A 57671-nucleotide genomic window follows, 5' to 3' on the forward strand; every position below is an offset into this window, starting at 1 on the left:
AGTTATTAAGTACATAAATATCAGATAGTTATTCCTCGAAAAAGCAACTCGGTTTTCAACCATGAGTACATATACCTCCAAAAAACCCAAAAATGTTATTACCATTTATGGGCGAAAACCTGTACTTGAAGTATTGCAAGATAACAATATTGAGATTTATAAAGTTCATTTGGCTGACAGCAATAAGCCAGGAGGAATAATTAACGAGATAACTGAGCTCTGCAATACTCGAAATATTGAAGTTTGTTATCACGATAAATTGGCACTATCGAGAATTTCCAAAAACAAAAAACAAGATCAAGGGGTGGCTGCGGATGTTGTTAACAGAAATCTGCGAACTTTAGAAGATTTCCTAAAAAGCTCAAGTAAAACTTCTCTGTCTTTGTTGGTACTAGACAAGGTTACGAACCCACAGAACCTTGGCATGATCATTCGATCTGCTTGCGCAGGTTTTATCGATGGCATTGTTATCCCTAAGAACGGCTGTGCAAAACTCGATTCACTGGTTATCAAAGCCAGCGCCGGCACCGTATTTAGAGCACCAATTCTAGAATGTGAAAACACCGAAGATGCACTCATGGCATGCAGGGAACACGGTTTAGTTTGTTATGGTTTGAGTTTGGAGAACAGCCGCGCAATCAGCGATATTGCAATAAACAATAAACACGTTTACGTATTGGGAAATGAAAGCGAAGGCATTAGCAAAAATATTTTAGCCCTTTGTGATGAGCGTATCGCCATACCTATGCGCAACGGAGTTGAATCACTTAATGTCGGCGCCACGGCAAGCATACTGGCTTACCGGGCACTATTTATTAGAAACTAAAACTCCAAAGGTAGATCAATCTAACCGAACAGTTTAGAAATTAATCCTTTTTTCTTTTTCGGCGCTGCTGTTTCACTTTCGGCCGCAACCGCAACTTGCCCCTGCTGTTTAGATGCGTCAATTTTTGCTGCATGCTGTTCGAGACTTTCCATCAATAAATCGCGCGGACTTAAAAAGACGTCATATTGTTCTTTCACCTTATGAATGACTTGCATGGATAAAATTGAATGACCACCGAGATCAAAGAAATTATCAGTTAGGCCGACCTTCGGAATTCGAATAGTTTCCGCCCAGAGTTTCGCCAAGCAAATAGACGTTTCAGTATTTGGTTCTACATAGCTTGACGCTTCACTAACGGAAGAAAAAACGTCGGGCAATGATTTACGATCTAATTTTCCATTTGGTGTTCGTGGCAATTCGTCAATATCCTCTATGGATTGAGGAATCATATGAGAAGGCATCCATTGGCGTAAAAATTTTCGAAGTTCAGTTAAAGTAATGGCATTCCCTTCCCAAACCACAAAGGCGATCAGTCGAAAATCGCCAGGAGCGGGCTCCCGAATAGTCAAGGCACAGTCTTTGATATTCGGGTGCTTCCGCATAGAGGTTTCGATCTCACCAAGCTCTATGCGGAATCCACGCAATTTAACTTGGCTGTCTAAACGACCCAAATATTCAATGTTCCCATCAGCAAGATAACGAACTTTATCTCCCGTACGATAAAGTTTTCCTTCGCTTAGCGGGTGTTTAATAAAGCGTTCTGCCGTCAGCTCTTCTCGATTTAGGTAGCCTTGGGTTACACCAAGCCCGCCAATATATAACTCACCAGACACACCGATAGGCACGGCTTGTAGATTTGAATCTAAAATATAAATTTCTGTGTTCTGAATCGGCTTACCAATTAGAACCTTCGCTTCTCCATCGGTGATTTGATAAACGGTGGACCAAACGGTGGTCTCAGTGGGGCCGTACATATTCCACAACTCTGTACAGTTGCTAAATATCTCTTGAGATAAATCTTGCTGTAACGCCTCTCCACCGGTAAGTGCTTTCAGCGGATTATTTGCATCCCAACCCGCTGCAATTAACATTCTCCATCGAGTTGGAGTCGCTTGTAAAAAAGTGATTTGCTCAGACTTAATTAGATCTAGCAGCTTCATACCATCTACTGCTTGTTCAGCCGTTGCAATAACACAGGTCGCGCCAACAATTAAGGGGAGGTACAATTCCAAAACCGCAATATCGAAAGACAAGGTCGTGATCGCGAGTAATTTATCATCCGCATTCAAACCAGGTTTTTCAGCCATGCTCAACAAGAAATTGGTTACGGCTTCATGCTGAACGATAACGCCTTTAGGCTTACCTGTAGAGCCGGAGGTATAAATAATGTAAGCCGGAGAATTGTTGTCGATTTTTACACCGTCATAATTAGGCGATTGTAATTCTATTTCACCTTGAACTTGATCCAAGACAACGAACTCCAATTGATCATCAAAGAGCTTTGAATATTTCTCCAATAAAACCAAGTGGGTCATCTGTGAATCTTCAACCATGTAGTGCAAGCGATCGCTTGGGTACTCTGGATCAAGAGGGACATATGCACAACCGGATTTGAGTATTCCCAACAAAGCCGTGACCATGTCATTCGATCGATCAATGCAAAGACCTATCAAGTTTCCCGGCTTCACGCCTTTGTGCTGTAAATAATTCGCGAATTTATTTGAATTTTCTTCAAGCTCTTTAAAGGTTAGCTTTTCTCCATCACAATTTATCGCTATCTTATTCGCACTAATTTTGGCTTGTTCAGAAATTAACGAAAGTAAATTTGCATCCTTCTTGATTTCACATTCAGTAGCATTCCACTCGTTAAAAATTGTATCCTTCTCTTCTGAGGATAAAATTGAAATACTTTTTATATCCTTATCGTCTTCTTCTAATATGGACTTTATCAACACATGATAAAGTTTCATCCAATGTTCGACGGTTGATCGATCAAACAAATCGGCATTAAACGATGCCTCTAAACACATATCGCTGCCATCAAGAACAACATTAAGAAAAAGCTCGAATATCTCGAAGTGACGCTTATTCGTCCCGATTTCCACCTTCAAATTGTCAAAATTAACCGACGTGTCTATCTTATCAACATTAAAAACGATAGAAATTAGCGGATTTCTACTAGCGTCTCTCACTACACCTAATTCGTTAATCAGTTCTCCATAAGTAAACAGCTGATGCTCAAACGCTTCGAAAACATGATCTTGAGTATTTTTTAATAAGGTTGAAAAAGATTTTTCTTCCTCTATCGCTACTTTTAGCGGCAGGAAATTAACGCAATGGCCAATTAATTTGTGATCTCCAACTAACATATGCCCTGCCGCCGGAACGCCAATATTAAATTGTGCTTGCGAACTGATGCGGTAAATTAGCGCTTCGAAAGCAGACAATAAAAAACTAAATTGAGTGACGCCATTCTTTCTCGAAAACTCACCAATCCTATCTATCAATCCCGTCTCAAGCTGCAGCGATACATTATCTGCAACAAACGTTTTGATGGGCGGGCGAGATCTGTCTTCTGGCAGCTCCAACTCTGGAGCTAAATTTTTGTGAAGGTTTAACCAATATTGTTGGTCCGCTTCAGCACGTTGAATTTGTTCTGGTGCTTCTAACCAACTTGCATATTGACTATACTGCATCGCTACAGGCGCCATCGAGTCAGCGGGTGCTTCGTTATACAACTCCTCCAGCCTATGGGTTAATACCTCGCAAGACCAACCATCGCAAACAACGTGATGGACGCAAACAAAAAGAATATGTTCTTGTTCACTTAACTTGAACAGATTAAGACGGTATAAAGGCCCTTGTTCCAAATCAAATGGTTTTTCAACATCTAAACTTGCTGCCTGTTCCATCCTTTGGCTGCGCTTTCGCTCATCAAGTTGACTGAAGTCTTCAACCTCAAGCTCTAGGGATTTCAATTCTTCGCCAATTTTAGCAATGCCATTTTGAGTTATCGTTATTCGTAAAGCATCGTTTGTATTTACCAACTTAAGCAATGCGGAATTTAATCGCCCCAAATCTAACAGGCCTTCGAAACGTAAGGTATTGGAAAGATTGTAGGCACTACTCGCATCTTCTTGAAATTGAGTCGCCATCCAAATTTCTTGTTGGGGCTTAGTTAAAGGAAACTCTGAAACTTGCTTAATCGTTGGGAAAAAGTCGTATTCCAACATGAATTCCGTCGCCGCTTTAAAACCAGCGATTAATTTATCGATATCATCATCGGTATGAGATAAATTTAGGAAAAACGAACCTGCATCTAAAAGAAATATCCCCTCTAAACGCAATCGATAAAAGAAGAGCGGGTTATATTCCAATTTCGCAAGGAACTCGATCACCATCATTGAACCGCAATTCTGGATGTATAACGGCACCCCTTTAGACTCATAATATGAATTCAAAGAAGCCGCCATACGATCCGCTTTCGAATTCAAATCCGTATAGAGCTTTTCACCACCGCGCTTCAGCTCTTCAACAACAGCATTCGCAGCAGCAATCATTAATGGATGGCGAACAAAGGTTCCGGCAAAAAATGTCACGCCTACCTCTGGAACTGATTCGTCGCCGTATTGCCACATACCGCCGTCAAGAGCATCCATGTACTGCTTACGGCCCGCAAGCAAGCCCGCCGGCATACCACCGCCAATGATTTTCCCGTAGGTAACCATGTCCGCGTCAATTCCGTACCAGCCCTGCGCACCACGAGGATGTATTCGCATACCGGTTATCACTTCGTCGAAAATTAACGGAACTGAATGCTCCTCCGTCCAAGCTCGCAATTGTTTTAAAAATTCTTTTGGTTGCAAACTGGGTTTTCGACTTTGTACAGGCTCCACCAAAATAGCGGCTATGTCGCCTCCAATGCTGTTAATAACATCAAAACTACTTGGATCACCGAATTCCAATACGACGGTATTAGATAGAGATTCTTTTGGAATTCCAGGCGCAGCGGGTAACGTCAATATTTTATTATTTCCGTTCGCTGAACGAGCGACAACGTCATCGAAAATGCCGTGATAATCGCCGTTAAAAATAACTATTTTGTTATTGCCCGTAACCGTTCTAGAGACTCGCATGGCAGCCAATACAGCTTCCGAACCAGTATTACAAAACGTAACACGATCCATCCCCGTAATTTCACAAACTTTTTCTGCTACTTCACCTGCGAATTTCGATTGCGGGCCAACCTGCGGTCCAGATTCAAGCTGTTTTACAAGGGCTTCTCGAATAAAGTCAGGATTCTGGCCAAACAAAACAGAACCAAAACCGCTTTGAACATCAATGTATTCATTGCCATCAATATCCCACATTCGAGATCCTTTACTACGATCGGTCACGATGGGGTAAATAATTTCTTTCCAAGTACTATTGAAGCCGGAGATCGTACGCGGATCGGCAAAATGTGGTCGATGTAACTGAATTAATTCTTTCGATTTACCGGTTTTTTTCGTGTAGTCAGTGATGAGTTTATTCAAACCTTCACGGTGCGATTGCTTAAGCTCTCCCTGAATTTTTTTATTTATTTGCTTCCAAGGGCCGTGACGCTGTTCATCCCCGGCCGTATCAGCTCTTAGTTCTTGATCCATCAAACGTCTAGCTTCTAAGGAAATGGTATTCGCTACCGCAATTTCTTTTTCGTTAGAGCTAGATATTTCTGAGGTGGCACTGCTGTTAGATACCGCTTCACGTAATGGTAATTGAGCGTTTGCATTCGGCGAAGTGTCTGAAGGCTGAAATTCTGAGTCATCCAAATTGTCATCTAAAAATTTCGCCATATCATCTATTGTGGCGGTTGACTCTAGCAACTGTCTAAAGCTGATCTCGATTTTAAATGCTTTCTTGAAAGCGGTATTCACCTGCGTCAAAAATAGTGAATCGAAACCTAGCTTGATAAAAGTGACATCCGTATATAATTCACTTTCCTCCATACCACTTAGATCACTTAATAGCTTTTTAAGCTCGCCAACTAAATGTGTTTTTCTATCGACTGCTTCAACTGGGGTCCCTTTACTAGCTTCCGTTTCGATCGCGTTTTCTACAGAAATTCCGGTGTTACTAATATCTTCGTTTGTTATCGAGGCGCCTGATCGTTCTACCGGCGCCGACGCGCGTGCATCAACCCAATGCGACTTTCTTTGAAACGGATATGAAGGCAAGCCAACTCTTGATCTGTTTTGCCCTTCATAAAAACTCGACCAATCAATGTCCACCCCAGCGGACCACAATGCCCCAAGCGCAGACATTAAATTGAGATCTTCATCTTCATTGTCGTTAGCGTTTCCTACACTTGATACAACATTTTGAGTATCGGCGGAAAAACCTTTATTCCTGGCAATGTTTGTCAGCGTATTTCCCGGACCAACTTCCAAAAGGATAGCGTCCGAATAATCCTGAAAAATCTGTTGTCGGCCCTTAGCAAATTGCACAGCGCAACGAATGTGTTTTGCCCAGTAAGCAGGATCGGTCGCGTTTTCGTCGCTTATCCAATCACCGGTTACCGATGAAATGAATTTTATCTTCGGTGCACTCAACGAAAATTGCGCTACGTAAGCTTCAAATTCAGGCAGAATTGGATCCATCATGTGTGAGTGAAACGCGTGCGATGTTTTCAATGCAATTGATTTCACGTTTTTACTTTTTAATGAACCATTGAGCCTCTCAATTACCTCTTGGTCGCCAGCGACAACACATGCATCAAGCGTATTGACAACCGCTATTGATAGTTTCTCTGCATCTTCTGCAGTTAACTCAGCATTCAGAAACTCGGAAACGAAACCTTCAGATTCGCGTACAGCTAACATTAGACCAGGGGGTAAACTCTGAATAAGTGCTCCGCGCTTGGCGATAATTTTCAGTGCATCTTCCAAAGAAAATACGCCCGCCAAACAAGCTGCTACATATTCGCCTACGCTATGTCCGATCATAGCAGCGGGAGCGACACCCCAAGACTGCCACAATTTCGCCAAGCTATACTCAATTACAAAAAGTGCTGGTTGCGTGATTGCGGTTTGGTTTAACACTTCACTATGAGACTCGTTCTCTTCGCTTGAGGGATAAATAAGACCTCTAAGTTCATGATCCAAAATTTCATCAAGAACCGAACAACACTTGTCAAATGTTTCGCTAAACACGGATTCTTGCAAATAAAATGCTTTCGCCATATTTACATATTGAGAACCTTGGCCTGGAAACATATAAACCACGGAGGTATTTTGTTTTTCGCTATTCTGAACACCCAAACGTTCGGGTTTAGAAAACACATTCAGTGCTTCTTCCTTCGTCCTACAAACTGCAAATTGCCGAAACCCAAACCGTTGACGACCAAGTTGTAATGTGTACGCAATATCAGCTAAGGAGTCATCCTTTGAATCTTGTAAATGAGCTTGTAGTGATTGCCGCAAAGTTTTTACACCAGACTCATGCTTAGCTGACCACAAAAGTACATGGTAAGGTCGCTGCGTAGAATCGACGCTAATTTTAGGAGCTTCTTCTAAAATTACATGAGCGTTGGTACCACCAACGCCAAATGAACTAACACCGACACGGAGTGGACTGTCGGATGACAAATCAACAGTTTGATCAGTGACATAAAATGGCGTATCAGTAAAATCAATCGCAGGGTTTGGCGATTTATAGTGGATGGTTGGTGGGATTTTTTTGTGTTGTAAAATCAAAACCGATTTAATCAAACCGGCGATTCCCGCGGCAGTATCTAAATGTCCGATATTGCTTTTAATCGAACCGATACCACAGAATTGTTTTTTATCAGTTCCCGAACTAAACGCCTGGGTCAATGCCTCAACTTCTATCGGATCACCAACAGGCGTTGCGGTGCCATGAGCCTCGATATATGAAATCGACTCGGCTTCGACCTCTGCTGCCGTTTGAGCCATTAATATCGCTGCAGATTGACCGTCAACACTGGGAGCAGTATAACTTAATTTTTTTGCTCCATCATTGTTAACGCCGACACCGCGAATAACCGCATAGATTCTATCGCGATCAGCAATGGCGTCCTCAAGACGTTTCATTACAACTATACCCGCACCATTCCCAAAAACGGTGCCGTCAGCTTCTGCATCGAAGGTGCTACATTTCCCAGTTTTGGAAGCGATGCTGCCATCAATATACAAATACCCGCATTGATCCGGGAATTGGACGGATACACCACCTGCAAGAGCCATATCAGTTTGATAATTTAGCAGCGAATTATAAGCCTCGCTTACAGCGACTAAAGAGGTCGAGCAGCCGGTGTTAATACTTAAACTAGGGCCTTTTAGATCGAGTTTGTGAGCAATTCGAGTGGCTAAAAAATCTTTTTCATTGCTCAACATTGTTTGGAACTCACCAAATTTTTCAACGAGCTCTGGATTTGACTTTAAATTGTTTAAGAAATATGTGCTATTTCCCATTCCTCCAAAAACACCGACCAAACCATCTACATCTCCTCCAACATATCCGGCATCTTCAAAAGCATGCCATGCGCACTCCAAAAAAATACGTTGTTGGGGATCCATCATTTGTGCTTCGCGGGCGGACATACCGAAAAATTCCGCATCGAATAAATCTCTTTCGGCCAAGACACCACGCACAGGGACATAGTCTGGACTTTCTAAAACATCTTTATCGACGAGCGAAGAAATCTCGTCGAGAGAAAATCGTGTTAAGCAGTCTCGTCCCTCGCAGAGATTATCCCACAGCTCCTTGATATTTTTTGCGCCAGGAAAACGTCCGGACATACCTATGATCGCAACTCCGTCCTCGATCCCTTCAAAATCTGTCATCTACTTTAGCCTCTATGTTTGCGTCTGCGTTTCTTAAGCGCTGCTTTCTGTTTGTCTGCACGCTCCAGAATTGAATCTGTACTAGAATTTCCTGGCGCTTGTCCTTCAATAAATGTTGCTAGATCAATAATGGTGGGGAATTGAAACAAGCGAGGGATACTGATATTAGTCCCCATTTTAGTTTTTATTTCTCGATGTATTTTTAACATGTGGATTGAGTTTCCTCCGAGATCAAAAAAATTATCTCGAATACCTAGCTCATTAAGCCCTAGCACTTTCTTCCAGGCGTCCACCAATTGTTTCTCCACCTCTGACTTCGGCGCGACAAATTCCTGGGTGATTTGCGGCCGATCACTTTCGGGAACCGGCAACAATTTTCTATCAACCTTACCGCTTATGGTTAATGGAAACTCGTCCAATATCACGAACAATGCGGGGATCATATGTAGCGGCAACTTCGACTTGAGATGATCGCGAAATTCTTTAACAGAAGGTTGTGATGTTAGATTCTGGTGCAGACTTAAATATGCGACCAAATTTTGAATACCCGGCTCATCCTCTCGTACCAAAACAACCACCTGTTTAATACTTTCATGAGTTTCTAGCGCTAGCTCAATTTCACCCAGCTCGATTCTCATTCCGCGAAGCTTAACTTGATGATCTATTCTTCCGTGATATTCGAAAGCCCCATCCTCTCTTCGACTACCTAGATCTCCGGTTTTATATATACGTGCGTTTTTATCCTTATTATAAGGATCAGAGATAAAACATTGTTTGGTGAGTTGTTCACGATTTAAATACCCTTTCGCTACTTGCACGCCGCCAATATACAGCTCGCCGACTTGTCCTTGGGGAACAGGTCTTAAATACTTGTCGAGCACGTAAAGATAGGTGTTCGCTACCTCGTGACCTATCGGAACAATCACGGTGCTATTTTCTCGAGTACATTGCCAATAAGTAACATCTACAGCCGCTTCGGTTGGTCCATATAAATTATGCAGAGACGCGGACATTTTGGAGAAAAAACGCTGGCATATATCCGGCATCAATGCCTCACCACTACAAATGACATTCCGCACTGAACGACAGCGGCTATCCAAACGTTCTTCATCTAAAAACAATCGCAGCATCGAGGGTACAAAATGTAACATGGTGATATTCTCACGCTCGATCACATCGGCGAGATAAGCACCATCTTTATGTCCATCGGGCTTTGTTAAAACCAATGTCGCTCCACTAATAAGCGGAAGAAAAAATTCCCAGACAGAAACATCGAAACTGTAGGGCGTTTTCTGCAAAATAATATCCGCTTCGCCCACTTGGTATTCTTCTCGCATCCAAATCAATCGATTTACAATGCCGCGATGGCTATTCATAACCCCTTTCGGCCGACCCGTCGAGCCAGAGGTATACAATACGTAGGCTAAATCGTCAGGGCTAACAGCGACTCTCGGATTTGAACTGACTACAGGGGAATTAAGGTCATCAACACTAATAATTTTTGCGTTGCAGAATTGCAACTTTTCTTTTAGTTGAGATTGGGTTAAAACGATTTTTGCGTTCGCGTCGCTTATCGTAAAATCTAAACGGTCATGTGGGTAATCTGGGTCAAGAGGAACGTACGCGCCCCCCGCTTTGACAATGGCTAACAAACTCACCATGAGCTCGATAGATCGTTCGCAACAAACTCCAATTAAATCACCGGTCACTACGCCATGGTCAATCAGTACCTGCGCTAAGCCATTAACTTTTTGATTAAACTCCGAGAAACTCAGCGACTCTTCTTCAAACCGCAACGCTGTCTTATCGGAGAATTCGTCAACCACACTTTCGAATAGCGTGGTAATGGTAGAATTGCCTTCAGCGTAAACTTGTTTTGATTTGTCAATCGTTGCAGTCGTTAAATCACCAACCTGTTCTAAACTCAAATAATCAACCTGGCAGGCTTTCCGTTCAAACTGGGCAGGAAAATTAATCAGCAATTGAATATAGTTAGCTAGTAATTCTTTGATTTTTTCTTGGCCATATTTTTTACGATCAAACTCTAGCCGTATCGAAAACTCTTCACCACCATAGGCAATTACAGCTAAAGGAAAATTAGTTTGTCCGCGATATTGAAACTCCCTCTGTTGCCAAACTCCGCCCAATTCTTGCATTCGATGATTCAAGGTGTTGTTGTCAAAAACGAATAGCGTCTCGAACATCAATTCGTTTTTAATTTTCGCTGACCTACGAATCTCTTGTAAGGGTGTAAACTCAAACTCTCTCAGCAATATATGTTTATCTCTTACTTGTTGTAACAACTCGCGCAAACTAAGCTGATCATCAACATCAACACGAAATGGTATCGTATTAATAAGCAAACCCAATATATCTTCAGAACCCTCGAGCCCCCCGTGCCTACAAGCTCTGGTTGAACCAAATACAATTTCATTTTCACGCGTATAGTGATGAAGGATCAAACCCCATGCAGTTTGCAATAAGGTATTTTCAGTGAAGCCGAATTCTTGAGCGAATGCCTTTAGTTGTTTTGTATCTTGAGCAGAAATATTCAGCTCTTCAAAGCCGTACCTCGTATCATGTTGTGCGTCGTTAGCTATTTCTAAATTGAGCTTGCTGCCAAGATCGACACCTTGCAATTCTTTGGACCAAAACTCCAACTCCTTGTTTTTATCTCTTCCCTCAAGCCAATGGATATAGTCGGAGAACGGCGTTCGCTCAGGAAAGGATAAATCTAAATTATTTTCTAAACTCTCATAGGCAGAAAATAGCTCGTTGAGCAGTAGTGGAAACGATCTTCCATCTAACAAAATATGATGAAAAGTCCAGATGCAATAGAAAGTATTATTGGGTGCAAGAATGAAAGTAAGGCGCATTAATGGCGCTTTCGCCAAGTTAAAATCTATTAGCCTATCTTGCTCCAGAAACTCGTTGAGCTTGTCTGAGAATTCACGCTCATCACACAAGCTCCAATCAAGTTCGTTTTTCGGGATTCGCACTTGACTTTGAATTCGCTGCTGATGCTCTTCTTGAGATTCCCAATTGAAAGCTGTTCGCAAAATGTCGCGATGCTCAATTAATGACTCCCATGCCCTCAAGAAAATATCTTTGTTTAATTGATGAGAAATTTTTATTGATATTTGCTCAATATCAACTCCCTCGCCTCCTTGAGATAACTGATGGAATAACATTCCTTCTTGCAAGGGAGTCAGCCCAAAATGCTCAGTCGTTCCGGCATCAATCATAATTTGTCTAATCTCTTAATTTAGTTATCCGTTACTGCTTCGAGATGCTGCTATACGCTAATTCGCCACAGCCGCAAAACTTAGCCCAAAAATATAGCGGCCTTACAGTTATGTTAATGTAAGCCGAAAGATCCTTGGGCAGTGCTAAACCGCCTTACAACGAGGAGCTGAGGTTTTAGAGCAATTTCACTACCGGCATGCATAAACGATGTGAATCACAACTTTCAATCATTAAATGAAGTAATAATAAAGGTGTTATGCGTGGTCTAAAAATTCCCATAGATATCCGGAAGCTTTGCTAGGACGAAATACCAAAAATACGATATTTGTCAGAGATTTAGTCTAAGCCATTGACAGTAATTGATTTTTTACAAGATTGTTTTGTGAAGAGACAGCTTCAGCGCGAAGATAAACAGGAAAATTTGAAGCAATTGTACACCACAATATGACGACAAATCGACATATGGTCACCTCGCCGCAGCGAGCTTGCCGCTTATTTTTTAACCAGCCCCGGCAAATACTAGATAGCTGAAGCAATGTTCTGGAGAAATAGAAAACATACATCAGTCAAAAAAATGGTTTTTTAGGAGGGAGGTTTTTGAACTAATTCCGCGGTCAAAATACTGGGTGTTACTTTCTAAACCAACTCAGTTTTTCGTGTAAACGCACAACATCACCGATAACAAGTAAGGTGGGCGCGTGGACATCCTTTCCTTTTATTGATGATGCTAATTGAGCTATCGTACTTGTAAAAACTCGTTGTTCAGTTGTTGTTCCTTTTTCTATTAGTGCCGCAGGAGTGTCGGGGCTTCGACCTTGTTCGATTAATCCCTGACAAATTTCCGGCAACCCTATCAAGCCCATATAAAAAACCAAGGTTGTCGTTGGATCGAGCATGTCTTTGAAATTGATATTACTTTTATCAGTTTTTAAATGGCCGGTAATAAAGCGTACTGACTGCGCGTAATCTCTGTGCGTTAGGGGAATACCAGAATAGCTCGCGCACCCAGAAGCCGCAGTGATACCTGGAACAACTTGAAATGGAATTTTGCGTTCTGATAAAAGCTCAATCTCTTCGCCGCCGCGACCAAAAATAAACGGGTCGCCGCCTTTTAAACGAAGAACTCGTTTACCTTGTTCCGCCAAATCAGCCAACAAATTATTGATTTCTAGTTGAGGAACGGCGTGATCGCTACGGCGCTTGCCGACATAAATTTTATCTGCGTCTTTTCTCACTAAGTCCATCACGCCAGGTGACACTAAACGATCGTAAAGACATACATCGCACTGTTGCATTAAACGCAATGCCCGAAAAGTTAATAAATCGGGATCTCCAGGGCCAGCGCCAACCAAATACACTTCACCTACAGCGCTTTTATTTTCTGTAGATTCGGATTCATCTTTTATAATTTTCTGAATCAACTTCTCGGCGTCGGAAATATTACCACTCAACGCAAGCTCGGCGGGGACGCCTTGAAAAACATTTTCCCAAAAACGCCGGCGGTCTCGCATCGAGATGAAACGACGTTTAACTTGATCACGAAATTTTCCCGCCAGTTGCGCAAGCTTCCCATAGTTTGCGGGAACGAGAGTTTCAATTTTCGCCCTCAACTGTCTCGCCAAAACAGGTGCTTCACCGCTGCTACTAATTGCAATCACTAAAGGATCGCGATCAATAACAGCGGGCATCACGAAATTACTCAACTTGGGATTATCGACGACATTCACTAAACAGTTAGTTGCCAGACCAATCGCCGACACCTGTTGATTGACTTCTTCGTCATCAGTCGCTGCAATAACTAATCGGTAACCATTAACATCTGAATCTTGAAAAGCACGCAGGGTTTGTTTGCCGCCAGACTGCTCGACGATATTTTGTAGTTCAGGTATGAGCTTTACAGCAACAACATCGACAATAGCTTGGGATCGAATCAAAGATTGCGCTTTTCGCAACGCGATATCACCACCACCAACGATCAAACAACGTTGATTTTTGACATCAAAAAATAAAGGTAAGTATTCCAAAGGAAGCTAGCCTTTCTTGATCAATTCAAGACCACCCATGTAGGAACGCAGCGCTTCAGGAACAATAACTGAACCATCTTCCTGTTGATAATTTTCTAAAATTGCAACGAGTGTTCTTCCAATCGCTAAGCCTGAGCCGTTTAATGTGTGTAGAAACTCTGGTTTTCCAGCGTCATTTCGAAAACGCGCTTTCATCCGTCGCGCTTGAAAATCTCTAAAGTTCGAGCACGAAGATATCTCGCGATACTTATCCTGCGAAGGGAGCCACACTTCTAAATCGTAGGTTCGCGCAGAAGAAAAACTTAAATCGCCACCACATAGGGTAACCACACGATACGGCAACTCTAAAAGTTGAAGTATTGTTTCTGCATCCGCCGTGAGTTTTTCTAAAGCCGTGTCACTTTGCTCAGGCTTTACAAATTGCACCAACTCAACTTTTTCGAACTGATGCTGGCGAATCATGCCTCGCGTATCACGACCGTAACTGCCCGCTTCGCTCCGAAAACAAGGAGAATGGCAAACAAATTTCATCGGCAAATTATCAATATCATCTACAATTTCGTCCCGTAAAATATTGGTTACGGGCGCTTCAGCCGTGGGGATTAAATATAACTCACGGTCATCGCGAAGCTTAAACAAATCTGCTTCGAATTTTGGTAGCTGACCCACGCCATACATAGTGTCTTTATTGACTATATAGGGGACATAAATTTCTCGATAACCGTGTTGTTCGATGTGAACATCTAACATGAATTGAATTAATGCTCTATGCAGCTTAGCAACTTGATGTTGCATCACGACAAAGCGTGATCCCGCCAATTTAGTACCCAACTCAAAATCCATCTGGCCGAGTGACAAACCAAGATCAACATGGTCTTGAACCTGAAAGGAAAATTGTTTAGGTTCTCCCCAGCGGCGAATTTCAACATTATCGTCTTCCGTTTTACCTTTAGGTACATCATCAGCGGGAATGTTGGGCACACTGTCTAATAATGATTCGAGCTGACTTTGAACATCCGCCAGCTCCGATTCTGCTTTCGTTAAATCGCTTTTTAAATTTTCGACCTCTTTCAACAAAGGTGCGATATCTTGCCCGCTGGCTTTCGCTTTACCAATACCTTTTGATTTTTCATTGCGTTGTTGCTGTAAGCTTTCCGCATTAACTTGAAGAATTTTTCGTTGCTCTTCTAAGCCCTCTATTTTTTCTACATCTAAAACAAAATGCTTAACGGCAAGTTTCTGCGCAACTTCTTGCGGATGAGTTCTGACTAATTTTGGATCTAACATGAATTTTCTCTAAAGACTAAACTATACGATGAGTAATGAATATTGAAATAAGTACAGCGGCTAAACAACCGAACAAACTTAACAACGAATACAAAATCGCTGTTGCGGAATGTCCGAATTGCCATAACTGAATGGCTTCGAGTGAAAAAGCAGAATAAGTTGTAAATGCACCTAAAAAACCGGTCATTAATAAGAACCGCCAATACTCGCTGACTAAAGCCTTCTCCACAATGAGTACATAGCAGACGCCCATTAAAAATGAACCGAGTATATTGACGCTCAAGGTACCAAAGGGAAAGCGACTTGGCGTTACGGGAAATAAATGTGCAACGACTGAATAGCGGCCCATAGCCCCTAGCGCCCCACCCAATGCTATCGCCAACCAATGCATTTGTTACCTTATCTCGAGTTCTTTTGTTTATCTCGCTCGCGCAACTGTGCAAGCTTTTCTTTAATTTTAATTTCTAAACCCCGATCAACGGGAAAGTAATATTGTTGATCGCCCATATCGTCAGGAAAATATTGCTCCCCCGCCGCATAACCGTCTTGTTCATCATGGGCGTAACGGTAATCTTTCCCATAATCCAAATCTTTCATCAATTTGGTTGGCGCATTGCGTAAATGCAAGGGAACATCATAGCTTGGGGTTTGTTTGACCTCGGCCGTCACCCGATTGAGCGCATTGTAAACGGCATTACTTTTCGGCGCCACGGCCAAATAAACCACTGCTTGTGCAATTGCCAACTCCCCTTCTGGGCTACCCAAGCGTTCTTGTACTTCCCACGCATTCAAGGCAAGCTGCAGCCCCCTCGGATCAGCATTGCCGATATCCTCACTGGCCATACGCACTACGCGGCGAGCAACATATAGGGGGTCGCAGCCGCCATCAATCATACGAGCAAACCAATACAGCGCAGCATCGGGCGAAGAGCCTCGAACTGATTTATGTAATGCTGAAATCTGATCGTAGAAATACTCACCGCCTTTGTCAAAACGTCGAACATTGCCCCCTAAAGCTTCTTCTACTGCAGCATCACTTATCTGCCATTGCCCCGCTACCTCTTCAGCTAAGTCGGTGACCACTTCCAATAGATTCAATGCGGTTCGAGCGTCGCCATCAGCCGCAGTAGCTAACAAGGCAAGCTGATCTTGAGTTAAGTTAATCTTCTTATTTGCTAAACCACTTTTTTCACTGTGTAGAGTAAACTCCAACAAATTCTTTATTGCGTCCGCATTTAAACTTCTTAAGGTATAAACTCGGCAACGAGATAACAAAGCGTTATTTAATTCAAAGGATGGGTTTTCTGTGGTTGCACCGATAAAAATTACGGTACCATCTTCAACGTAAGGCAAAAATGCATCTTGCTGGGCCTTGTTAAATCGATGTACTTCATCAACGAACAATATCGTCTTTCGCCCGCTTGCAGCTCTTTCTTGTTTCGCCAACGCCACCGCTTCTCGAATATCTTTTACACCAGCCAATACCGCTGAAAGCGTTTCAAAACGAGCATCAGTTTTATTCGAAATAATTTTTGCTAAAGTAGTTTTACCAACACCCGGCGGGCCCCAGAAAATCATCGAGTGTAGTATGTTTTTATCGATTGATTCTTTTAATGGTTTACCGCTAGCAAGTAAGTGTTCTTGGCCAACAAATTCTTCAAGTGTAAGGGGCCGCATTTTTGCGGCGAGGGGCTGATAGGCAGTTTCTGGAGGAAATAAATTACCTTCGCTATTGATACTTTTCAAAGACATTATTAGTTATCTACCAAAACGTCCGTACCCTCAGGAGGCGTGAAAAAAAACTCCGAATCCTCAATTATAGGATTCAATTGTAAATCTGAAAATCGAATTGTGGTTGTCTCACCTAAAGAGCTAAACATTTTTATTTCTGAAACTTGCTTATTTTTAAAACTTAACTCCATCCACTCATAAACACGGTTTTCATTTAAAGGAACAAGATGAAATATGGAAACATCTTCTTTTTTCGACTGGACTGAATTTTCTGCCCGACGGGAAACACGAAATGTATCAGCGATTTTCTTTTCATCACCACTAACCAATAAGGTCGGCAACTCTAACGATTGAGAATCTACCTTTTTGATCGATACCGTCTCTAGCTCAGGATCGTATTGCCAAATATTGTCCTGGTTAATAACGGTTAATTGTTCGAAGGGCTCGGTGATGTGAGATTTAAACAAACCGGGCCGCTTAGCCTTTAACTGCCCAAGATCTTCTTGTAAAACCTCACCTTCTTCATCCGTTGTCACCTGAGTAAAGCTCGCCTGCATTGAGCTCATGGTTTTCAACAAGAGATTCAATTCTTTAATCGCCGTATCGCCGTCTGCGCTTACACCACCACTAACTACCAACACAATGAAAAAGACCAGCACGCTGTGAACTTTCTTTAAGTGGCTGTTTATACCGTGGCGGTTCATTAGGTGGCGGTTCATTAACAATACTCGAATATTAGAATTGAAGAAGGTTTTTCATAAAGGAGTTCGACTGCAACTCTTTTAAAAAGTTTGCTAGCGTTTTAACGCTTAGGGGGTGGTGGCGCAAGAACTTCACGGTTTCCGTTAGAACTCATTTCTGTAACTATCCCCGCAATTTCCATCGCTTCGATAAGACGTGCCGCTCGGTTGTAACCAATCCGTAATTTACGCTGCACCGAAGAAATCGACGCGCGTCGGGATTCGGTAACGAACATAACCGCCTCATCATATAAAGCATCTGATTCACTATCGCCGCTGTCTTCGGACTCACTAGCAATGCCAGGAACCGGAATACTATTGTTACTTTCATCGACAATTCCATCGATGTAATTTGGCTCACCTCGGCGCGCCCAATCCGCTACGACACGATGCACCTCTGCATCATCGACAAAGGCGCCATGAACCCTCACCGGCACGCTTGTTCCAGGAGGCAAATACAACATATCACCGTGACCCAACAATTGTTCTGCCCCGCCCTGATCCAAGATAGTTCTCGAATCCACTTTAGAAGAAACTTGAAACGCGATACGTGTCGGCACATTAGCTTTAATAAGACCGGTAATAACATCAACCGACGGCCTTTGTGTCGCGAGAATTAAATGGATACCCGCAGCGCGAGCCTTTTGTGCAATTCGCGCGATAAGTTGCTCTACTTTTTTACCAACAATCATCATCATGTCGGCAAATTCGTCGATCACAACAACAACGGCGGGTAAGGTTTCTAATTCCGGCGCGCTAGCTTGCTCTTCACCTGCAACAAAGTGATCTTCTGGTACCCATAGTGGATCAAGAATCGGTTTCCCAGCGGCAATTGCATCTTCAATCTTGCGATTAAAACCGGCTAGGTTTCTCACTCCCATTGCCGCCATTAATTTATAACGCCTTTCCATTTCCCCAACACACCAACGCAAGCCATTCGCGGCATCTTTCATGTCGGTAATAACGGGTGTCAACAAATGCGGAATACCTTCGTAGACAGAAAGCTCTAACATTTTGGGATCGACTAAAATCAACCGAACATCTTTTGGCGTCGACTTATAAAGCAAACTCAATAGCATCACGTTAATGCCAACGGACTTTCCTGAGCCCGTCGTACCCGCAACTAATAGATGTGGCATTTTTGCCAAATCCGCTGTCACCGGTTGACCAGAAATATCATGCCCCAAGGCCAAAGTGATTGGTGATTTGGCCGCTTCATAGTGTCGTGACGCTAAGACTTCACTTAACCTGACCATCTCGCGATGCTCATTAGGAATCTCAATCCCGACGACAGACTTTCCTGGAATCACCTCAACTACGCGTACACTAATAACCGCCAAAGAACGCGCTAGATCTTTTGCAAGATTAGTAATCCGTGAAACTTTAACACCTGCCGCTGGTTGAATTTCAAATCGGGTGACGACGGGGCCAGGTAAAACAGATACCACCTCGGCAACAATTCCAAAATCTTTCAGTTTTAATTCAAGTAAGCGCGACATCGCTTCCAACGATTCTTTGGAGTAGCCACGATCGTCATGGGTATCTGGCGCATCCAACAAACCGATTTTAGGCAGCTCACCTGTTACCGGTGTTTCAAACAAAGAGCCTTGCTTTTCTTTCTGGGCGCGTAAACTAGGCTGGGGCTTTTTGGGAGTTTCTGTAATTGTTGGCGCAATTCGTTTCGCTTCTTTTTTAACCTGCTTCTCAACAACGGTCCAACGCTCTTTTTGCGCTTGCTGCACTTGCCGCTTTTCAGAAAAATCCAAATAAAGGCGACGAATTTTATTGACTGCAAAACCCCAGGACTTAATTGAAAAGCGACCAATTACATCCATTAATGCAAACCATGACAGATCCGTAAATATCGTCATCCCAAACAAAAATACTGCGGTTAGCATCAAAGTGCCGCCAACAAAACTAAAGGCTCGCTCTACGGCCCCCGCTATCTCAGCACCCAAAATACCGCCATAGGAGAAAGGCAATATAGGTGCTTCGAGTCCATATTGCAGCGTTGCCAAGCCGGTTCCTGCTACCATAACTAAGCACAAGCCCACTGATCGCAATCCCAGTAGCACCCAATCAACCGAGCTCGCTGCATCTCGATGCTTAAAAACCCGCCAAGCTTGGTAAGCAAGCATGAAAGGGAACAAATAAGATAGGTAGCCAAATAAGGAAAAAAATACGTCCGCAATCCAAGCGCCAGCCGGCCCTGCAATATTAGCAACACCATCTCCAGACCCGGTACTCGACCAACCTGGATCTTCCGGCGAATAGCTCAACAAGGCTAATAGGAGATAAATACAAACTGCCGCAAAAGCGATCAACATACCTTCTTTTATACGAAAGCTATGGACGCTAGGGCTATCTGCTGTTTGAACGGAAGTATTTGATTTCACGGTAACCAATTATTGTGTTTTAGTTAGTCAAGATGACCCATTTATAAGTAGCGCTATTGTAAAGGACAAGGAACAATTTACTAGACACCAACTCACACTTATCCTGCTTGATAAATGCCCACTAACCGAGTGTTTCCGCACTCATGGCGCATTGTTAGGATCTACTTCCCTCTATCAGCCCATTGTTATGTGTATAAATTTTATCAAGGGGTCGTTTTAAATTTAGAAAATCAATCATGAAAATTAGCCTTAACAATTAGCGCTGCCCCGCTTGTTATAGTCTAATGCTGCCCAAACTTTATATTGACCGCCTCGTAAAACGAATAGGAACTCGACATGACCGATAGCAAACATCACCGTTTAATCATCCTAGGCTCTGGGCCCGCTGGATATACCGCTGCTATTTATGCTGCTCGGGCGAATCTCAATCCTGTCGTCATCACAGGTATGCAGCAAGGTGGGCAGTTAACAACCACTACAGAGGTGGAAAACTGGCCTGGTGGTATTGCTGAACTTCAGGGGCCGGATCTAATGGTGCAGATGCAGCAACACGCCGAGCGCTTCGACACTCAGATCATTTTCGATCACATTGAAAAGTGTGATCTTTCAAAGCGCCCTTTTACTCTTACCGGAAGTGACACCTATACCTGCGACGCTCTGATTATCACCACCGGCGCTTCTGCCCAATATCTAGGGCTTCCTTCCGAGGGAGCTTACATGGGTCGTGGAGTCAGTGCATGCGCAACATGTGACGGATTTTTCTATAGAAATCAAAAAGTTGTTGTCATCGGCGGTGGTAACACTGCCCTCGAAGAAGCCTTATATCTCTCCAACATCGCCAGTGAAGTCCTTATGGTTCATCGACGCGATGAATTTCGCGGCGAGAAGATCTTGCGGGACAGAGTTAAAGCAAAAGCTGAAAATGGCAACATTACTATCGCGTGGAACCATACCTTAGACGAAGTCCTTGGTGATGAAGCGGGTGTTACTGGTGTTCGCCTGAAGCATGCACAAACTGGGGAAACTACAGATCACGATACACAAGGCGTGTTCGTTGCTATCGGACATAAACCAAATACCGATATTTTTGCCGATCAAGTTGATATGAAAGGCGGCTACATTGTGGTCAAGGGCGGTCTTGAGGGCAACGCAACGTCAACTAGTATCGATGGAGTCTATGCCGCAGGTGATGTCGCCGACCACATTTACCGACAAGCCATCACGTCAGCAGGCTCAGGCTGTATGGCAGCGCTTGACGCTGAAAAATTCCTTGATAATCAATAAATAACTAACATTTTATAAAGTGAAATCTTAACTTGAGAATACTCTCTTGTGGATAAGATCCCATGGTTAGCGCCCGATAACCTCGAATTCCCACCCATCGAGCAAGCCTGGACGGAACCCAACGGCTTGCTCGCTGTTGGGGGTGACCTTTCTCCCCAGCGATTAATCAAAGCTTATCAATCAGGCATCTTTCCCTGGTACGAAGCAGGCCAACCTATTCTTTGGTGGTCCCCTGACCCACGAATAGTGTTGAGGCCTGAAGAGGTACATATTTCAAAAAGCCTGGAAAAAACGCTACGCAAGAAGCGCTACCGTATTACTGCTGACACGGCCTTTCGCCAAGTTATGAGGCACTGCGCGGAACCCAGAGCCGGCCAAAGAGGCACATGGATAACGGACGATATGATTAGCGCCTATTCACAGCTTCACGAATTAGGCCACGCCCACTCCATTGAAGCCTGGGAGAATGGGAGCTTGTGCGGCGGGCTTTACGGCGTTGCTTTGGGGAAATTGTTTTTCGGCGAATCTATGTTCACGAAACAAACGGATGCGTCAAAAGTTGCGTTTGCAACCTTAGCGTCAAAGTTAGCGAGTTGGGGGTTTCAGCTGATTGATTGCCAGGTAGAAACTGCACACTTAAACTCCCTGGGTGCTCGTCAGATGTCTCGTGAGGATTTTAGCAATATTGTTCGAAACTACGGTGTAACCGCTCTCGGTGATAAACGTGTGGGTTCTTGGCGTGACATCTGGCTCCAAGACCTATAGGACATACAAGGTTAAGAATGACTGACCTTTTGAATATCAGACTTCTAGCAACCCATCCCCATCGTTGTAGCTATCTACCCGATCAAGAAGCAACTACCGTCTTCGTTGATCCAAACCAGGCAATGTCTGGCGGACTATATGCACATTTATCAGCACTTGGGTTTCGCCGCAGCGGTAATCATGTTTATCGCCCTCAATGTGCCAACTGCCAAGCTTGCATCCCTGCACGCATTCCGGTGCAGCTGTTTAAACCGAGTCGGCAGCAAAAACGATGCATGAAGCGAAACGCAGAAATAGAGTTGCTTGAAGTGGACACTATCGACACAGAAGAGCATTACAGGCTATACGAAACATATATTTCGGAACGTCATCGAGATGGAGATATGTACCCCGCATCAATAGAGCAGTTTAGGGGCTTCTTGACGAAGGAGTGGGACATTAGTCATTACTTTGAGCTTCGCCTAAACGGAGCCCTGGCAGGAGTTTTTGTGTCAGATCAGCTTACGGATGCACTCTCAGCTGTGTATACCTATTTCGACCCTGCTTTAGCCAGTAGAAGCCTTGGGACCTTGGCGATTTTGCTGCAAATCGAGAGGGCAAAAAAGATGAATCTGCGCCACCTCTATCTCGGCTATTGGATAAAAAACAGCCCGAAAATGAATTATAAATACCACTTTAGGCCACTGGAATTACTGCTTCCCCAGGGCTGGACCCTATTGAATTGACGACAGGTTTCCCCGCTACATACCGAGTAAATCTATCGTCTAGGCCAAGTAATTGGATTAGTTGTTGGAACAAGGCAGAATTTAAGGCACAATCTGCCGCTTTTCGCGATCAGAGACATCGCGGATTCATAAGTCTGGAGAGTAGCTTTAATGCCGAAAGAAGAGCATATCGAACTGGAAGGTGAGGTCATTGAGACCCTACCAAACACCACCTTCCGCGTTAAATTAGAAAATGGTCACGTTGTAAACGCGCACATTTCTGGAAAAATGCGTAAAAACTACATTCGCATTTTGACAGGTGACAAAGTCAAAGTTGAGATGACGCCTTACGACTTAAGCAAAGGGCGCATAACCTATCGCGCCCGCTAGTAAGGAATTAAGCTTTCGCTTTTGAGGGGGTTCGAGGCGAAGTCGCTACCATATCAATCGACAGCTCCCCGTCCTTAACGGTGACATTAACTTCACCACCGTTATTTGAAAGCTCACCGAACAAGACCGCTTCAGCCAATGGCTTCTTCAATGAATCTTGAATCAACCGAGCCATTGGTCGAGCACCCATCTTTTCGTCATAACCTCGCTCCGCCAACCACTCATGGGCCAACTCATCAACATTGAGATGAACATGTTTGTCATCGAGTTGAGACTGCAACTCAACCAAGAATTTATCGACAACAGTTTTTATCACGTCTTTCGGTAATGATCCAAATTGAATGATGGCGTCGAGTCGATTCCGAAATTCTGGCGTAAATACTTTACTAATCGCTTCCATTCCATCGGTGGAATGATCTTGCTCAGTAAAACCGATTGAACGGCGGCTAATCATTTCTGCGCCCGCGTTAGTCGTCATTATTAACACAACGTTACGGAAATCAGCTTTACGTCCATTGTTGTCGGTCAAGGTGCCGTGATCCATCACTTGCAACAGAATGTTAAAAACTTCTGGATGGGCTTTTTCAATTTCATCCAAAAGTACAACACAATGAGGGTGCTGCGTAACCTGCTCCGTTAATAAACCACCTTGATCAAAACCAACATAACCAGGAGGCGCACCAATTAAGCGTGAAACGGTATGACGCTCCATGTATTCAGACATATCAAAGCGTATCAACTCAACGCCCATTGCTTTGCCCAATTGCTTACACAGTTCCGTTTTACCAACGCCCGTAGGACCCGCGAATAAAAACGAACCGATTGGCTTTTGCAAAGATCCTAAACCGGCACGACTTAACTTGATTGCGGACGTTAACACGTCGATGGCTTTGTCCTGACCAAACACCGTCATTTTTAAAGTCTTATCCAACTTCTCTAACAATTCTTTATCATTGGACGAAACATTCTTCGGAGGAATACGCGCGATCTTCGCAACAACATTCTCGACATCAGGAACGCCAATTAATTTTTTTCGCTTGTTCTTTGGTAGCAACTGTTGATACGCGCCCGCTTCGTCAATAACGTCAATCGCCTTGTCCGGTAAAAAACGATCATTGATGTAACGCGCAGACAGATCGGCAGCCGCTCGCAATGCAGTATCGGTGTAACGAAGGTTGTGATGTTTTTCGAAACGGTTTTTTAAACCACGAAGAATTTGATAAGCCTCATCTGCTGATGGTTCATTAACATCAACTTTCTGGAAGCGTCGCGACAAGGCGCGGTCTTTCTCGAACACACCTCGATATTCTTGGAACGTTGTAGAACCAATGCAACGCAAATCGCCAGACGTTAACAAAGGCTTGAGTAAATTTGACGCATCCATAACACCACCCGATGCCGCACCGGCACCAATAATGGTATGAATCTCATCAATAAACAAAACTGAGTTATCTTGTTTCTTTAACTGTGCAAGCAAGCCTTTAAAACGTTTTTCGAAATCTCCACGGTATTTAGTACCCGCAAGCAACGACCCAAGATCTAAAGAATAAACCACACTGCTAGCGAGAACGTCAGGCACATCGCCCTCAACTATTCGTTTTGCTAAGCCTTCAGCAATTGCTGTTTTACCAACACCAGCTTCTCCTACTAGGAGAGGATTATTCTTTCGACGTCGAGAAAGTATTTGGCACACACGCTCTACTTCGTGGGCCCTTCCAACTAAAGGATCAATGCGGCCTTGCATCGCCTCTTCATTTAAATTCGTTGCATAAGAATCCAAAGGGTTTTGGCTTTGATTTTCGCCCGTTTGTAAGCCTTCGTCTTCATGTTGTTCTGAACCATGCTCGATACTGCCACTGGAATGACCGGCAACTTTCGGTATGCCGTGAGTAATAAAATTAACCACGTCGATGCGAGCAATACTTTGTTGCTTTAAATAAAATACCGCTTGGCTTTCTTGCTCACTGAATATTGCCACTAAAACGTTTGCACCCGTCACTTCGTTTTTGCCTGACGACTGAACATGAAAAACGGCGCGCTGTAACACTCGCTGAAAACCTAGCGTTGGCTGTGTTTCTCTTTCTTTTTCGCTTTCGGGGATTAACGGCGTCGTTGAGTCAACAAATTCGATTAGCTCTGTACGCAAGTGTCCTAAATCCGCACCACAGGCTCGCAGAACATGCGCAGCTGATTCGTTATCGATCAATGCTAATAACAAATGCTCTACAGTCATGAATTCATGCCGCTTAGAACGCGCGCCTTTAAAGGCAACATTTAACGTAACTTCCAAATCCTTGCTTAACATCTCTCAAACCTCAACTAAATTTCTCTAAGCGATCACTCATCCTCTTCACCCGATGCCTCTATTTCACACAATAACGGGTGTTCGTTTTCCTTTGCATAATGATTAACTTGCACTGCCTTTGTTTCAGCAATATCCCTTGTATAAATTCCGCACACTGCCTTACCTTCAGTATGGACTTGGAGCATCGTTCTCGTCGCTTGTTCACGACTCATAGCGAAAAACATTTCGAGAACTTCTACCACGAACTCCATCGGCGTGTAGTCGTCATTAAGCATAACAACTTTGTATAAGGGCGGCCGTTTTAAACGCGGTTTTTCCTCCTGAACGGCGAGATCTCCGTCCCCATCGAAATCAGGCAAGCCCGGCTCGTCGTCTTTATTTAATCTTAGATTACTATTCAGAATTTTACCCATCGATATTCAATACATTTTTTGATCTGTTGAAGTTGAGTTATATGGCGTCAAGTGTACCTTAATTCAATGCATGGGTTACCTGCCAACAGCCCCTTCAAGCCTTTCCCTGAAAAACTTGACAATGAGTAACGAGTTAGTTAAAAGATGACCAGCTAACCAACTATTAGGAATTGCTACAAAGACAAGGTTTTTAGTTCGTAATAGTTATAAAAGGTTTGATTTGATAGAACAAGGAAACCCAGGCTCTTCACAAATGAAATAAAAGATCTTAAGAGCTAGCAATAAAACTAAATTAGTTAAACAAATCGCTATAGAAGAGTGCTTGCCAAAAATCTGAGCACCTTTCGTTAGTCGCAACACAGACATCTTAGAAGGACTTGAGCTATGCCCACCGGTACAGTCAAATGGTTTAATAGCCCAAAGGGGTTTGGATTTATCTTACCCGACCAAGGGGCTGAGGACTTATTCGTTCATTATGATTCAATACAAATGGACGGATACAAGAGGTTAAAAGCTGGCCAGCGAGTTAACTTTGATATCGTTAAAGGCCCGAAAGGTTTCAATGCCGTTAATGTGACCGCACCTGACGAGCATGAAAACCTCTCTCAGCAAGAGGTAGCTGAGCCACAGGGAGAACTTGAGGAGTTAAGCTAAGCCCAGGGCAGCTATAGAAGCGATCTACCCAGCCCAAGCGTTAAAATCACCCAAAAAAGTTCAAAAAACTTCACCGAACCACTCTTCAGGAAATACATTAAAAAACCCATATAACCTATTAGATTATATGGGTTTTTATTGTTAAATCGCCTGAAAAATCAAGCCTGTATTACATATGTTCGACGATCGCCTCACCAAAGGCGGAGCAACTTAACAAAGTCGCATCATCCATCAATCGCTCAAAATCGTAGGTCACTGTTTTCGCACCAATTGCACCTTCAGTTCCTTTGATGATCAAATCAGCCGCTTCGTTCCAACCCAAATGTCTGAGCATCATCTCTGATGACAAAATCAATGAGCCTGGGTTTACCTTATCTTGCCCTGCATATTTTGGCGCTGTTCCGTGAGTTGCTTCGAACAAAGCCACAGAGTCCGAAATATTAGCGCCTGGAGCAATACCAATTCCGCCTACCTGAGCCGCCAAAGCGTCCGATAGATAATCGCCATTCAAATTTAATGTAGCGATCACACTGTATTCTTCTGGTCGCAATAAGATTTGCTGCAACATCGCATCAGCAATCACGTCTTTGATGATGATCTCTTTACCAGTTTTTGGATTTTTAATGGTTTGCCAAGGCCCGCCATCAATCTCTTTACCGCCAAATTCTTCAGCGGCCAATTCATAACCCCAATCTCTGAAACCACCTTCGGTGAATTTCATGATATTGCCTTTGTGAACCAAAGTGACTGAAGGCAAATCCTGGTCTATTGCGTACTGAATGGCTTTACGCGTTAAACGCTTAGTGCCTTCCGCAGAGACTGGTTTAACACCAATACCACAATGTTCTGGAAAACGAATTTTAGTTACACCCATTTCCTCTTTGAAGAATTTGATAACTTTTTCTGCTTCTGGGCTATCAGCTTGCCACTCGATACCCGCATAAATATCTTCAGAGTTTTCTCGGAAGATAACCATATCGACCTTGTTCGGCTCTTTTACAGGAGAAGGTACACCAGTGAACCAACGAACGGGTCGCTGGCAGACATAAAGATCCATTTCCTGGCGTAAGGCAACGTTTAATGATCTAAAGCCACCGCCAACTGGAGTAGTCAATGGGCCTTTGATACCGACGACATATTCTTTGATAGCATCAAGCGTCTCTTCTGGGAACCAATCACCATCATACTTATCAGCCGCCTTTTCACCGCAGAAGACTTCCATCCACTCTATCGCTTTCTCTCCGCCGTAGGCTTTTTTAACTGCAGCATCAGTAACTCTGATCATTACAGGGGTAATATCGACACCAATGCCATCGCCTTCGATAAAGGGAATGATGGGATTATTCGGAACACTTATAGAAGCGTCGGAATTGAGTGTGATTTTCTCGCCTTTCGAAGGGACCTGGATATGTTTATACCCCATTTTTATCTCCGTAATATTTAGTAGCTTGAATAGAAAGAGGTAGGTGGAATCTAATTTTCTATTTCACGAATTCGATTAAGATTCGCAAAAAAACAGACCAAATTCACCCATCGCGTTCGCCGGTGCAAAGAAATGAATGACACACCAAAGAAAAACGATTATTCGCGAGACCCAACCAATGCACCCCAGCGAAGCGGCGGGATTGTACCATTTTTATAAAGTTCTTTGCATCGCCAAACACATTATTAATAGTTATGAATGATTAATTTCCAGTTAAATCATCACTTCGTTGCCAACTATATAGATTAAAAATTTGCTACCATCTCGCGACCCTGGCTGCGCACCAAGCTAGCGCACTGTTTCCTAGCATAACGTTGGATGGCGGCGAAATGAACAATGTGATTTTATTTAACAAACCATTCGGAACACTCTGTCAATTTTCAGCTCACGAAAAACACCCAACGCTTGCCGAGTTCATAGATGCACCAAACTTTTACCCCGCAGGTCGACTCGACAGGGATTCGGAAGGACTTATGTTGCTCACCAATGATGGCAAACTCCAACATAGAATTAGCCACCCAAAACATAAACTCGCCAAACACTATTGGGTTCAGGTCGAAGGAGAAGTGAATCAGGCTGCAATAAACCTGCTGACCAACGGAGTGGAGCTTAATGATGGACTTACTTTGCCAGCAACAGTGAAAGCCATTCAAGCTCCGGTGATTTGGGATCGAGACCCACCGATAAGAAAGCGCCAGAATATCCCAACAAGCTGGCTTGAGATCATTATTCGCGAAGGTAGAAACCGACAAGTAAGACGGATGACCGCTGCCGTCGGCTTTCCTACGCTCAGACTAATACGCTTCCGAATCGGCTCATGGACACTGGACCAACTTGCGCCTGGGGAGCACAGTTACACAAGTATCAGTCTGCCGACATTATAATTTGGCATGTTATAATCCCGCACCACCCGAAAAGCGGTAATCCCAAGCGCCTAAATATAGTGATCGCTGGACAATTTCAAACTTAAACTCGACATAGTACAAATCGATAAAGCTCTGCATGGTTTTATCTATCAATGATATACAAGCAAAAATACTTATGGTTTGGTTTCCACATGTTACCGTCGCAGCCGTCATCAAAGTTGATGATAAATTTTTAATGGTAAAAGAAAAAAATGAAAACGGTGAAGCTGTTTACAACCAACCTGCAGGGCATGTTGAAGAAAATGAAAGTTTGATCGATGCGATGATTCGCGAAGTACTTGAAGAAACCCGATGGCAAGTAAAGCCCCTCGCGGTTTTAAGTTTTAAAATGTATAAATCACCAGCCAACAACATTACTTACTTGCGTACCAATTTTATCGCAGAAGCTATTCTACACAATGAGAACTTACTACTCGACGATGATATAGACGAGGTCTGCTGGTTAAGCGCAGAAGAAATTAAAACGAAAAACCTCAGAAGCCCATTGGTGTGGCAAGCAATTGAAGAATATGAAAGTGGAATACGTTACCCTTTGGAAATACTCGATAATAGTAAGCAACTCAAAAAATAATTGATTAAACATTTAACATGAAAGAAAACTCAAAAAAACGCGTCATTGTCGGCCTTTCAGGAGGAGTAGATTCCTCTGTCGCAGCGTTATTGTTAAAAGAGCAAGGCTATCAAGTTGAAGGCTTGTTCATGAAGAACTGGAACGAAGACGACGGCACGGAATACTGTACCGCTCGTGAAGACCTACTTGATGCAATGCAAATTGCGCAGCAACTTGATATCGAATTTCACAGCATAAATTTCTCTTCCGATTACTGGGATCGGGTTTTCGAACATTTTCTAAAAGAATACCAAGCCGGCCGAACTCCCAACCCTGATATTTTATGTAATCGTGAAATCAAATTTAAAGCCTTCCTTGATCACGCTAAAAAACTCGGCGCAGATTACATAGCCACCGGACATTATGTACGCCGACAAACAAGCGGAACCAAAACTCAATTGTTAAAAGGTTGCGACAATAACAAGGATCAAAGTTATTTTCTTCACGCGATTACCGAAGAGGCAATTTCGAACTCATTATTTCCGGTCGGTGAATTAGAAAAACCGGAAGTTCGAAAAATTGCCGAACAACATGGGCTCGTAACCAAACACAAAAAAGATAGCACGGGGATTTGTTTTATAGGCGAGCGTAAATTTAAGGATTTCTTACAGCGTTATCTACCCGCTCAACCTGGAGCAATTGAAAATTTAGAAGGGGAAGTCATCGGCCAACATGACGGCTTAATGTATCACACAATTGGGCAGCGCCAAGGCTTGGGAATTGGCGGAGTAAAAAATGCTAACGAAGCACCATGGTATGTCGTCGAAAAAAATCTCGCTAGGAATGTTCTTTTGGTTGCGCAGGGAGACAAACACCCTGCTCTATATAAAACATCGCTAAAAGCGCAAGATTGTAGCTGGATTAATGGCTTGCCCGATCACTCAGAAAAAGAAAACGCCTATCTGTGCAAAGCAAAAATTCGTTATCGCCAAGAAGATCAGAATTGCCGAATAACCTTTACAGCATCGAACACATCGAACAAAACAATCACGGTTGATTTCGACGCACCACAACGCGCCGTCACCCCCGGCCAATCCATTGTGTTTTATCAGGACGATATATGCCTTGGTGGAGCAATTATCGAATATGGATACAACGACGGAGCTGTTCGACAGCTCGCGTAGAAACCGGAGATACACTTTGCAAGAAAAATTAAAAAACGAAGTCATCGCTTTAGCCGGAATTTTTCAAGCGACCGCTCTCGTTGAAAAGCTGGCGACCACAGGTTATTTACCCAAAGAAGAATTTAAGACTTGTATTGACTGCCTGTTAGAGCAAAACCCTGCCTCAACTCTAGACACTTTTGGAACACTCGATAACTTGGAATTAGGTCTTCAGATTTTGATAGAGACTCTGGGCGGGCTCAGAAAACAAAACTCGCAGCAAGCCCTTCGTTATGTGCTTGGTATTTTTCATCTACAAAGCAAACTCAGTGGCAGAAAAGACCTCCTCGATATTATTCATAGCCGGCTGAACCAGACCAATATGCAAGCCCGACATTTTTGTAGCACCCACGATAATGTCATTGGGAATCTCGCAGATATCTATGTTGATACAATTAGTAAATTTCGTTACAGAATTCATGTTCGCGGGGAAGCCACCTATCTTCAACAGCAACGTGTCGCCAGCCAAATTAGAGCGCTTCTTTTCTCGGCAATTCGATCGGCAATACTATGGCGTCAAGTAGGCGGGAGGCGCTGGCATATATTGTTCTATCGTCAACGCCTACTGACAACCGCGAAAGATTTACTGGCGCAAATAAAATCCGGGAAATCATTCTCAGATTAAAGCAATTTAACTATTCTATTGGTACAATATCGCCCTTCTCGTTTCGCTCTCAATTCACACTTTAACGGCAAAAGAAAACAATATGGAACTCAATAGCTTAACCGCAATCTCCCCTATCGACGGCCGCTACGCCAGTAAAACAAGTTCTTATCGAGAAGTGTTTAGTGAGTTTGGACTAATTCATTGCCGCGTTAAAGTTGAAGTGCACTGGTTGCAATGCTTGTCCTCATTGGCTGGAATTGACGAGGTGCCAGAATTATCCAGCGTCGCCAACAAAGTGCTAAGCGATATAGTTACTGATTTTTCGGAGACTGACGCACAAAGAATTAAAGATATTGAATCCACGACGAATCATGATGTAAAGGCAGTGGAATATTTCATTAAAGAAAAAATTTCCGGCAATCAAGAGCTCAATCGTATTTCTGAGTTTGTGCATTTTGCTTGCACCTCGGAAGATATCAACAACCTATCTCATGCGCTCATGTTAAAAACCGGGCGAGATAAGGTTCTACTTCCCCAAGCCAAAGAAATCATATCTAAACTTCGCACTCTCGCGCATGAATTTTCGGAGCAGCCCATGTTGTCGAGAACGCATGGTCAAACCGCGTCACCAACGACAGTGGGCAAAGAGCTCGCCAATGTTGTCGCTCGACTTGAGCGCCAATTAATACAAATCGAATCTGTAGAAATTCTTGGTAAAATTAACGGCGCTGTGGGCAATTACAACGCACACCTTTCTGCCTATCCAAATATAGATTGGCAAAAGAATGCGAAAGATTTTGTAGAAAGCTTGGATTTAAATTGGAATCCTTATACAACCCAAATCGAACCTCACGACTATATTGCTGAATTATTTGATGCTATTTCTCGCTTCAATACGATTTTGATCGATTTTGATCGAGATATTTGGGGATACATTTCTTTAGGTTACTTTAAACAAAAAACAAAAGCGGGCGAAATTGGGTCTTCAACCATGCCTCACAAAGTAAATCCGATTGACTTTGAAAACTCCGAAGGCAACCTAGGAATAGCAAATGCTGTATTTTCCCATCTTGCGCAAAAACTTCCGATTTCGCGCTGGCAGCGAGATTTAACCGATTCTACTGTGCTGAGAAACATGGGCGTTGGCTTTGCTTATAGTGCCATAGCTTATAGCTCAACCTTAAAAGGCATAGACAAACTAGAACTAAACCCCTTGCGGCTTTTACAAGATTTAGATGAAGCCTGGGAAATTTTGGCGGAGCCCATTCAAACGATCATGCGGCGCTACAATGTTGAAGAACCTTACGAAAAGCTAAAAGCGTTAACGCGAGGCCAAAAAGTAACCGCGAAAATATTACTTGAGTTTGTCGACGCTCTCGACATCCCCGAAGATGCAAAAAGTGCAATGCGAAAACTAAGACCGGAAAGCTACATTGGCAACGCGACTGAGCAAGCGAAAAAAATATAAAGATTGGTTTATAACATACTGGATCAGGCAGCTGAATTAACAATGAAAAACACTAGCTCTGCCCCAGTGATAAATTTCGGACCAATCGATAGAGATACTTTTCTTCGCGAGTATTGGCAACGTAAACCATTACTAATTCGCGGCGCCTTTCCAAATTTTCAATCAACAATTAACCCGGATGAACTCGCTGGACTTGCCATGGAAGAGTTCGTCGAATCCCGCCTAGTATTCGAAAATCTAAACGGGTCTCCTTGGCAACTCAAGCATGGCCCATTTAGTGAGCAAGACCTAACGACTTTACCAAAAAGCGGATGGTCTCTTTTAGTTCAGGGAGTCGATTGCTTTGATGACGACACCAATGCGATTTTAAACAATTTTAAATTTCTTCCTAATTGGCGCCTCGATGACATCATGGTAAGTCTCGCGCCAGAAGGAGGCAGTGTTGGACCACACTTCGATCATTACGATGTGTTTTTACTTCAAGGTAAAGGTTCTCGACGCTGGAACATTGGTGAAATTTGCGATAAAAACTCTAAGACACTTAAAAATACTGAACTTTCAATACTGGAAAATTTCGAAAGTATCGATGAGTGGTTGCTTGAGCCAGGAGATATGCTCTATCTCCCTCCGAAAATCGCGCACTGGGGAATTGCAGTTACCGAAAGTATTACCTACTCCATTGGTTTCCGTTCTCCGTTAACCAGTGAAATTATTGGTGGTCTCGTCGATGATATATTACTTAACTTAAACAACGACGCGCAATTTAAAGAACATGAGAAACTTTCAACATTCAATTCTCGTGAAATATCATCTTCCGTTATTAACGATCTAGAACAACTTGTCATCAACACCTTGTCAGATAAAGAAACCATTACATCGTGGTTCGGCAGATATATGACGAGGCCTAGATACCCAGAGCTCTTCAATAACAAAGAGAATGACGATAACAATGATAAAGCTTTATTAACATGTGACGAGCTTTTGGCGATTATCCAGGCGGGAAATATCAGCGAAATAATTCAAAGCCCAGGCAGTCGATTTAGTTTTAGCACTCGCGATGGTGATAGTTGTTATCTTTTTGCAAATGGTCAGGAGTGGTTAGTTTCAGAGTTCTTTGCTGAACTTATATGTTCTGGAGGTATCATCCCTACAAGCGATATAGATCCTTTGCTAGCTGAGCACGACTCGAAAGGATGTTCAGCAAACAATTTGCAAGCACTTCATGAACTGATTAATCTTGGCTATTTAATAATTCCATACTATGGCTTTCGAGAGACTGAATAATACGGGCTTTAATCATGAACGAAGATCATATAAAAATTGAAACGGTGAGCTGGGACGAGCATCAGCACAACTTAAAAAAAATTCGCCATCAAGTATTCGTGATCGAGCAAAAAGTCCCTCTAAATGAAGAGTGGGACAATCTCGATGGAGACGCCAAACATTTTCTAGCCTTTGACGGAAAAAACCAAGCGATCGGAACTGCACGTGTTTTACCTAACGGCCAAATCGGCCGTATGGCAGTATTGAAACAATACCGCAGGCACGGTATCGGCAAGAAAATTCTAGAAGCGATTTTCGCCTATCACCTCGCAAAAGGCTTTGGCAATTTGTTTTTACATGCACAAGTTAAAGCCATACCTTTTTATGAAGATTCCGGTTTCGTTGTGACAGGTGAAAGCTTCATGGAAGCAGGCATAGAACATAGAACGATGGAATTAAAAAAATAGCTTTAACATTCTGGAGCTAGTAATGACAGAAACCGTTTCACCTACCGATGACAACTTGATACTCCTAGATGGACTGGGCTCCTACTCTAAACACGCGAATAAAATACTCGGTGACGCCCGCCGTGAAATTGTCATTCTCAGCAATAAATTAGATTTCTCTCTTTACGACCAAAGCAGTATCGCCGAGCATATTACGCAAGTTATTAGAAACGATAGAAATGCCAAGGTTAAAATATTAATTAAAGATATTCGCCCACTTATCGAGCGTGGCCACCAGCTATTAAATCTAGCGCGTCGCCTAAGTAGTAAAGTGAAGCTTCGGAAACTATTGATCGAACCAGAGAACGACAGTCACGCTTATCTTATCGCAGACAATTCTCGCTTACTTTATCAACATGATGATGAAGAACACGTCGGCTTCGTGAATTACAAAGCGCGTCCAGAGGCAAAAAAACTACTTAGGGAGTTTACATATCTGTGGGAACAACACAGTGATGAAGACCCATCACTGCGCAGTTTAGTTATCTAGAATAAAACGAATAGTAAGCTAGTCGATTTGTTTGATTAACTTAGTTAACACCTTCCCCGGCCCCGCTTCTTCGAAAGTGTCGACACCAGCTGCTTTCAGATAGCGAATCGATTGGGTCCATTGAACTGAACCAGAAATTTGCCTTACTAACAAACCTGGAATTGCGGAAGCACTCTCGTACGGCTTACCCGTTACGTTTGCGACCACTGGTGTTTGCAATTCTGAAAATGAGAAGCCTGCTATAAATGCCGCGAATTCCTCCGCGGCACTTTTCATATACCGAGAATGAAAAGCTGCACTTACGGGCAACACTTTATACAACTTAGCACCGGCCTCTTTAAAAATCGTTTGACCTCGTTCAAGTTCCAGAACCGGACCGGATAAAACTGTCTGCGCCGGTGAATTAAAATTCGCGATATCGACGGCATCCAAACCATGCTCGACGAGTAATTCTCGAATTTTTTCCCCATCGATTCCAATGAGCGCCGCCATACCGCCGTCTTTGGCTTGAGACATTAACTCTCCGCGCTTTTGAACCAGCTTCAAGCCTGACATAAAATCAAAGGCACCTGCGGCTAGAAGCGCGTTGTACTCCCCTAAACTATGACCAGCAAAATAACTCGCAGTTATTCCTTCTGCTTTTTTGGAGAAATAATGCAAAGCATTCGCTACGTATAAAGCCGGTTGCGTAAATTGGGTTTGATTTAATTCTTCATTGGGGTCGTCTAGACACAAGCGACGCATAGAATAACCAAGTAACTCATCAACCTCAGATTCGACGCGAGCATATTCCGGAACTGAGTCGAATAATTCAGATGCCATGCCCTTCGATTGAGAGCCTTGACCAGGAAATACCAACGCTAACATCTACCACACCCCTTAATGAATTTTCAAAAGTTTTTGCGGAAACACTTAGGCCTGTGCTTTCAGCTCAATTCGTCGCGCATGCAATCTAGGCTCTGTATAGCCATTTGGTTGTCGCGTACCGTCGAACACTAAATCACAAGCGGCCTTATACGCAATACTTGTTTCAAAATTCCCCGACATATTTTGATACAAGGGATCACCCGCGTTTTGCTTGTCGACAACTTCAGCCATTCTTTGCAAGGTCTCTTGTACTTGCTCTCGACTGACAACACCATGGTGAAGCCAATTAGCGATATGCTGACTAGAAATGCGTAAAGTAGCGCGATCTTCCATTAAACCAACGTTATGAATATCTGGAACTTTAGAACAGCCCACGCCCTGATCGATCCAGCGCACGACATATCCCAAGATGCCCTGAGCATTATTATCGAGTTCTTGTTGAATTTCTTTCGCTGTCAGACTTGAAACATCAGCCAAAATCGGCAAAGTTAAAATATCATTTAATTTTGCAGGCGCTCTAGATTTTAATTCATTTTGCCGAGCCACTACATCAACTTGATGATAATGAATGGCATGCAATACCGCTGCTGTTGGTGAAGGAACCCACGCGGTATTTGCGCCCGATTTTGGATGCGCAATTTTCTCATCCAACATTTTCGCCATCAAATCTGGCATAGCCCACATGCCCTTACCTATTTGTGCCTTGCCTTGTAAACCACAGGCTAAACCGACGTCGACATTGTTATCCTCATAGGCTTTGATCCACGCGGTGCCTTTCATTTGTGATTTTGGCAACATCACTCCCGCTTCCATACTGGTATGAATCTCGTCGCCGGTACGATCAAGAAAACCCGTATTAATAAACGCAACGCGCTGCTTTGCTTCGCGAATACAGGCTTTCAAATTTACCGTTGTTCGGCGCTCTTCATCCATGATACCCATTTTTATCGTATTTTCTTTTAAGTTCAGTGCAGTTTCTACAGCGGCGAATAAATCGCAAGCAAATGCCACTTCTTCCGGACCATGCATTTTTGGTTTAACTATATAGATATTTCCATTTCTCGAGTTCGTCAGGGCATTTTTCTGCTTTGTATCAACACTTGCAATCGCGCAAGTAACCATCGCATCCATAATCCCTTCATAAACTTCCTCGCCATTTTTATCGAGGATGGCGGAGTTTTGCATTAGATGGCCAACGTTTCTCACGAACAAAAGACTTCTTCCGTGCAGAACCAAATCGCTGCCATCAAGCGCAGTGTATTTACGATCCTCATTTAATTTTCGCGTGGTTTTTTTACCACCTTTTTCAAAAGTTTCTTCAAGATCACCGAAAACTAGTCCCATCCAGTTTCGATAGACCTCAACTTTATCTTCGGCATCAACCGCCGCCACTGAGTCTTCGCAATCTTGAATCGTTGTAATTGCAGCTTCCAGCACTACATCTTTTACGCCAGCTTTATCGCTTGCACCAATAGGAGAATTTGCGTCGATTTGTATTTCTAAATGCAGACCATTATTTTTTAATAATATTGATTGTGGTGACTGCTCAGCACCTACAAAACCCTGCAGTTGATTTTCATTTTTCAACGAGGTTTTTTCATTTGCCGACAAGGTAACGGACAGGCCACCGTTTTCAATTTGATAAAGCGTTGCATCCCGATGTGAACCCTGCTTTAAAGGCACTGCTTGATCCAAAAAATTCTTCGCGAAGGCGATAACTTTCTCACCGCGCACAGGATTGTATCCGCCGGCTCTTTCTGCGCCATCATCTTCAGAGATTGCATCCGTTCCGTATAACGCGTCATACAAACTTCCCCAGCGCGCATTAGCAGCATTGAGGGCAAAACGTGCATTTTTAACCGGAACAACGAGCTGAGGACCAGCTTGTAAGGCTATCTCAGTATCAACGTTCTCGGTGGTAATGGTGAAATCATCACCCTCATCGACCAAGTATCCGATCTCATCGAGAAAAGCCTTATAAGATTTTGCGTCATTGCCTTGCTCTTTATGGGCCACGTGCCACGCATCAATTTTTTCTTGAATATCGTCGCGTTTTTTCAAGAGTGCTTTATTTACAGGGCCAAATTTATTAATAATTTCTTCAAAGCTTTGCCAAAATGTTTTTTCGTCGATTCCTACTTTCGGCAATGCTTCTTGGTTAATAAAATCGGCAAGTTCTGACGAGACTTGTAATCCACCAATGGTGATTCGCGATGACATGATGAGTAATACCTTATGAATTTAGTTGCGATGTTGACTGGTTTAGCACTTAGAGAAAAACAGCTCGAATCAAAACGATCGAGCGCGGCCAAATAACAGGACTTAAATCGAGACGAAGTTTATCGATAAGAGGACTATTTCTCTAGTGATTCGAGTTAATGATCGCTATTGGCAAGGTGAATGTTTCAGGTTTTCGAAAAACATAACTGCCAGAAGCTATACCTGCTTACCTACGCTGGTAACCAGTCGGCGCATCCATTGATGAGCAGGGTTGTGCTGTAACAAAGGACTCCAGGCCATTTTTAATTCAAACGAAGGGATTTCAAACGGTGTGTCTTTGATCACAATACGCGGATTGTTCTTTTGAAGCTCAGCGGCCTTGCGCGGGATAGTAACGACCAGGTTCTTTTGCTCGGCAAGTAACATTGCCGCCTGATAATGACGGGTAAAAACTGAAATTCGTCGCTTCACACCTTGCTTGCGCAGCACTTCGTCAACCCAGCCAAGACGCTGTTGATCTTTAGGATTGATTCCCACGCCGACGCCCATTCCTGTCTTACTAACCCATACATGCTGAGCTCCCAGATAAGACTCAAGGTCAAAACCTGAAGCGAGTATTGGGTTGTCCGCGCTTAGCAAACACGCGTAATTATCTTCCCAAACAGTGGTTTGATGGAAGGATTGCGGCATGCTGTCAAAGCGGTTGATGACCATATCAACTCGGCCCTGCTCTACATCCAAGAAACTCACATCACTCGGTGTGAGGATATCTAAACTCACTTCCGGCGCCAGCTCCTGAAGCTCTCGAAGTAATCGGGGAATTAATGTCGATTCGGTGTAATCACTCGCCATTATCCTAAACACGCGGTCACTGGAGCTAGGGTCAAAATCATTCTTGGGCTGCACGGCCTTTTCGATATCGCTGAGCACATCTCTTACCAGGGGCGCCAACTCGCTGGCCCGCTCAGTGGGGGTCATCCCCTCGCTAGTGCGTACTAACAATGGGTCATCAAAAAGTTGCCGCAAACGACGCAGGCCATTACTCATGGCGGGCTGGCTAATTCCTAACTGATTTGCCGCTTTGGTGACGTTCCGTTCTCTGAGCAATACATCGAGGTAAACCAATAGGTTTAAGTCAATTCTATTGATATTCATAAGCTATTCTCTTGAATGAAATTGAACATGCTTTATTCACTTGGCCAATAGCGAAGATAAAAAGTATAAATTAGCTAAATCATTGCACAGTTTATAGACTCTCTCAACCAAAATTTCGGGCCGCTGTTTTTTTATACTACGGCTATTTTCATCAGCAGATAGATTTGAAGGAAACCATCATGTCAGCCTATGCGAACGATATCGACAATCTCGCCAGCCTAATCAAAGAAAACAAAACTTGGGCAGCAATCAACCCTGAATACGCCGCACGTATGCGAGCTCAGAACCGCTTCAAAACAGGCTTAGATATCGCCAAGTACACCGCGAAAATTATGCGTAAGGACATGGCAGACTACGATGGCGATAGCGCCAAATACACTCAGTCTTTAGGCTGCTGGCATGGCTTTGTTGGACAACAAAAGTTGTTGGCCATCAAAAAGCATCACGGCACGACTGATAAGAGATACCTATACCTTTCTGGATGGATGGTTGCTGCATTGCGTTCAGAGTTCGGCCCCTTGCCTGACCAATCTATGCATGAAAAAACCTCTGTCGCTGATCTTATTGAAGAACTCTACACTTTCTTGCGCCAAGCCGATGCTCGCGAGCTAGGTCATTTATTTCATGACCTAGATGCAGCAAACGAAGCGGGTGACTCTGCAAAAGCAAAAGAAGTTCAGAGCAAAATTGATAATTACGAAACGCATGTTGTACCGATTATTGCAGATATCGATGCTGGTTTTGGTAATGAAGAAGCAACTTATCTACTAGCCAAAAAAATGATTGAAGCTGGTGCTTGCTGTATTCAAATCGAAAACCAAGTTTCTGATGAAAAACAATGTGGCCACCAAGACGGTAAAGTTACCGTTCCACATCAAGACTTTCTTTCAAAAATCAATGCGGTTCGCTACGCCTTTCTCGAACTGGGCGTTGATGATGGTGTTATTGTTGCCCGCACAGATTCGCTAGGTGCCGGCTTGACCAAGCAAATTGCTGTTACTAAAGAAGCCGGTGATCTTGGCGATCAATACAATAGCTTTTTGGACGTTGAAGAAATCGATCCTTCACAAATGAAGAGCGGCGATGTTGTATTAAATCGCGACGGAAAACTTGTTCGACCTAAACGTCTACCTAGCAACCTTTACCAATTCCGTAAAGATACTGGCGTCGATCGCGTAGTTCTAGATTGCATAACCTCACTTCAGAACGGTGCGGACTTACTTTGGATCGAAACTGAAAAACCTCACGTTGGACAGATCGCCGACATGGTTAATCGTATTCGTGAAGTCGTTCCAAGTGCGAAATTGGTTTATAACAACTCACCTTCGTTCAACTGGACTTTGAATTTCCGACAGCAGGTATTTGACGCATGGTCCGCAGAAGGCAAAGATGTTTCTGCCTATGATCGCGCTAAATTGATGAGCGTTGAATATGACAGCTCCGAACTTGCAGTAGCGGCTGATGAGAAAATTCAAACCTTCCAAGCTGACGCGGCGCGCGAAGCGGGTATTTTCCATCATTTGATTACGTTACCGACTTACCACACGGCAGCTCTATCAACTGACAATCTTGCCAAAGGCTACTTCGGCGCTGAAGGTATGCTTGCTTATGTTGCTGGCGTACAACGTCAGGAAATCCGTCAAGGCCTCGCTTGTGTAAAACACCAGGATATGGCTGGTTCTAACATGGGTGACGACCACAAAGAATATTTCTCTGGCGAAGGTGCACTGAAAGCTTCGGGTAAAGACAACACCATGAACCAGTTTTAGATCACCAGTCTAAACTAACCACATTTATCGTTATTAGTTTTTAACCCAACACTTTATTGATATGGGTAAAGAGTCGCCAAGGCGACTCTTTTTTTATGCCTGAAATATGAGCTTGTTATAAATTTCTGAGCCGTGATCGCAAAGAATAAGCCAACGCCAAAACTCCGCTAAGCCAAGAGTTCAAAAATATGTGCGTTGTTTGGATTAACTTTCGTTCTGGCCACAAAGTATTAATAAGATAATTATTCGGAGAGGTGCATGAGTCGACTTGAATATCTTTTAAAAGACTGAGTTTTTTTAGTATTTCTAATTCAAGTATTTTTCCTGGTCCAATGTTACGAAATTCTTCGTTATAGGCGGTTTTCACTTCAAAATATCGATTACCAGAAACAAAACGAAACGCGACAGCCAAATCGACGTCATCTATTCTTAATACTTGAAATTCTATCGTGTTACTCTCGCTACAGTTTTTAGCAATTTCTTGATAATAATTATAGGTGTTGTACTCAGACAATATCGCACTGCGATTCCTACCTTTCCAGCCACTTTTTTCTAATTGTGTATAGCGATTTAAACCATCATTAATATTATTATGTTCTTCATATATTAGCTGCCCATCCAACTCTTTTGCTCTTCTTAAAACTCGTCCATGTTCTCGTTTTTTCTTACCTGACAAAGATGCCAAGTGCGAATCGATTGATTCTGTGTTCAATATCGCCGCTCGCTTTTCCAGATATTTATACGTTCTTTTTCGGCCGGAAGGAATTAATTCAGGTGAGTGCCAAGGCCAGGAACACCAAGTTAAACTTAGCTCTTTACAAAGGCGATCCAATACACCAACAACATTAACCTGAGATAGCAGCAACGGATCTGTCAAATAACAATGGTCGTGCTTCCAAACGCTCAAAATCGAAAAATGCATCACCCACTTTTCAATAGCGACTGGGAATAGCCCCACGAGTCTGTTATCAGAATCCAGTATCGTAACGATATAAATTTTTTGATTTTTATCCAGATGACGTAAGGCTGGCATTAGGTTCCAGCGCTCATAGAATGGGTTTGCATAAATAGAATTAGCAGCTAAATCATTCCAGCTATGCGCGTCAACCTCTTCGACTTCACTTCGATCATGAAGCTTTACACTGAATTCGCCTACACTTAACTTCTCCAAAAATTCAGCCCCGATTACTCAATGGCGACAACTCAATCATCTGTTTTAGTTTTCGCTTTAGAAAGCGAGCTATTCTTATAGCTCGCGTAAACGTACCGGTATTTAAAATTTCTATATGTTGCGTTTTTAAAATCTTATCCGACCAAGCATTTAAATAACTCGCGAATCCGCTTAAGAAATCGCCATACATATAAGGAGACGCGAAAAAATGTTTCAAAAACAAACTGGTACTTACCATACCTGGCGAATACTTTTTAAAGTCCTCGTCATAACATCCGTGACTAAAAAATACTTTATCATCTTGACAATACGCGATCTCAGCTGAAACAGTTACCTTGTCAACCATTAAAAACCCAAATATGATTTTTCTTTTTTTTCCGCAACGTTCAAACAAATATCGATGAAATTCATTGCTAGTAGGATTTTTAGTTATTCCAACTTGCCCTTTCTTCCAGCTTTTTTGCTCCAGAGCCGTATAGAGTTCAAAACCTTTTTCCCAGTCTTCATCGATAATTTGAAAGCTTAGTCTTTCCCCATAATCTCTTTCCATAGCGCGTATTTTTTTGCGCATTTTGGGATGTGCTGAAGAAAATTCGTCCCAGTCCCTCTCTAAGCTAATAATCGGTCCCTCTCGACATTGGGATAAGGTGGACTGGAAACCGAACTCATTACAAAGTTTGGGCAGCAAACTTGTTTCGTAAGATGCCTCCTCTAGCTCCAGCAAATTTATCGCATGCCAATTTCGTGATGTCACTTTGAAATAAAGAAAAAGAGCACGCCATGCCGAATCCGAAAACCCGTCTTTAATTACCGGAAAAGGTTTGTCTGCTTCTTGTAGGGCTGTATATTCAATTGCGATCGCTTTAAAAAAATACCACCGAAAGGTGGTTTCTTCGAAAGGGAAAAACGCTACTATTTCATTACTTTCTACTTTACGAACTAAAAACAATCGCATATCTGCTTCGTTTTCAAGCAAATAAACAAGGGCGCTATAGATAAAGTCAAAACTATTATAAAAAGACGGATTAGTTGAATCCCTATGTAGGCTATCCCATTCTTTTTCTAAGGGTAGCACTTGCTCACGATCCTTTATGCACTCAACCCTTAACTGTTCCAAATGTAAATCATCCACAAAATTAGTAATAAACTACGCGTTCGAGAATTTAAGTCTCGTTTGTTTTCAAAGATGTTATTTGTCGTTCAGGATCCTAGATCCTTATAAAGCCCTAGTGGTATTGCAAAGATTTTTGGTACCAGAGGTAAATTGATACCCCGATGTTTTACTAGAGTTAAACTTGCCAATTAAACACCAACTGTCAGACACCCTCCCAATAGATAATATTTCTTAATTGGTAAGATTTCCTATTTGGAAGATTTTGTCGTAAATGTCGAGAGAAGTAAATCTACAGATGCCGGATAGATACCAGCGCCGACGATTGGAAGAGTGGCTAGGAAAGGGGAATAGCGGTAATAAACATCACACGAATCGAAATACCGCCGAGCCATTGAATGATTTTTTACTTATATTTCAATGGGTTAAGGTGTTGATGCGCAATAAGACTATTAAATCGCTGGATCGCTACTTAGCACTATGTGTAGTTATTAGTAGTATGCGTTTGACTTATTAGAATGATCCGTCACGTCACGGACGCCTTTCACACCGGGAATATTACTCATCAATGTAGATTCGACCCCGTTTTTCACCGTGATATCAATAGCGCTACAGCCTTGGCAACCGCCGCCAAATTCAAGCACAGCATATCCATCGTCGGTGAACTCAATCAAGCTTACTTGGCCACCGTGAGCTGCTAAGCCAGGATTGACTTCATTGTAAAGAATGTAATTAATGCGATCTTCTATCGGGCTGTCATCGGTGACTCTCACCATTTTAGAGTTTGGCGCACGAATCGTCAGCTGCCCGCCCATTCGATCCGGGGAATAATCTACCGAGGCCTCTTCAAGAAATGGCACACTCCGCGCTTCAAAATGCGCTTTAAACCCATTTAACTGAACCACAACGTCATCTTCTTGTTCTTCACCAGGGCGACAATAGGCAATGCATGTCTCCGCTTTCGGCGTACCGGGATTCGCGACAAACATGCGGATAGAAATATCCTCAGCATCCTGTTTATCCAACAAACCTTTTAAGTAGGTTTGGGCGGATTCGCTTATTTTTACATTAACCATTGAATGTATTACCAAAGAACAAAGACATTAGAAGGGTGACTGGACGATCAGAAAAACACTGAGCATCACGATCAAAAACAGGCGCCATTTTGGCCAGCTACACACAATATTACAACCATGAATTACCTGTGGCTTTAGCGCTTCATATCTAGCGGCAAGCTATCGCATGCGTTGTAAAGGTATTCGATTATCGACATTAAAGTGAGCGCTAAAATCCTCAATAAACTGTTGATGCCAGCATTGAGTCGACAAGATTGACACCAGGGCCATATTGTCTTTATTCCCCACTGCTCGCCCGGCTTTTATCTTCTTCACCAACAAGCCCACTCGCTTACTATCGAAATAGGCGTACTCATTAATTTTGGAATCGCTGAGTAGGTAATTGACTAACTCTGACCCACCTTCGTTAAAGAAGGAAGGAATCATGGGGGCTCGATAAGGTTGCTTGTAACGCTTAACCGTACTGCTTGGCAAATATTGTCTCATTGCTTGTTTTAAAACATATTTTTCATTCAAGACTTTCATCTTCAATTTTGGATGAAGTGTATTTGCGTATTCAATCACTCGATGATCCAAAAATGGGAAACGCCCCTCAACAGAATTTTTCATTAACATTCTGTCACCTTGGGAATTGAGGAGATAGCCCCCCATCAGCGTTTTAATTTCTAAATATTGTGCCTTAGTGAAATAGGACCAAGTATTAAAATCTTTAGGAAGCGTTTTAACTAAATGTGAATCAGCATCTACATTGATCTTATGGCTAAAGCCCTCACCTAAGAAGTTTTTTACTTTTGACGTTGTACCGATTCGCGTTTGATGAGAAAACAAGGGGTCCGATGGGTTATCGACACCAGCACCAAAAAAATTGCTTAAATATTTATTGGTATTCCCTTGGGATAATTGTAAATAAGGATAGAGCCGCTTGACTAACAGAGGCCGCCATTCTGATGAAGGATTACGTGACCAAAACTGCCTCAACTTAGTTTCTTTGAAAATGTCGTAACCACCAAAAACCTCATCAGCACCCTCTCCGGTCAGCACAACTTTTATATTATTTTCGCGAACCAGGCCCGACAACAAGCCCATTGGTACCGGAGCAGTACGCGTGATCGGCGCTTCAGTGTGCCAAATCGAGCTAGCGAAATTATCGGCAACCGCGCGATTTGAACATCGAACGCTTCTGTGATCAGTAGACAAATGATCAACCATTATTTTTTGGTGTTCTTGTTCATCCAGATCAGCGTCATCAAATGTTAACGAAAAAGTTCTTAATGGCGCATCGGAATAATTATGAATCAGTGAGGTGATTGCCGAGGAATCCAAGCCCCCAGATAAATACGCTGCGACAGGTACATCAGCGCGAAGTCGTATTTTTGTTGCATCGAGCAATAGGTCGTGAACGGTAGTAAAAGCATCTTGCTCTGAAACCGAGTCATATTCACCGGCTGCTGGAAAACTGAGATCCCAGTAGGTGCGTTTCTTCAGCTCGCCATTAGAATAAATCGCCATCTCTCCGGGAGAAATTTCTTGGATGTTTTCAAAAATAGATTGCGGAGATACCGGCGCCCAGAAACTTAAAAGTTGATCTAAGGCATTAGCGTTCATTTCCTGGCTTCGTTGAGTTCCAGCTAAAATCGCCTTGACTTCAGAACCAAACCAAAGTCCTGACTCTGTTAAAGAGTAAAATAACGGCGCTATGCCGACTCTATCCCGAACTAAAACGGCTTGCTGTTTATTGGTATCCCAAAGACAAAATGAAAACTGGCCATTCAGGTGCTCAACAAATTCCAAACCGTATTGTTCGTAAAGATGAATGATAACTTCAGTATCTGTCTTGGTATAAAAGCGATGACCGAAGGAGAGCAAGGTATCCCTAAGCTCAATATAATTAAAAATCTCGCCATTAAAGGTAAGCCAAATAGTTTTATCTTCATTATGTATCGGCTGCTGGCCAGTAGAGAGGTCAATAATACTCAGGCGGGTATGAACTAATAAAGCACGTGAATCAGAGTAATAGGCTGCGCCATCCGGCCCACGATGCTGTAATTGGAATGCCATACGCTCCGCAGTTTCTTGCGGGGTATTAATCGCATCTCGTCCCGAAATATAACCCGCTATGCCACACATATCTCAACGTCCAAAACTTATATACGAAACACCAGCACTGACTAAAAAGCCGAACACTCAAATTGTAATTTTTTAAGGCGCCAAAATAGGTCCATCAACAGTTTCTATTGTTAATGCGCGCCAGTGAAGAGGAGCTGTAGTTTTACGTTTATTTTCTATATCTTTATAAATATATTCGGCTGCGTTTAAATCGACTTCCAACGCGCGCGCTAAAAATGCTGAATCTTTTTTATTGTTATAACACCAAAGAGCTACGTCCATTTTTTTATAATCTAGCGAAAAATAAAATTCATCCTGCCCCTGAGGCAAGCTGTAAGTATCGGTAGTCGGTAAACTGTTACACACGTCCGCAGGTAAACCTAGGTGCTCAGCTAAAGCATATACTTGCGACTTATATAAGTGAGCAATTGGTTTTATATCCGCGGCACCATCACCATTTTTTACAAAAAAACCTTGATCGTATTCAAGACGATTAGGTGTGCCAATATCAGCATAATTTAAGCGATCAGCGTGAAAATATTCAATCATTTTTCTGACTCGCTGTTTATAGTTTGTCGCCGCAATAACAGTTAAGTATTCCTGCAAGGCCATTTTTTCTTCGCGCAATTCACCGTCGGGAGTCTGGACAACCAAGTTGAAATAATTTGCCAGCCCTTCACTGCCTCCACTAATCGCTATTTTACTTTTCCAGTGGCTCTCGTATTCTGGAATAGTTCGCTTCATCGCTTCGTCTCGCGATTGATAGCAACCTGCGGCCTCTAGGATCGGTGCAATATTTTTTATTTCGTATTTAATAGCTAAATGTTGGGCTACAACTTCCCCTTTGCTAATACTTTCAGAGGAACTGTCGTGTTCGGGAAGAAGCAAACCATAAACACGATCTTTACCTATTGCCTCAACACAAAGCGCTGCCGATACCGAGCTATCAATACCTCCTGAAATGGCGATAATAAGACCTCGTTTTCGTAAACGCCGTAAATTCTCTCTAATACCCGCGACAATTTTCTTAACGGCCTCTTCGCGATCAAAAGAAAGTATTTCTTGATCCAATATATTCATAATGACTTATCCGACTTTTTGAACGGCGATTACGCGAACAACGCCTTCTTTATCTTCGATCATTTCAAGCGCCTGGTACGCATCGTTTCTATTTAACATTTTAGCGATGGAGGGTCCCTGTCCCGCACCCACTTCAAAAACTAACCAGCCGTTTTCTCGCAGATAGTTCGGGGCTTCACTCATCACTCGCTGTAAAATTGAAATACCAAAGGGGCCACCATCAAATGCCATTGAAGGTTCAAAATCCGAAATTGCTTTTGGCATTTCCGGAACCTTCTTTGAAGAAATATAAGGCGGATTACAGCTGATAATATCAACCTTTTTTAAAAAGTCGTCATTATTAAATGGCTCAAAAAGATCGCCAGAAAAAAAACTGACATCTTGTGACAAACCAACAAAGTCGGCATTTTCTTTTGCGAGAGATATAGCCTCATCAGACAGGTCAGCGGCATACACCGATGCATCCGGTTTTTTATGCTTGTACGCCAAGGCCAAGTTACCACACCCCGTACACACATCTAAAACTAATGGCTTACTATTATCTAAACCAGAAAGTTTTTGCAAAACCGCATTTGCTAACAACTCCGTTTCGCTTCTAGGAATTAGCGCGTCGCGGCTGACTTTCAGCTCAAGCCCGCAAAAATGTTGCCTTTCTGTAAGGTAGGCGATTGGTTCACCCGCGGCCCATATCTCGAGGTTTTTATCTAGAAGCTGAGCTTCTTCGGAAGTAAGTTCGTTTAGTTCAATATTATTTGCAGCGAAAACAGATAATTGCACACCTTGCGCCAAAGACCACAACGCATGGAGTATTGCTTTCGGCGTTTCCTCAGGCTTATCGGCTTGAACTTGAAAAGCTTGCTCAACTTTTTTTAGATAAGTCGAATAGTTACTTGCGGTAGTCATAGCGATTCCATAGCTAATAAAACTTTTTTGTCGATCTTTCCGTTCTGGGATTTTGGCATTTGATCAATCGGCGTAATGAATTTTGGCACCATATAATTTTCTAACTGAGACATACACACCTTTTTATAATAGCCCTCTTTAAAACTCTCTCGTTTGGATTCATCCAAACTTATATAGGCTTTTATCGCTTGTCCCAAAATTGGATCAGGTACACCAATAACTGCGGCCTCTCGTACTCCATCGATACCAAGCAAAACCTTTTCCACTTCCAAAGGGCTAACTTTTTCACCGCGTGATTTAATAATATCGTCCGTTCTTGCTAGAAAGTATAAAAAGCCCTCTTCATCCATCCGAAACCAATCATGTGTACAAAGGTCAAACTGCCCCGCAATCTCACCAGGTACTAACATCTCCGCGGTTTTTTCTTGCTGCTTCCAATAACCCAACATAAGGTGGGGGCCACGAACGTGCAGAATTCCTTCACTCCCTTTTCCAAGGCGCTGTCCATCGGGAGAACGTAAATACACTTCCGTACCAGGTATCGCTTTTCCGACCGAATCACCATGGGTCTCAAGTAGTTCAGGTTCCAAATAACAAGTGCGCTTGCATTCAGTTAATCCATACATCTTAAAAATAAGCGCATTGGGAAAAATTTTCTTGAGGTCTTCCAACCAAAGTTTTGGCAATGCCGCCGCAGTGTTTGTCACGCGAGTCACCGAATCAATACTGAATTTATTCCGCGCATATTGGGCCATCAACATCGAATAGATAGTTGGGACACCTGGAAATACCGTGACTTTCTGTTCGTCGATTCGATTTAAAATTTGCGCAGGGTAAGTAAACGAGCGTTCGAGAACCAATGTCGCGCCTAGCCACACAGACATGAGTAACTGATACAAACCATAATCGAAAGCGAGCGGTAAAACATTTAAAATTCGATCATTTTCGTCGAGGCGTAAATATTCCAAAATACTGTTTAAAGCAAAAATCATCGACTGATGTGTTTGCATAACACCCTTCGGATTACCGGTACTTCCAGAAGTATAAATCAGTGCAGCAAGATCATTCGCTACTGCAGGGCATTGCACGTGAATATCGCAATGCGAATCTAACACCGCTTCAAATCGTGAAATAACCAGCCCATTTGTTTCCTCTAAAGGAAGTGATTTTTCGCCAGAAAACAATACTGCTTTTAAATATTCCGAAGGTACCTTTAACGCGTCCCCGATTACATTTCCCAAATGACTATCCGTCAACATAGCCTTAGCTTCGCAATCATCCAAAACATAACGCAGCTTTTCATATTTAGTCTGTGGGTTAACCACAACGAAAACAGCGCCGACTTTCAGAATTGCGAAAATCCCAACAATACAAGGCCAAGTATTGTCCATATATACCGCGATTCGATCACCACGAACGACAGAATTTTCGATGAGCCATTGCCCGACTTTGTCACTCGCCGAATCGAGCTCTTGATAAGTATACGAATGACCTTCAACGACCGCCGCAACCTTAGTGGCTAGCTTAAGGGTAGATAGAGAGAGGCCATCGTGAAGAAGGCGAGGTAGGGGAACATAATTCATGATATTTACGACTAGGCGCTGAGAAGCTTTTAGCTTAGCTTCTGAGTGACATAAGCAGAAAGGTTATCGACGGAATCTAAATTTTCAGGGATCATTTCTTGATCTTCAACTTTGATATTAAAATCCTGTTCTAAATATACGATCAGCTCCATGATTCCAGTTGAATCGATAATGCCCAAATCCAGCAGTGAATCTTCGTTTTTTAGCGCTGACTCATCATCGGTAAACAAATAGTTTTCAAGTATGTAATTTCGAAGTTTTTGTTTTGTTTCGCTAAGGTTTACCAACTTAAATCTCCTGACCAAAAATTAATTAAATTACTTCAAGCTCGCCTATTCGATTTGCCGTGGAACTCTACGACAAATGATTAAAACCTACCCAAACACATGGTTGCGATACCTAAGTTGCACAGCTCATTTTGGCCGCTGATTGTACGCGATTTTGATTAAATTCGCAGCACTTGATCAGGCTCCATCAGAGCGCTAAATTTAGCCTCAATCTGGGTTTTCCAACTATCCCTTGATTCAAGTTTAATTACCCAAACACAATGACAAGTAGTCGTATTTTTAAACCATATGGTCAACCAGGCATATCCCAATAACTGCATTCGCAGTATCATTGTGGGTTTTATTACAATGCCCAACCTGGATACCCTTGAGCATGGCTAGATCAACGATGAAAGGTGCTCGTATCGCCGGAATTTCGACCTGCGTACCTTCCAAAACAGTTCAGAACGCCGACATGACTGATCTGTTTACAGAGCAAGAATTGCGTAAAATCATCGGAATGGTGGGTATTTCTTCGCGCCATATTTCAGACGGAAAACAATGCAGTACTGATCTTTGTCTTGAAGCTGCTAAGAAATTATTAAGCGAGCTCCAATGGGATAAAGACAGCGTAGATGCCTTAATAATGATCACTCAGTCTCCCGACTACCTTTTGCCCTCCTCCTCCTGCCTGATTCATCGAGATTTGGACTTAAGTGAGGACTGTGCAAGTTTCGACGTAGGGCTTGGCTGTTCGGGTTACCCATACGGACTTTGGCTAGCAAATATGATGCTCGCGTCGGGCCAGTGCAAAAGAATCCTATTGTTACATGGAGAGACGCCGAGTTTATTTACCAACCCCGAAGACCGCGCGACAGCCCTTTTATTTGGCGATGCCGGTTCTGCCACGGCTTTGGAGGCGGATAGCGAGAGCGAAAACAATTGGCATTACAACTTAAAAACTGACGGCAAAGGGTTCAAGGCCCTATTAATTGAAGCGGGCGGGTTTAGAACACGCATTCCGGAAGATCCTTCAAAATACTACGTAAGCATGAACGGTCCGCAGTTGTTCACCTTTACCACGCAAAAAGTCCCTGCGCTAATAGACGAAACGCTGGCTATTGCCAACACTGAAAGTGATCGAATTGATTACTTTATCTTCCACCAAGCTAATCGTTTTATTACCAGACATATCGCGAAAAAAATGGGCGTTGACGACACTAAGATTCCCAGCACGATTGAAGAATTTGGTAATACTGGCGGAGTCTCTGTGCCATTAACCATCACCAAAGGCTTAAAAAAAATCGAGAAAGACAATACCTCTATCATGGCGCTAGGTTACGGCGTTGGTCTTTCCTGGGGAAGCGCACTGATCAATTTAAATAAAAACACAATTCTTATGCACTGTGAATTAGCAGGAAGTGAAATTTAATGTTTGCCGGACGCTGGATTGTCTTAACGGGAGCCTCTTCCGGTATCGGCGAAGCGGCAGCGCAACTTTTACTTGAAAATGACGCAAAATTAATTTTATTTGGGCGCAATGAAGACAAGCTCAACACCTTCAAAAAAAATTACCCCAGCTCTGTCAAAATCTTAGCATCCGATTTAACGGATCTAGAATCAATTCGACCAAAGCTATTCGAGATCGTCAAAGATACTGGGCCAATTTACGGTTTGTGTCATTCTGCAGGCATTTTCGAAATGAAACCGTTTTCGAGCACAAGTCCAGACGTATTAGCAAAAATGCTACAAATCAATTTATTTGCGGGTTTGGAACTTGCCCGCACGATTGCCCATCGCCAGGTGATGCACCCTGCAGGAGGAAGTCTCGTTTTTATCGCCAGCGTTTGTTCTGAGTTGGGAGCAGCTGGCCAAACTGCGTATGCCGCTTCAAAAGGTGCCCTTGTTCCCGCCATCAAATCAATAGCCACGGAACTAGCCCCTAGAAAAATTCGCGCAAATCTCGTATCCCCTGGCCACATCGAAACAGCGATGGCAGCCAAACTCAGTGATAAACAACGTGAAACGATTTTGCAAAAACATCCACTTGGATTTGGCACACCCAATGACGTAGCGCGCGCAATTTCGTTCTTGTTATCTCCAGAAAACAACTGGATCACCGGCACCAACTTATTCGTTGATGGCGGCTATAGCGCTATCTGATTTCTTAAAAGATCATTAAAAAATCAGATAAAATATAAACACAATTTTTAGTATTTTTCGCAAGGTCGTAATATGGAAGCAGTCAGCGAACAAGAAATTTTATTATGGCTCGAGGAGTTGTTCGAAGCATCACCTGGGTCAATTAATATTAACTCGCAGCGTGAAGATATCGAGGCCTGGGACTCCTTAGGTACCCTAACACTAATGGCTGAATTAGATCAGCGTTTCGATATTGCGCTTTCAGAAGACGCGCTAGAAAATTTTAGCTCTGTAACGGCAGTAATTGATTTAATTCGCCAAAAAGGCTTACTCAAATAAATTTTATGAAGCCGCTAACCCTAGAGAAAATTCAAATTCTTATTTCACGGCTGGTAAGCAAAGAAGCCTCAGATCTAGGTGATTATTTTTATCCTGCACAACCGAGACATATTTCAGACATCGTCGAGATGCGCCAACGTATCCTTCCTGACATACCCCCTGAAGATGATTCTACATATATTCAATGGCGATATAGTTTCGCTCCATATGAATCAATCGACAATGCTCTGAACGAAACTCGCATGTGGGTGTTTGAGATAGACAATGAAATACTCAGTGTGGTTGGTGTACATGCCATCAACTTACAGTGCGACGGAAACGAATTCAACTCTATCGCCACTATGGATTTACTATCTCCTTTAGAGCACGAGGGTAAGGGCTTGGGAGCTTGGATTAATTTAAAGCTGCAAAGTTTTGGTCGGCCAGTTTTAGCAATGGGAAGCAACAAAAATTCAGTTAGCATGGTCAATAAGTTTTACGCTCCCATGCCTCACCGAAAAATTTACCGAAAAATTTTAGCTAGCCCTAGCTATTTTTCAAAAAAGATAAAAAACCAATTTTTAGGAAAAATCGTCTCCTCCGCTTACCAAATCTATTTGAAAATTATACTAACATTCGAGCCTACAGGCTGGGATAAAAGGTACGAACTAAAAAAAATAAACCAATTCGATAATAGTCACAACAAGCTTCTCGAAAGACTTCGAATGGAGAAGATATATGTAAAACGAAGTATCACCGCATTAAATTGGCGACTGTTTGAATTTCCCAAAGAGGATGCGCTTGTTTACGGGATTTATTCCAACCAAGAAATACTTGGCTACATAGCCCTTTTAATAGCGAAAACTAAAACGGCAAAGACCGCGACAATAATTGACTGGGGTTACCTGAAAGATACGATTAGCCAAAAGGATTTTGCAATAGCACTTTCTAAAATTCAGCTTTCATTATTAAACGATAGAGTCGGTGATCTTTCTGCCTATGCTTACGACAGGAATAGTGCAGAGATCTTTAAGCGAGCAGGAATTCATTATCGAGATGATACATCCAAAACGTTGAGTATACATCTACCCGAAGCCGCTAAATTCCAGCAATTACAAGAGTATGGGGCCTGGTTTCTTACTGGTTTTGATGCGGACGATGTTTAACTTCAACATTGAACTAGAACCACGGATTTATTAACCCCCACCAACAACACTCTTTTTATCTCTTTATAAACACAAAGTTAGAACTGATGGAATTTTCGTTTTTACACAAAAACAAAAAAAATGGCTACGATCGCTTACTACTTATCGTATTAGTGTTAACCACCCCTCTTCTTTTTCTGGGCGGCCGATTATTACCTGATACCGAGCAGTTTAAATCGCTTTGGAACCTAGGTCATATTCCATTTTCATTAATCGCGGTCTTGTTTATTCACAACCGAATAAAGTTGTTCGGATGGAAGCGTGGTGCGTGGCTTTTCGTGGGAATTTTACTCATCAGTATAGCCATCGAACTAACCCAGTCAGCCATTGGCAGGCAAGCTAGCCTGAGCGATATAGTTCGCAATTTTATTGGTGCAGGGATTGCCTGGTTTTGGCTGCAACCAAAGAATTGGCTAATCTGGCTAGGACGATTGTCTGCACTTACAATGTTTGTTCTTGAGATTCAACAAACAGGAAATATCTTCTATAGCGAGTATTTATACAGAAAACAATTACCCCTAATTTCAAATTTCGAACACTCTTTCGATTTACGTCGCTGGCATGGTGATATTTCAATTTCAAACCAAATCGCTAGCGACGGCAAATATAGTATGAAAGGCGTTTTAGGCCCGCACCTACATGCGAACATTGAATTACAAGGAAGCCCTCAAGATTGGTCGCAATACCGAAGCTTTCATGTCGACATCTACAATGAACAACTAACCGATATTGAAATCATGTTAAGAATACATGATGAGGAGCACGCGTACGGCCCATACCGATGGCGATATGGGGACAGGTTCAACAAGAAACTCTTATTGAAGACAGGCTGGAATTCCTATGATTTGTCGCTTAGGGAGATAAAAGAAGCGCCGACGCGGCGAGAACTAAATCTTAAAAAAATCGCAAACATACAATTTTTTGTAGCTAACCCAGAACAGGATCAAATTATTTATATCGATAATTTACGTTTAAACTAACTTAAAGCGATACATTGCCTAAAGGTAAAAAAGCGCACCACTTCCAGTAAAGGATTAAGGTATCGAATTTGCCCAGGCGAATTCAGTAACATTTCTTCCGTTGCTCAAAGCTCCATTCAATTTATTTGCCGGGCTAGTCCCATCATCCACCACAACATACAATTCAGTCACACCATTTAATTCTTGATCCGCTGAATAAACCAATTGGGCGCTATTTTGAGACCAATCGAATTCAAAAACATCACCTCCAGAAACGAGTGGTGAATTCACCTTTACTGCTCCACTAGAACCATCTGTTGGAACGGTAAAAAGCTCAAATACGTTGGAGGTATTTTCATCAGCGAGATAGGCAACTTGTTGGCTATCAGGTGATATTTTCCATCCACCAGAACTCGCCAAACTACCACCCATTACAAATTGATTGTTCAATTTTGAAAAACCTGTTCCGTCAGGATTCACACTGTATAACTCATTAATCCCAACGACTTCTTGCTCAGCCGAATAAACTACGCGAGAACTATTAGGTGTCCATTGCACTGACTGAAAGCTTCCTCCTGCAGCTAAGGGGGAATTCAGCACCATCCTGTTATTTCCATCTGGTAATACACTATAGAGGTCAAATATCCCTGACGTATTTTGATCTGCGATATAAACAATTCTCGATCCATCCGGCGCCCATAACCACTCCGTAATTTGACCACCAAATGGCAAGGTGCTGTTCAACTTAACATGGCCACTACCATCCGTTAGGACACTAAATAGCTCTACGTTGTTTGACTCGAGATCTGCTTCATATACAACTCTGCGTCCATCACTGGATACTGACCACTCTTGCCTGACATATGCGCCCGAGGGTAATTCAGGATTTAACTTAATGTTGTTAGTTCCATCAGCATCAACGCTGTAAAGCTCGTAAATTTCGTCTAAATTTTGATCAACCTGATAAACAATTTTCGAGTTCGCTCCTTTCCATTCCCAACGGAGAACGTCACCACTATTTTGTATCGAATTATTTAGCTTAACCAAACCAGTCCCGTTTGGAATCACGCTGTAAATTTCGAATTTGTCGTTCACTTCTTGATCAGCACGGTAAACTAAACGTGAACCATCGGGTGCCCAGGATATTGAAGTAACATTTCCACCAGAAACTAGAGCTGGATTAAGCTTTACCCGCCCCGTCCCATTTAAATTGACACTATATACTTCATTGACTCCATTTGAGTCTTGATCCGCAATATAGGCCAGCCTGGAATTATCTGGCGAAACCAAAAAAGTGACGACATTCCCACCACTGGTCATCGTTCCGCTGAGCTTAATTCGGCCGGTTCCATCAGGGTTCACCAAAAAAATTTCGTTTGCGCCAGAATTGTTATATTGACCCGTATACACCAATTGATTTAAGGCTGGCGTCCAAGTAACACCTGTTATTCCGTCACAAGAGCCTAATGCGGGATTTATTTTAACGGTGGAATTTGACAGAGGGTCATATGAAAAAATCTCAAACTCATCATTAGTAGATTCATCGGCTATATAGACAGCGAACCCAGTCGCATTTGAGGTATTCGGTAATGGGTTAACCGCTACTGGCTGCGGGCCGGATACCAATGACGCGGAGGGAGTTTGCGCCGCGGAATCAGAATCGCTTTCTTCACCACCACCACAGCCTGTTAATAGAAGCGTCAGACCCGTAGCGATAGCGCTGATACGTAGATAACGGTTTTTATCTAAAAGCAGTAAGTTTCTATCTTTCATTCCACTCTCTAAAGTCGTCTTGTTGATTCTAAGTTTTATCACAAGATCTAAAAGAACTCATTTATAGACATTTTATCAGGGCATTTGGTATTCCGCTTTTTAAATTCGTGTTCTCCGTCACATCGCGGATAATTCACTCTCAAACGCAATATTTGTAGCTACACTTTATTAGCAAGTAATTTTTTATGTCATTTTTTTGTGTGGACGATCATACAAAAAGTAACGAATCGCTCACACTTTTTGAGCTAATAAAAAATCTCTGTTTTTAGCCAACCAGAGACTAAGCTAACTTCGAGATCCAAGTAGTAATTTTCGACACTATTTTCGTTTGTTGTTCGGGCTCCGTAATAATATGGGAAGCATCTGGCAAATATACAATCTCAAGATTATCTGCAAAATTCACCTCATTAAAGCAATCACGATATTGATTTCGATACCGGTAATAAGGCTCCTTACCGACAAAAGCACAAAGCATTTTTACATTCGATAGCATTATTTTTTTCAATTGCTTAGTGACTTCGGATTTCGCTGGATATTCTGCGTAATCCGGCACTTCAAAATCAGAGTTTTCAACATCTGAATACGCCTTCGAGTCAAGCGCGTTCCGAATTCCCAGCCATTTAGTTAAGCGAACTTTCCAAGCGGAGAGATTGGTGAACCGGGAAAAATAATACAACGCGAAGCTTTTTATGGTGGGGAAGCAGTATCCGTCGATTTGTGCGATTGCCATTATGCGATTATCGATCTCGGCGGCTTTGCAAGCTGTATGTCCGCCCGCACACAAGCCAAAAAGAATGAACTTTTCAATATTTCGATTTTTCTGCATGTAATCCATAACTTCA

The 57671-nt window shown here is 42.7% G+C and carries 46 protein-coding genes (2 of these 46 cut by a window edge); 22 read left to right on the top strand and 24 right to left on the bottom strand.

The genetic code is table 11. From position 1 onward, the window contains the following. Both ACYUCY_RS07340 and ACYUCY_RS07345 read left to right on the top strand, forming a co-directional pair. Position 1 carries a 1-nt sliver of a pyridoxine 5'-phosphate synthase gene (locus ACYUCY_RS07340; protein WP_460225818.1) on the top strand. It extends 758 nt beyond the left edge of the window, so a 1-nt sliver of its 759-nt coding sequence is all that appears in the window; its start codon lies off the left edge, out of view; only part of the stop codon is in view: it crosses the left edge, with 1 base visible at position 1. Positions 2 to 61: 60 nt separating this feature from the next. Next, positions 62 to 826, top strand: a complete 765-nt coding sequence (locus ACYUCY_RS07345) for a TrmH family RNA methyltransferase (protein ID WP_460225819.1) — start codon at positions 62 to 64, stop codon at positions 824 to 826. A 20-nt stretch (positions 827 to 846) separates the two neighbouring features. On the opposite strand, the gene ACYUCY_RS07350 is transcribed toward ACYUCY_RS07345, so the two are convergent. From ACYUCY_RS07350 to ACYUCY_RS07385, 8 genes are all read right to left on the bottom strand, one after another. Further along, complete coding sequence (locus tag ACYUCY_RS07350) at positions 847 to 8670, bottom strand: amino acid adenylation domain-containing protein (RefSeq protein WP_460225820.1); 7824 nt, start codon at positions 8668 to 8670, stop codon at positions 847 to 849. A gap of 5 nt (positions 8671 to 8675) precedes the next feature. Beyond that, the gene (locus tag ACYUCY_RS07355; protein ID WP_460225821.1) at positions 8676 to 11915 is read right to left on the bottom strand and encodes a non-ribosomal peptide synthetase; all 3240 of its coding nucleotides are present in this window, start codon (positions 11913 to 11915) and stop codon (positions 8676 to 8678) included. Positions 11916 to 12545: 630 nt separating this feature from the next. After that, positions 12546 to 13940, bottom strand: a complete 1395-nt coding sequence (gene cysG / locus ACYUCY_RS07360; RefSeq protein WP_460225822.1) for a siroheme synthase CysG — start codon at positions 13938 to 13940, stop codon at positions 12546 to 12548. 6 nt (positions 13941 to 13946) lie between these two features. Further along, the gene (gene serS / locus ACYUCY_RS07365; RefSeq protein ID WP_460225823.1) at positions 13947 to 15227 is read right to left on the bottom strand and encodes a serine--tRNA ligase; all 1281 of its coding nucleotides are present in this window, start codon (positions 15225 to 15227) and stop codon (positions 13947 to 13949) included. 16 nt (positions 15228 to 15243) lie between these two features. Next, positions 15244 to 15618 (bottom strand): fluoride efflux transporter CrcB, encoded by a 375-nt coding sequence (gene crcB, locus ACYUCY_RS07370; protein ID WP_460225824.1) that lies wholly within the window; start codon positions 15616 to 15618, stop codon positions 15244 to 15246. An 8-nt stretch (positions 15619 to 15626) separates the two neighbouring features. Next, positions 15627 to 16979, bottom strand: coding sequence for a replication-associated recombination protein A (locus tag ACYUCY_RS07375; RefSeq protein ID WP_460225825.1), 1353 nt, complete (start codon positions 16977 to 16979; stop codon positions 15627 to 15629). A gap of 2 nt (positions 16980 to 16981) precedes the next feature. Continuing rightward, on the bottom strand, positions 16982 to 17677 hold the full coding sequence (gene lolA / locus ACYUCY_RS07380; protein ID WP_460225826.1) for an outer membrane lipoprotein chaperone LolA: 696 nt from the start codon (positions 17675 to 17677) through the stop codon (positions 16982 to 16984). Between the two features lie 83 nt (positions 17678 to 17760). After that, the gene (locus tag ACYUCY_RS07385) at positions 17761 to 20094 is read right to left on the bottom strand and encodes a DNA translocase FtsK (protein ID WP_460225827.1); all 2334 of its coding nucleotides are present in this window, start codon (positions 20092 to 20094) and stop codon (positions 17761 to 17763) included. 336 nt (positions 20095 to 20430) lie between these two features. On the opposite strand from ACYUCY_RS07385, the gene trxB reads away from it, so the two are divergent. The 4 genes from trxB (at position 20431) to infA (ending at position 23237) form a co-directional block, all read left to right on the top strand. Continuing rightward, positions 20431 to 21378 (top strand): thioredoxin-disulfide reductase, encoded by a 948-nt coding sequence (gene trxB / locus ACYUCY_RS07390; protein WP_460225828.1) that lies wholly within the window; start codon positions 20431 to 20433, stop codon positions 21376 to 21378. 48 nt (positions 21379 to 21426) lie between these two features. Next, the gene (gene aat / locus ACYUCY_RS07395) at positions 21427 to 22143 is read left to right on the top strand and encodes a leucyl/phenylalanyl-tRNA--protein transferase (protein ID WP_460225829.1); all 717 of its coding nucleotides are present in this window, start codon (positions 21427 to 21429) and stop codon (positions 22141 to 22143) included. Positions 22144 to 22160: 17 nt separating this feature from the next. Beyond that, complete coding sequence (locus ACYUCY_RS07400; RefSeq protein WP_460225830.1) at positions 22161 to 22868, top strand: arginyltransferase; 708 nt, start codon at positions 22161 to 22163, stop codon at positions 22866 to 22868. 150 nt (positions 22869 to 23018) lie between these two features. Next, complete coding sequence (gene infA, locus ACYUCY_RS07405) at positions 23019 to 23237, top strand: translation initiation factor IF-1 (RefSeq protein WP_460225831.1); 219 nt, start codon at positions 23019 to 23021, stop codon at positions 23235 to 23237. 7 nt (positions 23238 to 23244) lie between these two features. On the opposite strand, the gene clpA is transcribed toward infA, so the two are convergent. Continuing rightward, positions 23245 to 25542, bottom strand: coding sequence for an ATP-dependent Clp protease ATP-binding subunit ClpA (gene clpA, locus ACYUCY_RS07410; protein WP_460225832.1), 2298 nt, complete (start codon positions 25540 to 25542; stop codon positions 23245 to 23247). Between the two features lie 32 nt (positions 25543 to 25574). Further along, positions 25575 to 25955, bottom strand: a complete 381-nt coding sequence (gene clpS / locus ACYUCY_RS07415; RefSeq protein WP_460225833.1) for an ATP-dependent Clp protease adapter ClpS — start codon at positions 25953 to 25955, stop codon at positions 25575 to 25577. Positions 25956 to 26339: 384 nt separating this feature from the next. Here clpS and ACYUCY_RS07420 point away from each other — a divergent pair, with 384 nt between their 5' ends. Beyond that, positions 26340 to 26609 carry a cold-shock protein gene (locus ACYUCY_RS07420; protein WP_460225834.1) on the top strand — a complete coding sequence of 90 codons (270 nt, stop codon included), beginning with the start codon at positions 26340 to 26342 and terminating at the stop codon, positions 26607 to 26609. A gap of 169 nt (positions 26610 to 26778) precedes the next feature. Here the strand turns inward: ACYUCY_RS07420 and icd are convergent, their stop codons facing one another. Beyond that, entirely contained in the window at positions 26779 to 28032 is a 1254-nt protein-coding gene (gene icd, locus ACYUCY_RS07425) for an NADP-dependent isocitrate dehydrogenase (RefSeq protein ID WP_460225835.1), read from the bottom strand. Positions 28033 to 28421: 389 nt separating this feature from the next. Here icd and ACYUCY_RS07430 point away from each other — a divergent pair, with 389 nt between their 5' ends. From ACYUCY_RS07430 to ACYUCY_RS07465, 8 genes are all read left to right on the top strand, one after another. Continuing rightward, the gene (locus ACYUCY_RS07430) at positions 28422 to 28976 is read left to right on the top strand and encodes a pseudouridine synthase (RefSeq protein WP_460225836.1); all 555 of its coding nucleotides are present in this window, start codon (positions 28422 to 28424) and stop codon (positions 28974 to 28976) included. Positions 28977 to 29133: 157 nt separating this feature from the next. Then, positions 29134 to 29589 carry an NUDIX hydrolase gene (locus tag ACYUCY_RS07435; protein WP_460225837.1) on the top strand — a complete coding sequence of 152 codons (456 nt, stop codon included), beginning with the start codon at positions 29134 to 29136 and terminating at the stop codon, positions 29587 to 29589. A 17-nt stretch (positions 29590 to 29606) separates the two neighbouring features. Then, complete coding sequence (gene mnmA / locus ACYUCY_RS07440; RefSeq protein WP_460225838.1) at positions 29607 to 30752, top strand: tRNA 2-thiouridine(34) synthase MnmA; 1146 nt, start codon at positions 29607 to 29609, stop codon at positions 30750 to 30752. 16 nt (positions 30753 to 30768) lie between these two features. Then, positions 30769 to 31416 carry a high frequency lysogenization protein HflD gene (gene hflD / locus ACYUCY_RS07445; protein ID WP_460226225.1) on the top strand — a complete coding sequence of 216 codons (648 nt, stop codon included), beginning with the start codon at positions 30769 to 30771 and terminating at the stop codon, positions 31414 to 31416. An 82-nt stretch (positions 31417 to 31498) separates the two neighbouring features. Further along, positions 31499 to 32866 carry an adenylosuccinate lyase gene (gene purB, locus ACYUCY_RS07450; protein ID WP_460225839.1) on the top strand — a complete coding sequence of 456 codons (1368 nt, stop codon included), beginning with the start codon at positions 31499 to 31501 and terminating at the stop codon, positions 32864 to 32866. Between the two features lie 42 nt (positions 32867 to 32908). Continuing rightward, entirely contained in the window at positions 32909 to 34150 is a 1242-nt protein-coding gene (locus ACYUCY_RS07455) for a JmjC domain-containing protein (protein ID WP_460225840.1), read from the top strand. Between the two features lie 14 nt (positions 34151 to 34164). Next, complete coding sequence (locus ACYUCY_RS07460; RefSeq protein WP_460225841.1) at positions 34165 to 34596, top strand: GNAT family N-acetyltransferase; 432 nt, start codon at positions 34165 to 34167, stop codon at positions 34594 to 34596. Between the two features lie 22 nt (positions 34597 to 34618). Beyond that, positions 34619 to 35125: a DUF7931 domain-containing protein gene (locus ACYUCY_RS07465; protein ID WP_460225842.1), complete on the top strand. Its 507-nt coding sequence runs from the start codon at positions 34619 to 34621 to the stop codon at positions 35123 to 35125. An 18-nt stretch (positions 35126 to 35143) separates the two neighbouring features. On the opposite strand, the gene fabD is transcribed toward ACYUCY_RS07465, so the two are convergent. From fabD to ACYUCY_RS07480, 3 genes are all read right to left on the bottom strand, one after another. Continuing rightward, positions 35144 to 35992 carry an ACP S-malonyltransferase gene (gene fabD, locus ACYUCY_RS07470; protein ID WP_460225843.1) on the bottom strand — a complete coding sequence of 283 codons (849 nt, stop codon included), beginning with the start codon at positions 35990 to 35992 and terminating at the stop codon, positions 35144 to 35146. A 45-nt stretch (positions 35993 to 36037) separates the two neighbouring features. Then, positions 36038 to 38212 carry a malate synthase G gene (locus ACYUCY_RS07475; protein WP_460225844.1) on the bottom strand — a complete coding sequence of 725 codons (2175 nt, stop codon included), beginning with the start codon at positions 38210 to 38212 and terminating at the stop codon, positions 36038 to 36040. Between the two features lie 216 nt (positions 38213 to 38428). After that, positions 38429 to 39367: a LysR family transcriptional regulator gene (locus tag ACYUCY_RS07480; RefSeq protein WP_460225845.1), complete on the bottom strand. Its 939-nt coding sequence runs from the start codon at positions 39365 to 39367 to the stop codon at positions 38429 to 38431. Between the two features lie 179 nt (positions 39368 to 39546). On the opposite strand from ACYUCY_RS07480, the gene ACYUCY_RS07485 reads away from it, so the two are divergent. Next, positions 39547 to 41136: an isocitrate lyase gene (locus ACYUCY_RS07485; RefSeq protein ID WP_460225846.1), complete on the top strand. Its 1590-nt coding sequence runs from the start codon at positions 39547 to 39549 to the stop codon at positions 41134 to 41136. A 115-nt stretch (positions 41137 to 41251) separates the two neighbouring features. Here ACYUCY_RS07485 and ACYUCY_RS07490 read toward each other — a convergent pair whose 3' ends face one another. Both ACYUCY_RS07490 and ACYUCY_RS07495 read right to left on the bottom strand, forming a co-directional pair. After that, complete coding sequence (locus ACYUCY_RS07490; protein ID WP_460225847.1) at positions 41252 to 42307, bottom strand: GNAT family N-acetyltransferase; 1056 nt, start codon at positions 42305 to 42307, stop codon at positions 41252 to 41254. A gap of 4 nt (positions 42308 to 42311) precedes the next feature. Further along, positions 42312 to 43424 carry a GNAT family N-acetyltransferase gene (locus ACYUCY_RS07495; protein WP_460225848.1) on the bottom strand — a complete coding sequence of 371 codons (1113 nt, stop codon included), beginning with the start codon at positions 43422 to 43424 and terminating at the stop codon, positions 42312 to 42314. A 268-nt stretch (positions 43425 to 43692) separates the two neighbouring features. Between ACYUCY_RS07495 and ACYUCY_RS07500 the strand changes: the two genes are divergently transcribed. Then, a complete protein-coding gene (locus tag ACYUCY_RS07500; protein WP_460225849.1) occupies positions 43693 to 43935 on the top strand; it encodes a hypothetical protein in 243 nt (80 codons plus the stop codon). Here the strand turns inward: ACYUCY_RS07500 and nfuA are convergent. The 6 genes from nfuA to ACYUCY_RS07530 form a co-directional block, all read right to left on the bottom strand. After that, positions 43910 to 44494: a Fe-S biogenesis protein NfuA gene (gene nfuA, locus ACYUCY_RS07505; protein WP_460225850.1), complete on the bottom strand. Its 585-nt coding sequence runs from the start codon at positions 44492 to 44494 to the stop codon at positions 43910 to 43912. The genes ACYUCY_RS07500 and nfuA overlap by 26 nt on opposite strands. A 159-nt stretch (positions 44495 to 44653) precedes the next feature. Further along, a complete protein-coding gene (gene asnB, locus ACYUCY_RS07510; RefSeq protein ID WP_460225851.1) occupies positions 44654 to 46621 on the bottom strand; it encodes an asparagine synthase (glutamine-hydrolyzing) in 1968 nt (655 codons plus the stop codon). A 72-nt stretch (positions 46622 to 46693) separates the two neighbouring features. Further along, a complete protein-coding gene (gene nadE / locus ACYUCY_RS07515; RefSeq protein WP_460225852.1) occupies positions 46694 to 47680 on the bottom strand; it encodes an NAD(+) synthase in 987 nt (328 codons plus the stop codon). Positions 47681 to 47686: 6 nt separating this feature from the next. Further along, on the bottom strand, positions 47687 to 48583 hold the full coding sequence (gene prmC / locus ACYUCY_RS07520; RefSeq protein ID WP_460225853.1) for a peptide chain release factor N(5)-glutamine methyltransferase: 897 nt from the start codon (positions 48581 to 48583) through the stop codon (positions 47687 to 47689). Then, positions 48580 to 50166 carry a class I adenylate-forming enzyme family protein gene (locus ACYUCY_RS07525; protein WP_460225854.1) on the bottom strand — a complete coding sequence of 529 codons (1587 nt, stop codon included), beginning with the start codon at positions 50164 to 50166 and terminating at the stop codon, positions 48580 to 48582. The genes prmC and ACYUCY_RS07525 overlap by 4 nt, the downstream gene beginning before the upstream one ends. A 29-nt stretch (positions 50167 to 50195) precedes the next feature. Beyond that, entirely contained in the window at positions 50196 to 50453 is a 258-nt protein-coding gene (locus ACYUCY_RS07530; protein ID WP_460225855.1) for an acyl carrier protein, read from the bottom strand. Positions 50454 to 50826: 373 nt separating this feature from the next. On the opposite strand from ACYUCY_RS07530, the gene ACYUCY_RS07535 reads away from it, so the two are divergent. From ACYUCY_RS07535 to ACYUCY_RS07555, 5 genes are all read left to right on the top strand, one after another. Next, entirely contained in the window at positions 50827 to 51864 is a 1038-nt protein-coding gene (locus ACYUCY_RS07535) for a ketoacyl-ACP synthase III (RefSeq protein ID WP_460225856.1), read from the top strand. Further along, a complete protein-coding gene (locus ACYUCY_RS07540; RefSeq protein WP_460225857.1) occupies positions 51864 to 52595 on the top strand; it encodes an SDR family NAD(P)-dependent oxidoreductase in 732 nt (243 codons plus the stop codon). The genes ACYUCY_RS07535 and ACYUCY_RS07540 overlap by 1 nt, the downstream gene beginning before the upstream one ends. A gap of 72 nt (positions 52596 to 52667) precedes the next feature. Next, positions 52668 to 52913, top strand: a complete 246-nt coding sequence (locus ACYUCY_RS07545) for an acyl carrier protein (protein WP_460225858.1) — start codon at positions 52668 to 52670, stop codon at positions 52911 to 52913. A 5-nt stretch (positions 52914 to 52918) separates the two neighbouring features. Further along, a complete protein-coding gene (locus ACYUCY_RS07550) occupies positions 52919 to 54058 on the top strand; it encodes a hypothetical protein (RefSeq protein ID WP_460225859.1) in 1140 nt (379 codons plus the stop codon). An 86-nt stretch (positions 54059 to 54144) separates the two neighbouring features. Then, positions 54145 to 55077, top strand: a complete 933-nt coding sequence (locus ACYUCY_RS07555) for a VanZ family protein (RefSeq protein ID WP_460225860.1) — start codon at positions 54145 to 54147, stop codon at positions 55075 to 55077. Positions 55078 to 55131: 54 nt separating this feature from the next. On the opposite strand, the gene ACYUCY_RS07560 is transcribed toward ACYUCY_RS07555, so the two are convergent. Together ACYUCY_RS07560 and ACYUCY_RS07565 are read right to left on the bottom strand one after the other, a co-directional pair. Beyond that, positions 55132 to 56829, bottom strand: coding sequence for a hypothetical protein (locus ACYUCY_RS07560; protein WP_460225861.1), 1698 nt, complete (start codon positions 56827 to 56829; stop codon positions 55132 to 55134). 280 nt (positions 56830 to 57109) lie between these two features. After that, positions 57110 to 57671: the 3' portion of an alpha/beta fold hydrolase gene (locus ACYUCY_RS07565; protein WP_460225862.1), read on the bottom strand. 290 nt of this gene lie beyond the right edge of the window; the window shows 562 of its 852 coding nt (coding positions 291–852); its start codon lies off the right edge, out of view — the gene reads right to left on this strand; the stop codon is at positions 57110 to 57112.

This window comes from Aurantivibrio infirmus (assembly GCF_054767315.1).

Excerpts from the sequence above, each read along its gene's own strand:
- ACYUCY_RS07345 (WP_460225819.1), top strand. The coding sequence starts at position 62 with ATGAGTACATATACCTCCAAAAAACCCAAAAATGTTATTACCATTTAT.
- ACYUCY_RS07350 (WP_460225820.1), bottom strand. The coding sequence starts at position 8,670 with ATGACAGATTTTGAAGGGATCGAGGACGGAGTTGCGATCATAGGTATG.
- ACYUCY_RS07355 (WP_460225821.1), bottom strand. The coding sequence starts at position 11,915 with ATGATTGATGCCGGAACGACTGAGCATTTTGGGCTGACTCCCTTGCAA.
- serS (WP_460225823.1), bottom strand. The coding sequence starts at position 15,227 with ATGTTAGATCCAAAATTAGTCAGAACTCATCCGCAAGAAGTTGCGCAG.
- crcB (WP_460225824.1), bottom strand. The coding sequence starts at position 15,618 with ATGCATTGGTTGGCGATAGCATTGGGTGGGGCGCTAGGGGCTATGGGC.
- ACYUCY_RS07375 (WP_460225825.1), bottom strand. The coding sequence starts at position 16,979 with ATGTCTTTGAAAAGTATCAATAGCGAAGGTAATTTATTTCCTCCAGAA.
- lolA (WP_460225826.1), bottom strand. The coding sequence starts at position 17,677 with ATGAACCGCCACCTAATGAACCGCCACGGTATAAACAGCCACTTAAAG.
- trxB (WP_460225828.1), top strand. The coding sequence starts at position 20,431 with ATGACCGATAGCAAACATCACCGTTTAATCATCCTAGGCTCTGGGCCC.
- ACYUCY_RS07400 (WP_460225830.1), top strand. The coding sequence starts at position 22,161 with ATGACTGACCTTTTGAATATCAGACTTCTAGCAACCCATCCCCATCGT.
- infA (WP_460225831.1), top strand. The coding sequence starts at position 23,019 with ATGCCGAAAGAAGAGCATATCGAACTGGAAGGTGAGGTCATTGAGACC.
- clpA (WP_460225832.1), bottom strand. The coding sequence starts at position 25,542 with ATGTTAAGCAAGGATTTGGAAGTTACGTTAAATGTTGCCTTTAAAGGC.
- clpS (WP_460225833.1), bottom strand. The coding sequence starts at position 25,955 with ATGGGTAAAATTCTGAATAGTAATCTAAGATTAAATAAAGACGACGAG.
- ACYUCY_RS07420 (WP_460225834.1), top strand. The coding sequence starts at position 26,340 with ATGCCCACCGGTACAGTCAAATGGTTTAATAGCCCAAAGGGGTTTGGA.
- icd (WP_460225835.1), bottom strand. The coding sequence starts at position 28,032 with ATGGGGTATAAACATATCCAGGTCCCTTCGAAAGGCGAGAAAATCACA.
- ACYUCY_RS07430 (WP_460225836.1), top strand. The coding sequence starts at position 28,422 with ATGAACAATGTGATTTTATTTAACAAACCATTCGGAACACTCTGTCAA.
- ACYUCY_RS07435 (WP_460225837.1), top strand. The coding sequence starts at position 29,134 with ATGGTTTGGTTTCCACATGTTACCGTCGCAGCCGTCATCAAAGTTGAT.
- mnmA (WP_460225838.1), top strand. The coding sequence starts at position 29,607 with ATGAAAGAAAACTCAAAAAAACGCGTCATTGTCGGCCTTTCAGGAGGA.
- purB (WP_460225839.1), top strand. The coding sequence starts at position 31,499 with ATGGAACTCAATAGCTTAACCGCAATCTCCCCTATCGACGGCCGCTAC.
- ACYUCY_RS07455 (WP_460225840.1), top strand. The coding sequence starts at position 32,909 with ATGAAAAACACTAGCTCTGCCCCAGTGATAAATTTCGGACCAATCGAT.
- ACYUCY_RS07460 (WP_460225841.1), top strand. The coding sequence starts at position 34,165 with ATGAACGAAGATCATATAAAAATTGAAACGGTGAGCTGGGACGAGCAT.
- ACYUCY_RS07465 (WP_460225842.1), top strand. The coding sequence starts at position 34,619 with ATGACAGAAACCGTTTCACCTACCGATGACAACTTGATACTCCTAGAT.
- fabD (WP_460225843.1), bottom strand. The coding sequence starts at position 35,992 with ATGTTAGCGTTGGTATTTCCTGGTCAAGGCTCTCAATCGAAGGGCATG.
- ACYUCY_RS07475 (WP_460225844.1), bottom strand. The coding sequence starts at position 38,212 with ATGTCATCGCGAATCACCATTGGTGGATTACAAGTCTCGTCAGAACTT.
- ACYUCY_RS07480 (WP_460225845.1), bottom strand. The coding sequence starts at position 39,367 with ATGAATATCAATAGAATTGACTTAAACCTATTGGTTTACCTCGATGTA.
- ACYUCY_RS07485 (WP_460225846.1), top strand. The coding sequence starts at position 39,547 with ATGTCAGCCTATGCGAACGATATCGACAATCTCGCCAGCCTAATCAAA.
- ACYUCY_RS07500 (WP_460225849.1), top strand. The coding sequence starts at position 43,693 with ATGTCGAGAGAAGTAAATCTACAGATGCCGGATAGATACCAGCGCCGA.
- nfuA (WP_460225850.1), bottom strand. The coding sequence starts at position 44,494 with ATGGTTAATGTAAAAATAAGCGAATCCGCCCAAACCTACTTAAAAGGT.
- asnB (WP_460225851.1), bottom strand. The coding sequence starts at position 46,621 with ATGTGTGGCATAGCGGGTTATATTTCGGGACGAGATGCGATTAATACC.
- nadE (WP_460225852.1), bottom strand. The coding sequence starts at position 47,680 with ATGAATATATTGGATCAAGAAATACTTTCTTTTGATCGCGAAGAGGCC.
- prmC (WP_460225853.1), bottom strand. The coding sequence starts at position 48,583 with ATGACTACCGCAAGTAACTATTCGACTTATCTAAAAAAAGTTGAGCAA.
- ACYUCY_RS07525 (WP_460225854.1), bottom strand. The coding sequence starts at position 50,166 with ATGAATTATGTTCCCCTACCTCGCCTTCTTCACGATGGCCTCTCTCTA.
- ACYUCY_RS07535 (WP_460225856.1), top strand. The coding sequence starts at position 50,827 with ATGGCTAGATCAACGATGAAAGGTGCTCGTATCGCCGGAATTTCGACC.
- ACYUCY_RS07540 (WP_460225857.1), top strand. The coding sequence starts at position 51,864 with ATGTTTGCCGGACGCTGGATTGTCTTAACGGGAGCCTCTTCCGGTATC.
- ACYUCY_RS07545 (WP_460225858.1), top strand. The coding sequence starts at position 52,668 with ATGGAAGCAGTCAGCGAACAAGAAATTTTATTATGGCTCGAGGAGTTG.
- ACYUCY_RS07550 (WP_460225859.1), top strand. The coding sequence starts at position 52,919 with ATGAAGCCGCTAACCCTAGAGAAAATTCAAATTCTTATTTCACGGCTG.
- ACYUCY_RS07555 (WP_460225860.1), top strand. The coding sequence starts at position 54,145 with ATGGAATTTTCGTTTTTACACAAAAACAAAAAAAATGGCTACGATCGC.
- ACYUCY_RS07560 (WP_460225861.1), bottom strand. The coding sequence starts at position 56,829 with ATGAAAGATAGAAACTTACTGCTTTTAGATAAAAACCGTTATCTACGT.